Origin of the sequence: Pectobacterium sp. PL64 (assembly GCF_022477975.1) — a bacterium.
GTDB classification, from domain to species: domain Bacteria; phylum Pseudomonadota; class Gammaproteobacteria; order Enterobacterales; family Enterobacteriaceae; genus Pectobacterium; species Pectobacterium jejuense.
The window spans coordinates 2,076,173-2,133,843 of sequence record NZ_CP092070.1 but is presented as its reverse complement, the minus strand read 5'-3'; the positions used below and the strand labels follow the sequence as shown (position 1 = coordinate 2,133,843).

At 53.9% G+C, this 57,671-nt stretch carries 47 protein-coding genes and 4 pseudogenes (2 of these 51 running past the window's edge); 35 read left to right on the top strand and 16 right to left on the bottom strand.

Annotated features, from left to right (window positions below):
* Positions 1-1,070 carry the 3' portion of a sigma 54-interacting transcriptional regulator gene (locus HP572_RS09430; protein ID WP_240585446.1) on the top strand. The gene continues 16 nt to the left of window position 1, outside the view, so 1,070 of the gene's 1,086 nt are visible here — the last part of the coding sequence; the start codon falls outside the window, past its left edge; it ends in the stop codon at positions 1,068-1,070.
* Positions 1,071-1,183: 113 nt separating this feature from the next.
* Here HP572_RS09430 and HP572_RS09425 read toward each other — a convergent pair whose 3' ends face one another.
* A complete protein-coding gene (locus HP572_RS09425; RefSeq protein ID WP_205555016.1) occupies positions 1,184-2,779 on the bottom strand; it encodes an EAL domain-containing protein in 1,596 nt (531 codons plus the stop codon).
* 346 nt (positions 2,780-3,125) lie between these two features.
* On the opposite strand from HP572_RS09425, the gene HP572_RS09420 reads away from it, so the two are divergent.
* From HP572_RS09420 to HP572_RS09345, 16 genes and pseudogenes are all read left to right on the top strand, one after another.
* Positions 3,126-3,332: an Hrp pili protein HrpA gene (locus tag HP572_RS09420; protein WP_009112561.1), complete on the top strand. Its 207-nt coding sequence runs from the start codon at positions 3,126-3,128 to the stop codon at positions 3,330-3,332.
* Positions 3,333-3,400: 68 nt separating this feature from the next.
* Positions 3,401-3,772: an EscI/YscI/HrpB family type III secretion system inner rod protein gene (locus tag HP572_RS09415; RefSeq protein WP_240585445.1), complete on the top strand. Its 372-nt coding sequence runs from the start codon at positions 3,401-3,403 to the stop codon at positions 3,770-3,772.
* A gap of 6 nt (positions 3,773-3,778) precedes the next feature.
* Positions 3,779-4,546 (top strand): type III secretion system inner membrane ring lipoprotein SctJ, encoded by a 768-nt coding sequence (gene sctJ / locus HP572_RS09410; RefSeq protein ID WP_240585444.1) that lies wholly within the window; start codon positions 3,779-3,781, stop codon positions 4,544-4,546.
* On the top strand, positions 4,543-5,160 hold the full coding sequence (locus HP572_RS09405; protein ID WP_240585443.1) for a type III secretion protein: 618 nt from the start codon (positions 4,543-4,545) through the stop codon (positions 5,158-5,160). Before sctJ ends, HP572_RS09405 begins: the two co-directional genes overlap by 4 nt.
* A 37-nt stretch (positions 5,161-5,197) precedes the next feature.
* The gene (sctL, locus tag HP572_RS09400) at positions 5,198-5,797 is read left to right on the top strand and encodes a type III secretion system stator protein SctL (RefSeq protein WP_240585442.1); all 600 of its coding nucleotides are present in this window, start codon (positions 5,198-5,200) and stop codon (positions 5,795-5,797) included.
* A gap of 147 nt (positions 5,798-5,944) precedes the next feature.
* On the top strand, positions 5,945-6,169 hold the full coding sequence (locus tag HP572_RS09395; RefSeq protein WP_009112566.1) for a type III secretion protein HrpF: 225 nt from the start codon (positions 5,945-5,947) through the stop codon (positions 6,167-6,169).
* Entirely contained in the window at positions 6,156-6,590 is a 435-nt protein-coding gene (locus HP572_RS09390; RefSeq protein WP_240585441.1) for a type III secretion system chaperone, read from the top strand. The genes HP572_RS09395 and HP572_RS09390 overlap by 14 nt, the downstream gene beginning before the upstream one ends.
* Positions 6,583-8,652 (top strand): type III secretion system outer membrane ring subunit SctC, encoded by a 2,070-nt coding sequence (gene sctC / locus HP572_RS09385; protein WP_240585440.1) that lies wholly within the window; start codon positions 6,583-6,585, stop codon positions 8,650-8,652. Before HP572_RS09390 ends, sctC begins: the two co-directional genes overlap by 8 nt.
* A gap of 27 nt (positions 8,653-8,679) precedes the next feature.
* Positions 8,680-8,871 (top strand): HrpT family type III secretion system protein, encoded by a 192-nt coding sequence (hrpT, locus tag HP572_RS09380; protein WP_095994667.1) that lies wholly within the window; start codon positions 8,680-8,682, stop codon positions 8,869-8,871.
* Positions 8,864-9,211 carry a type III secretion protein gene (locus HP572_RS09375; protein WP_240585439.1) on the top strand — a complete coding sequence of 116 codons (348 nt, stop codon included), beginning with the start codon at positions 8,864-8,866 and terminating at the stop codon, positions 9,209-9,211. Before hrpT ends, HP572_RS09375 begins: the two co-directional genes overlap by 8 nt.
* 144 nt (positions 9,212-9,355) lie before the next feature.
* On the top strand, positions 9,356-10,426 hold the full coding sequence (locus HP572_RS09370) for a type III secretion protein HrpN (protein ID WP_305852624.1): 1,071 nt from the start codon (positions 9,356-9,358) through the stop codon (positions 10,424-10,426).
* 494 nt (positions 10,427-10,920) lie between these two features.
* Positions 10,921-12,835 (top strand): annotated as a pseudogene (gene tssI, locus HP572_RS09365) (type VI secretion system tip protein TssI/VgrG).
* Positions 12,828-13,724 (top strand): DUF4123 domain-containing protein, encoded by an 897-nt coding sequence (locus HP572_RS09360; protein ID WP_240585438.1) that lies wholly within the window; start codon positions 12,828-12,830, stop codon positions 13,722-13,724. The pseudogene tssI and the gene HP572_RS09360 overlap by 8 nt, the downstream one beginning before the upstream one ends.
* A gap of 11 nt (positions 13,725-13,735) precedes the next feature.
* On the top strand, positions 13,736-15,346 hold the full coding sequence (locus HP572_RS09355) for a hypothetical protein (RefSeq protein ID WP_240585437.1): 1,611 nt from the start codon (positions 13,736-13,738) through the stop codon (positions 15,344-15,346).
* Between the two features lie 17 nt (positions 15,347-15,363).
* Positions 15,364-16,389 carry a hypothetical protein gene (locus tag HP572_RS09350; RefSeq protein WP_240585436.1) on the top strand — a complete coding sequence of 342 codons (1,026 nt, stop codon included), beginning with the start codon at positions 15,364-15,366 and terminating at the stop codon, positions 16,387-16,389.
* A gap of 184 nt (positions 16,390-16,573) precedes the next feature.
* Positions 16,574-16,840, top strand: coding sequence for a type VI secretion system PAAR protein (locus HP572_RS09345; protein ID WP_240585435.1), 267 nt, complete (start codon positions 16,574-16,576; stop codon positions 16,838-16,840).
* A gap of 102 nt (positions 16,841-16,942) precedes the next feature.
* On the opposite strand, the gene HP572_RS09340 is transcribed toward HP572_RS09345, so the two are convergent.
* Together HP572_RS09340 and HP572_RS09335 are read right to left on the bottom strand one after the other, a co-directional pair.
* Positions 16,943-17,266, bottom strand: a complete 324-nt coding sequence (locus HP572_RS09340) for a DNA-binding protein (protein WP_095699577.1) — start codon at positions 17,264-17,266, stop codon at positions 16,943-16,945.
* A gap of 1 nt (position 17,267) precedes the next feature.
* On the bottom strand, positions 17,268-18,746 hold the full coding sequence (locus HP572_RS09335) for a pectate lyase (protein ID WP_240585434.1): 1,479 nt from the start codon (positions 18,744-18,746) through the stop codon (positions 17,268-17,270).
* Between the two features lie 174 nt (positions 18,747-18,920).
* Here HP572_RS09335 and HP572_RS09330 point away from each other — a divergent pair, with 174 nt between their 5' ends.
* The gene (locus tag HP572_RS09330) at positions 18,921-23,804 is read left to right on the top strand and encodes an AvrE-family type 3 secretion system effector (RefSeq protein WP_240585433.1); all 4,884 of its coding nucleotides are present in this window, start codon (positions 18,921-18,923) and stop codon (positions 23,802-23,804) included.
* 35 nt (positions 23,805-23,839) lie between these two features.
* A complete protein-coding gene (locus HP572_RS09325; RefSeq protein WP_226300765.1) occupies positions 23,840-24,262 on the top strand; it encodes a type III secretion system chaperone in 423 nt (140 codons plus the stop codon).
* 20 nt (positions 24,263-24,282) lie between these two features.
* On the opposite strand, the gene HP572_RS09320 is transcribed toward HP572_RS09325, so the two are convergent.
* Positions 24,283-24,948, bottom strand: coding sequence for a GntR family transcriptional regulator (locus HP572_RS09320; RefSeq protein WP_240585432.1), 666 nt, complete (start codon positions 24,946-24,948; stop codon positions 24,283-24,285).
* A gap of 330 nt (positions 24,949-25,278) precedes the next feature.
* Between HP572_RS09320 and HP572_RS09315 the strand changes: the two genes are divergently transcribed.
* On the top strand, positions 25,279-26,025 hold the full coding sequence (locus tag HP572_RS09315) for a carbon-nitrogen hydrolase family protein (RefSeq protein WP_240585431.1): 747 nt from the start codon (positions 25,279-25,281) through the stop codon (positions 26,023-26,025).
* Between the two features lie 518 nt (positions 26,026-26,543).
* Entirely contained in the window at positions 26,544-27,665 is a 1,122-nt protein-coding gene (locus HP572_RS09310) for an ABC transporter substrate-binding protein (RefSeq protein ID WP_014915523.1), read from the top strand.
* Between the two features lie 215 nt (positions 27,666-27,880).
* Here HP572_RS09310 and HP572_RS09305 read toward each other — a convergent pair.
* The 3 genes and pseudogenes from HP572_RS09305 to HP572_RS09295 form a co-directional block, all read right to left on the bottom strand.
* A pseudogene (locus tag HP572_RS09305) lies at positions 27,881-29,588 on the bottom strand (pectate lyase).
* Positions 29,589-29,706: 118 nt separating this feature from the next.
* Positions 29,707-30,459: an oligogalacturonate-specific porin KdgM family protein gene (locus HP572_RS09300; RefSeq protein ID WP_039286334.1), complete on the bottom strand. Its 753-nt coding sequence runs from the start codon at positions 30,457-30,459 to the stop codon at positions 29,707-29,709.
* Between the two features lie 132 nt (positions 30,460-30,591).
* On the bottom strand, positions 30,592-31,410 hold the full coding sequence (locus tag HP572_RS09295; RefSeq protein ID WP_039519702.1) for an oligogalacturonate-specific porin KdgM family protein: 819 nt from the start codon (positions 31,408-31,410) through the stop codon (positions 30,592-30,594).
* A 767-nt stretch (positions 31,411-32,177) separates the two neighbouring features.
* Here HP572_RS09295 and HP572_RS09290 point away from each other — a divergent pair.
* Positions 32,178-33,938 carry a type III effector HrpK domain-containing protein gene (locus HP572_RS09290; protein WP_240585430.1) on the top strand — a complete coding sequence of 587 codons (1,761 nt, stop codon included), beginning with the start codon at positions 32,178-32,180 and terminating at the stop codon, positions 33,936-33,938.
* Positions 33,939-33,947: 9 nt separating this feature from the next.
* On the opposite strand, the gene HP572_RS09285 is transcribed toward HP572_RS09290, so the two are convergent.
* Positions 33,948-34,124 carry a hypothetical protein gene (locus tag HP572_RS09285; RefSeq protein WP_010285665.1) on the bottom strand — a complete coding sequence of 59 codons (177 nt, stop codon included), beginning with the start codon at positions 34,122-34,124 and terminating at the stop codon, positions 33,948-33,950.
* Positions 34,125-34,269: 145 nt separating this feature from the next.
* Between HP572_RS09285 and HP572_RS09280 the strand changes: the two genes are divergently transcribed.
* The 9 genes and pseudogenes from HP572_RS09280 (at position 34,270) to urtE (ending at position 47,322) form a co-directional block, all read left to right on the top strand.
* Positions 34,270-35,277, top strand: coding sequence for a Gfo/Idh/MocA family protein (locus HP572_RS09280; protein WP_240585429.1), 1,008 nt, complete (start codon positions 34,270-34,272; stop codon positions 35,275-35,277).
* A gap of 192 nt (positions 35,278-35,469) precedes the next feature.
* Positions 35,470-37,272, top strand: coding sequence for an allophanate hydrolase (gene atzF / locus HP572_RS09275; RefSeq protein ID WP_240585428.1), 1,803 nt, complete (start codon positions 35,470-35,472; stop codon positions 37,270-37,272).
* On the top strand, positions 37,265-40,879 hold the full coding sequence (uca, locus tag HP572_RS09270; protein ID WP_240585427.1) for an urea carboxylase: 3,615 nt from the start codon (positions 37,265-37,267) through the stop codon (positions 40,877-40,879). Before atzF ends, uca begins: the two co-directional genes overlap by 8 nt.
* A gap of 71 nt (positions 40,880-40,950) precedes the next feature.
* Positions 40,951-41,739, top strand: coding sequence for a GntR family transcriptional regulator (locus tag HP572_RS09265; protein ID WP_240585426.1), 789 nt, complete (start codon positions 40,951-40,953; stop codon positions 41,737-41,739).
* Complete coding sequence (gene urtA / locus HP572_RS09260) at positions 41,736-43,004, top strand: urea ABC transporter substrate-binding protein (RefSeq protein ID WP_109411083.1); 1,269 nt, start codon at positions 41,736-41,738, stop codon at positions 43,002-43,004. Before HP572_RS09265 ends, urtA begins: the two co-directional genes overlap by 4 nt.
* A gap of 56 nt (positions 43,005-43,060) precedes the next feature.
* Complete coding sequence (gene urtB, locus HP572_RS09255; protein WP_240585425.1) at positions 43,061-44,659, top strand: urea ABC transporter permease subunit UrtB; 1,599 nt, start codon at positions 43,061-43,063, stop codon at positions 44,657-44,659.
* An 11-nt stretch (positions 44,660-44,670) separates the two neighbouring features.
* Entirely contained in the window at positions 44,671-45,747 is a 1,077-nt protein-coding gene (gene urtC / locus HP572_RS09250; RefSeq protein WP_240585730.1) for an urea ABC transporter permease subunit UrtC, read from the top strand.
* A gap of 85 nt (positions 45,748-45,832) precedes the next feature.
* Positions 45,833-46,622 (top strand): annotated as a pseudogene (gene urtD / locus HP572_RS09245) (urea ABC transporter ATP-binding protein UrtD).
* 1 nt (position 46,623) lies between these two features.
* The gene (urtE, locus tag HP572_RS09240) at positions 46,624-47,322 is read left to right on the top strand and encodes an urea ABC transporter ATP-binding subunit UrtE (protein WP_240585424.1); all 699 of its coding nucleotides are present in this window, start codon (positions 46,624-46,626) and stop codon (positions 47,320-47,322) included.
* A gap of 248 nt (positions 47,323-47,570) precedes the next feature.
* On the opposite strand, the gene HP572_RS09235 is transcribed toward urtE, so the two are convergent.
* Positions 47,571-47,966: a hypothetical protein gene (locus HP572_RS09235; protein ID WP_240585423.1), complete on the bottom strand. Its 396-nt coding sequence runs from the start codon at positions 47,964-47,966 to the stop codon at positions 47,571-47,573.
* Positions 47,967-48,232: 266 nt separating this feature from the next.
* Between HP572_RS09235 and HP572_RS09230 the strand changes: the two are divergent.
* Both HP572_RS09230 and HP572_RS09225 read left to right on the top strand, forming a co-directional pair.
* Positions 48,233-48,349, top strand: a pseudogene (locus HP572_RS09230) (ABC transporter ATP-binding protein); the annotation flags it as partial.
* A gap of 59 nt (positions 48,350-48,408) precedes the next feature.
* Complete coding sequence (locus HP572_RS09225) at positions 48,409-48,858, top strand: hypothetical protein (RefSeq protein ID WP_240585422.1); 450 nt, start codon at positions 48,409-48,411, stop codon at positions 48,856-48,858.
* A 79-nt stretch (positions 48,859-48,937) separates the two neighbouring features.
* Here the strand turns inward: HP572_RS09225 and HP572_RS09220 are convergent, their stop codons facing one another.
* The 6 genes from HP572_RS09220 to HP572_RS09195 all read right to left on the bottom strand — a co-directional run bounded on the left by HP572_RS09220 (position 48,938) and on the right by HP572_RS09195 (position 54,767).
* Positions 48,938-49,762 carry an amino acid ABC transporter ATP-binding protein gene (locus HP572_RS09220; RefSeq protein ID WP_010285684.1) on the bottom strand — a complete coding sequence of 275 codons (825 nt, stop codon included), beginning with the start codon at positions 49,760-49,762 and terminating at the stop codon, positions 48,938-48,940.
* Positions 49,763-49,786: 24 nt separating this feature from the next.
* The gene (locus HP572_RS09215) at positions 49,787-50,731 is read right to left on the bottom strand and encodes an amino acid ABC transporter permease (protein WP_240585421.1); all 945 of its coding nucleotides are present in this window, start codon (positions 50,729-50,731) and stop codon (positions 49,787-49,789) included.
* Positions 50,732-50,813: 82 nt separating this feature from the next.
* Entirely contained in the window at positions 50,814-51,368 is a 555-nt protein-coding gene (locus tag HP572_RS09210) for a GNAT family N-acetyltransferase (RefSeq protein ID WP_240585420.1), read from the bottom strand.
* A 76-nt stretch (positions 51,369-51,444) separates the two neighbouring features.
* Entirely contained in the window at positions 51,445-52,413 is a 969-nt protein-coding gene (locus tag HP572_RS09205; protein WP_240585419.1) for an ABC transporter substrate-binding protein, read from the bottom strand.
* A gap of 67 nt (positions 52,414-52,480) precedes the next feature.
* Entirely contained in the window at positions 52,481-53,416 is a 936-nt protein-coding gene (locus HP572_RS09200; protein WP_240585418.1) for an ABC transporter substrate-binding protein, read from the bottom strand.
* 22 nt (positions 53,417-53,438) lie between these two features.
* Positions 53,439-54,767 (bottom strand): LLM class flavin-dependent oxidoreductase, encoded by a 1,329-nt coding sequence (locus HP572_RS09195; protein ID WP_240585417.1) that lies wholly within the window; start codon positions 54,765-54,767, stop codon positions 53,439-53,441.
* A gap of 319 nt (positions 54,768-55,086) precedes the next feature.
* Between HP572_RS09195 and HP572_RS09190 the strand changes: the two genes are divergently transcribed.
* The gene (locus tag HP572_RS09190; protein WP_174871533.1) at positions 55,087-55,632 is read left to right on the top strand and encodes a flavin reductase; all 546 of its coding nucleotides are present in this window, start codon (positions 55,087-55,089) and stop codon (positions 55,630-55,632) included.
* A gap of 335 nt (positions 55,633-55,967) precedes the next feature.
* On the opposite strand, the gene HP572_RS09185 is transcribed toward HP572_RS09190, so the two are convergent.
* Positions 55,968-57,164: a M20 peptidase aminoacylase family protein gene (locus HP572_RS09185; RefSeq protein WP_240585416.1), complete on the bottom strand. Its 1,197-nt coding sequence runs from the start codon at positions 57,162-57,164 to the stop codon at positions 55,968-55,970.
* A gap of 332 nt (positions 57,165-57,496) precedes the next feature.
* On the opposite strand from HP572_RS09185, the gene HP572_RS09180 reads away from it, so the two are divergent.
* Positions 57,497-57,671 carry the 5' end (the start) of an LLM class flavin-dependent oxidoreductase gene (locus HP572_RS09180; RefSeq protein ID WP_240585415.1) on the top strand. Its footprint extends 806 nt past the window's final position, so 175 of the gene's 981 nt are visible here — the first part of the coding sequence; the start codon lies at positions 57,497-57,499; the stop codon falls past the right edge of the window.

Below are 57,671 nucleotides of genomic sequence, written 5' to 3'. Positions count from 1 at the left end.
ATCAGGACAGACAGCACGCTTCTTTGTTAGTGCATTCGTTATCAGAGCATTCACCATTAGCGCCTTCATCATTAGAAAAGCCCTCATTAGAAAACGTTCGGTCATCAGCAGACTATTTCCCGCCATCGTCGGGACATTCCACACACACAGCCGATGATATTCATTCATCGCTCTCACCCATCATTAATGTTATTGCGCCTCTCAATGTCGACATCGTGCTGGAAGGTGAAACCGGTACGGGCAAAGACACGTTGGCGAACCGCATTCATCAACTTTCTCGATGCAGCGGTCCGCTGGTGGCGGTGAACTGCGCCGCCGTGCCGGAAAATCTGGCCGAAAGTGAGCTGTTTGGCGTGGTCTCGGGCGCCTATACTGGCGCGAACCGCTCCCGCGCCGGGTATCTGGAAAGTGCAGATAAGGGAATACTGTTTCTGGATGAGATCGACAGTATGCCCATGACGCTGCAAGCCAAGATGCTGCGCGTGCTGGAAAGCCGTGGCGTAAAGCGGCTGGGAAGCACCCAGTTCACGCCCGTGGATATGCGCGTGATTGTGGCGACGCAAACGCCGCTGCTGCAACTGGTGGAAAAAGGGCTGTTTCGCCGCGATCTCTATTTCCGTCTGGATACCGTAAAGATTCAACTGCCAACACTGCGTTCCCGCAGCGATCTCATTCTGCCGCTGTTTCAGCGTTTTAGTCAGGAAGCTGCTGTGCGCCTGAAAATGACGCTGCCGCCGCTGACGGCAGACATTTACGAACAGCTGCTGACCCACAGCTGGCCAGGCAATATCCGCGAGCTGAAAGCGGCGGCGGATCGCTGGGCGCTGGGGTTGTCGCCCTTGGCGAAAATCCAGCCGCTGCTGCACCCGCGTCCTTTGCAGTTGAAAGATCGCTTAAAGCGGATTGAAAAATTTCTGATTCAGGATGCGCTGCGCCGCCACGACCACTGCATTGACGATGTGATTGTGGAGCTGGGGATCCCCAAGCGGACGCTTTATCACCGCCTGAAAGTGCTCAACGTGACGGCGCGAGAGATGTGCGCAGGGGGCGGGGAAGCCTGTCAGGCATGAGGGCTGACTATCCGCCGTTTACCGATCGGGATGCGGTAGCCAATGACGGCAGGCCGACTTTTGCCAGTCGGCCTGCTTTCAGGTTACACCGCCTCTATTTACCTCGTTTCTGTCTACACCGTTTCCGTCGGCATTTTTTCTATCGGCGGGCACGGATAGTGATGGATATCCGGTAGATCGTGTAATGCGACGGCCTTACTGAAATACCATCCTTGCATAATCGCCGACGGGCACTGTTGCAGGATGTAGGCGGCTTGCTCGCGCGTTTCCACTCCTTCGATGATCACCGGGACGTCGAGTTTTTTGATAAGAGTGAATAACAGATCGGCCATGGCGGCATTAACCGTGTCCGTGCCGATAGCGTCGACAAAAATCTTGTCGATCTTGATCATATCGAACGGTAAATGGCTCAGATAATCGAGGTTGGAATAGCCCGTGCCGAAATCATCAAGCGCGATCTTATAGCCCGAGCGCCGTAGCGCCTCAAGGCCATCAGCCAGCGTCTTGTGGGACGTGCTTGACCGCTCGGTGAGTTCCAGCATGACGCGGGTTTTATCGATCGCCAATTCATCACACATTTGCTGTAGGAAGCGATGATAATCCGGCGAAATGATGTCGGAGACGGACAGATTAATACTCAGGAGAAAGGGCGTGTCCTGCGTGAGGTACGGCTGCATGTCACGCAGCGCCTGACGCGTAATGATGCGGGTTAGCTCATCTGAGTAGCCCATTTTTTCAGCCGCGCTGATAAAAAACTCTGGCGAAACGTTGTCGCCACGCTCGTTTTTCCAACGCGCCAGCGCCTCTACGCCAATAATGGTGCGCTGTGGCAGGCTGATCAGCGGCTGATAATGTACCTGAAACCGCTGGTGTTTGATCGCGCGTTTTAGCTGTGAGGGTAAAGCATGGTGCCGATCGTAGTAGAGTTGGTAGGACAGGGAAAAACTGGTCCCGAGGATCGCCCCGACAAAAAACAGCGCAGCGATGATGTACCACGGGCGATACAGGATGCCGGCAGAATCCAACTGAGCCAACACGCAGACATTCAGCGTCGCCGCGCAGAAAAACGTCTGGCGTTTTCCCATGGTCAACCACCCGTTACTCTCATGCCGTTTCTCCTTGAACATCGGGAAGTCGATGTTGCCAAAGGTCTGATAGATATGCCCCAGATTACGCGTGAGCAGCATCGCGCTGTATTCGGCGGGTGGCTGAGTGAAATGACGAAATGCGGCGGCAGCGGTGACCGTGACGACATCGTTAAGGCTCGCCATATCTGCGGTAATACGCGGATCCACCACATCTTTCATCGCGGTCCACAGCTGTACACCTTCATCGGTCGTCAGGTTCGGCGGTAACAGATAAATGGGTGGGGTGAGGATGCCCCAGCCCGCGGAACAGATGAGATAGTTGTTCTTGATTCGCCCGATATCTCGTAGATAGACGGAGTAAAAGGAGAGCAGGCGTAATTCTTTCAGATCGGCGATGGAGCAAGGCGTGTTATTTAGCGTCAGCACGCGGTCAATGGTTTCCCGGCTTTCCCGGGCGACGGCGGTGCCTTGTTCGAGCACGTCCTGGCTATAGTGCTGCAGCTGCGTTTGTTCCAGCCTAGATAAAATTCCCTGACCAATAAACAGCGCCAGCAATGCGCTGGCAAACGAAATCAAAATAAGTCTGAACCACAATCCGGTGTTGGTAGTTAAGGTGAGCATAGCGACCATTTGGCAGCGTGACGGGAATAGTACGGCATGGGTTCAAATATCGCATCCTTGCCAGTTGCACAGCATAAAAACGTTCCTGAAAATCAGAAACAACGTACGGCCTTTCGGTCAGGTAACAACGCTTTCTATTATTCTAAAAGAAAATCCATAATGCCTAACGGCCGGAAACACAGAGAAAACTAGGCTAGTTCTTCCCCTCGCATCGTTATTGCCGAAAGAATTTCCTTTCCGTTGGAACTCACTGACCCGCACTCCCACTTAATGAATGAACAAGATGACTGTATGTACAGCATGACAGTTCACTACCGTAAACATTCATCATATTTGGAGATATATCATGGCTTTAGGACTTTCTCAGGTTGCATCTCAGGCGGCTTCTCAGACTCTGGATACCGCGATGGCCGGTTCTCTGACTCGTGCTGCGGGCGCTCAGGCACAGAAAATTGCGCTGGATACGGAAAACTCCATTCTGGATGGTCAGATGGATTCCGCGTCCAAATCACTGAACTCCGGGCAGAAAGCGGCGAAAGCCATCCAGTTCTGATCGTGATGCAACGAGCCGGAGCCTTGCTCCGGCTTTATTTTTATCCCGTCCGCGATGGAATCCACACCATGAAAATCAACCACGCTACTACGCTGCCCCAGCCGGGGGATGCACCGCTGGCGGACAACAGCACGTCTTTTTCCTCTTCTGCCACGAATCAGGATGTGTCCTGGTTTAGCGCAGCGCTGTCGTCGACACCGATGACGGCAGAAAGCGGCAACAGTCAGTGGCTGGGCGCGCTGGCGGAAAAATCTCAGGGATTGAACGGCGTTTTTAAATCCGCCGAACGCGATGTGAGCCAGTCGATGCGTTCCAATAATCCAAAGGATGTATTGGATGCGACCCGAACGCTGTCGTCGTTCTATCTGGAAAGTCTGCTGAGCGCCAAACTGGTGGCGAAAAGTGTGCAAAGTCTGGAAAAACTCACCAACTTACAGTAGCGGCCTATGAAAATCGATAAGCGAGTGTTTCTTCTGCTGATCGGGCTATTGGCTGGCTGTGGCGAGCCAATTGAGCTGAATCGCGGGCTGTCGGAGAACGATGCCAACGAAGCGATTTCGATGCTCGGCCGCTATCAGATCGGCGCGGAGAAACGGGTGGACAAAACCGGCGTCACGCTGGTGATCGATGCAAAAAACATGGAACGTGCCGTCAATATTCTGAATGCGGCGGGTTTACCGAAGCAATCGCGTACCAATCTGGGTGAGGTCTTTCAGAAAAGTGGCGTGATCTCGACGCCGCTGGAGGAGCGCGCCCGCTATATCTACGCCCTGTCGCAGGAAGTGGAGGCGACGCTGGCGCAGATCGACGGTGTGCTGGTGGCGCGGGTGCATGTGGTGCTGCCCGAGCGTATTGCCCCCGGCGAGCCGGTTCAGCCCGCCTCGGCGGCGGTGTTTATCAAATATCGTGCCGAGCTGGAGCCCGATGGGATGGAGCAGCGCATCCGCCGTATGGTCGCGAGCAGCATTCCCGGCCTGTCTGGCAAAGATGATAAAGAACTGGCAATTGTCTTTGTTCCGGCGGAACCGTATCAGGACACGATCCCCGTGGTCACGCTGGGGCCGTTTACGCTCACGCCGGATGAGATGCGACGCTGGCAGTGGAGCGCGGGGCTGTTCGGTCTGCTGCTGGCTGGGCTATTAGGCTGGCGCGTTGGCACGCCTTACCTGCGACAGTGGCAGCAGAAAAAAGCGGGGGCGTCGTCGTCACCATGACCACACAAGCGCAAAGCCAGCAGCATGAGTCGGGCGAACTCACACCGCTTGCCTGGCTGATCTGGTGGGCAGAGGACTGCCTGTTACAAGCCGATCCCAGTTGGTGGAACGGGAAGGTGACATTACCCGATGCGCCGCGGCGTCGCGATTGGCTGCATGTGAACGCTGTGCAGCTTCATCGCCATTTTTCTCTGCCGCTGGTGCTGCCGCCGGATCCGCTTGCCTCACTGATGCAAATGGGGGCGCTGGATACGGCGCAGCGGGAAACGGTATTGCGCCTGATGGCACGGGTGTGTCAGCCCGTGCGTAATCCGGATCGTTCGGACGCGGAGGGCATATGGTGCGAGCGGCTGGCAAAGGCGCTGCGGCCGGGCTTATGGCTACCGTCAGCGGTCACTTTTTCTGCTTTCTCGTCGACGTCACCCGACGCGAGACATCAGGATGCGCTGACGCTGCTGCGCATTCGCTATGGTGAAACGTGCTGGCCGCGTCTGCGGCTGCTTTTTCCTCACGATGGGGCCTGTGCTTGCCATGCCCCGACGATGTCATTGCCCGCCGCCCGGCTGAATGCGCTGTGCGATGCCCTGATTTGGAAGGCATCGACCCCCACATAACCCTCCTCATTTCTATTCATTTTGCTAAGGACGAAGCATGCTGACGACGAAGACGTTTGCGACATTACCCGGCGGCAGTCGGGATGAAACGGTGATTATTCCGGCGGAGCGCGTCGCGGCGCACCGTCGTAGCCGGACACTCTGGGAAGAAGCCAATGCGCAGGCCGATACGATTGTGGCACAGGCACACGAACGTGCCCGAACGCTCGGTGAGCAGGCGGTTGAACAGGCAGAAGCGGAATTCTGGCAGCAGGCAAGCGCGCTATTGCAGGGTGTTCAACAAGATCGAATGGATCTGGAAAAGATCATGATTACGCAAGCCGGACAGCTGCTGCGCGATGCGCTGGCGCATTTGCTGGATAAAACGCCCGCACCGTCGCGCCATCACGCTTTACTGCGGCAGTTGCTGAAGCAACAGCAGGGAGAAAGTCGGGGAACGCTGTATTGCCATCCCGCCCAGCTTGCTGATGTACAACACTGGCTGGATGAACATACACATCTTGAGTGGCGTCTCGCCAGCGATGACGCGCTTGATAACGATGCTATGAAGCTGATTACCGCACATGGCGTGATGTCGCTGAGCTGGCGGCAGGCGACGGCGCAACTGCTTCCTCCTGAGTATCCCGCCGCAATATAAAATCATCGCCTGCCATTGGGAACTGCATGCTGGGGTTAACCACTCACTATTGAGTCAATGACGAGAACGTTTAGGTTTACGACCAAAAGTTCTCGTCAACGACCCAAACCGTGTTGTGAGGAAAATACCCTATGAGGAGAGCGTGCTATGTCCCTTAACCCCATTCAGCGTCGCCTTGACGCGCATCTGGTCGATTCGCAGCAACAGCTGGATGATATTGCGCTGAACGTTGCAGAAGGTGGAGCCAGTCAGGCCGACAGTTATGCCTTTTTTGAAGCCAGCATGGACTATTCCAATGCCAGTTGGGCGGTCGGGCAGTTGCTGAGCGTGAAACACGGCTTGGCAAAGGCCATCATCAATGACTTCAACTGAGTTGGCCGTGATGCTGGAGCGTTGGCTAAACGGCGGAACGCCGGCGCTGAAGCTGGACATTGATGGCGGGGCGGTGGCGCTTGTGCGGCAGTCGTCGGGCGTGGCGTGCAGCGCGGCCATTCCCCTGCGTGCGTTGCCGGATGAGTCGATGCTGGCGCGCGCATTACAGCTGGCCGATGCCGCCCACGCCCAGTTTCAGGATGACACTGCCATCCTGTCGCTCTCACCGCAGGATGAACAGCTCTGGCTATGGATGCGGCCCGATGCCGATGACGTCATGCAGCTGTGTCGCAGCCTGGAAACCTTACTTAACCAACGGGACGTCTGGCTGAGTCTGCTCATGCCGCGGGCGAAAACGCCCATTTCCGCTCCACTGAATCTAAACACGCTGGCTTTTTTGCAAGGAGAACGACATGCGTAAGGGATTGATACGTCATCGCGCGTATAGCACGTTGCTGGCGATCTATCGCTGGTTTTGCTGGGCGGTGGTGCTGATGGGGATTATCCCAGTGAACGGGATGATTTCGCTGGCGCATGCCGCCACGCCAGCCGACTGGAATAAGGGCGCGTATGCCTATTCTGCCGAGCAAACGCCGCTGTCCGCGATTCTGACGGATTTTGCCAACAGCCACGGCGTGGATTTGGTGCTGGGCAATATTGCGGACAATGAGGTTACGGCAAAAATTCGTGCGGATAACCCCACGCTCTTCCTCGACAGGCTGGCGCTGGAGCACCGCTTTCAGTGGTTCGTGTATAACAATGCGCTCTATGTCAGCCCGCAGGACGAACAGGCGTCGGTGCGTCTGGAAATCTCCCCGGATGCCGCCCCCGATATCAAACAGGCGCTCAGCGGTATCGGGCTGCTCGATGCGCGCTTTGGCTGGGGTGAATTGCCGGAAGAGGGCGTGGTGCTGGTCACCGGTCCGCAGGCGTATATCGATCTGATTCGTAATTTCAGCCAGCAGCGGGAAAAGCAGGACGAACGGCGCAAGGTGATGATCTTTCCGTTGCGCTATGCCTCGGTATCTGACCGGACGCTGCAATATCGCGATCAAAAAGTCACGATTCCCGGCGTCGCGACCATTCTCAATGAGTTGATGGATGGTCAGCGTGCGGCACCGGCAGGCGCATCCGGCCCGATGCCCGTGCAGCCGGATAACGGCATGGAAGCGATGCGGGACAGTACGCGCTCGCTGATGACCCGGCTGGCAACCCGTAACAACCCAGGTCGCAACGGTGAGGGGGCAGGCCGCGTGACGCTAAGCGGCAAGATTTCCGCCGATGTGCGTAATAACGCGCTGCTGATTCGGGATGATGAAAAACGCCGCGCGGAGTATCAGCAGCTCGTCGACCATATCGACGTCCCGCAAAATCTGGTCAACATTGATGCCATTATTCTGGATGTGGACCGAACTGCCATGTCGCGACTGGAAGCAAACTGGCAGGCGCAGCTTGGCAATGTGAGTGCAGGCAGCACCATGATGATGGGGCGGAGCACCCTGTTTGTCAGCGATTTTAAGCGCTTCTTCGCCGATATTCAGGCTCTGGAGGGGGAAGGAACGGCCTCCATCGTTGCCAATCCTTCCGTGCTGACGTTGGAAAATCAGCCCGCGATTGTTGATTTCAGCCGGACGGCGTTCATCACGGCGACGGGCGAACGCGTCGCGGACATTCAGCCTGTAACGGCGGGTACCAGCCTGCAGGTGACGCCGCGTGTGATCGGCGAAGGGGCGCAGCGCAGCATCCAACTGGTTATCGATATCGAAGACGGTCAGGTAGAGACGGGGCGCGAAGGTGAGGCCTCCGGCGTGAAACGCGGCACCGTTAGCACGCAGGCGCTGATTGGTGAAAACCGCGCGCTGGTGCTGGGTGGTTTTCATGTTGAAGAGAGCGGTGACCGCGATCGTCGTATTCCGATCCTCGGGGATATCCCGCTTCTGGGGCAGCTGTTCACCTCGACGCGTCATGAAGTCTCGCGCCGTGAGCGCCTGTTTATCCTGACGCCGCATCTGGTCGGCGATCAAACCGATCCCACACGCTATGTTTCCTCCGCCAATCGTCAGCAGTTGAACGGTGCCATGAACCGCGTCGCGCAGCGCAACGGTAAAACGGATCTCTACAGCCTGATTGAAGGCGCATTTCGCGATCTCGCCAGCCGCCAGCTTCCCGCTGGGTTTCAGGCCGATAGCAAAGGTACGCGATTGGGAGAGGTATGCCGCTCGCAGTCGGGCCTGATCTACGACAGTTCGCGCTATCAATGGTACGGCAACGGTCAGGTGCGCCTGAGCGTCGGTGTCGTGCGTAACGGCGGCACACAGCCGCAGCGTTTTGATGAGGCCGCCTGTGCCAGTAGCCGCACGTTAGCGGTGGCGGTGTGGCCGAAAACAACTCTGGCACCGGGGGAGTCCAGCGAGGTGTTCCTTGCGTTGCAGCCCGCGCTAACGTCCCAGCCAGCCCGACGTAACCTGCTGACATCTCAGTAGCGATTTCAACTAAAACAGGAAAGGGTCATGAATCATAAAGCACTGTCCGTCGCGCTGATCGCACTCCTTCTGAGCGCCTGCACTTCCCCGCGACAGATCGCCAACTGCGCCTCGGTAACCTGTCGTCCGCAGCCGGAAACGCGGCAATTAATCATCTGGTGGCAGCCCGATCTGCGCAGTAGCCCAGCGGATTACAGCAGGGTCAGCGTGGATGAGTGAGCCAGCGCCAGTATTCGATAATCAGCATGACTTCCTCACGGCGCTGGAGACCGAGACGACGGCCTGTTGGCCGGTACAGTCGGGTGTCACGCTGTGGTTTACGGCGGTGTCGGCGGATAAGGCCATGCTCACTTTAACGCTGGCGCCTGCACGACATTACCCCGGTATGCTGCGGCAAATTTTACAACGCCGCTTTCTGGAGGCGGATGCGCTGTTTGCCTGCGGCCTGAGCCTGGATGAACAGCAACATCTGCGGTTACGTCGCACGTTATCCACATTGACTGACTCGGTTGCGGCAATCGACGAACTGTGGCGTTTGGCCGGTCTGCCGCCGCGCTGAACCGTGAAAAAGTCATGCGTTTTCGTGCATAAGACGGGAACTGAGTGAGCAAGGAAATCACTTAATGGGGGAGTGTCACAATCACGCGGGCTGACCGCACATCATTGGCGCTTTCATAACCCATTTACTCATTGAGGAAACATTATGCTTAATTCTCTTGGTGGCGGAACCTCTCTGCAAATCACGATCAAGGCGGGCGGTAACGGCGGTTTATTTCAATCTCAGTCTTCACAGAATGGTGGATCGCCATCGCAGTCAGCGTTTGGTGGCCAGCGTAGCAACATCGCAGAACAGCTGTCCGATATCATGACGACCATGATGTTCATGGGCAGCATGATGGGCGGCGGCATGAGCGGTGGTCTTGGTGGTTTAGGCAGCAGCCTGGGCGGACTCGGCGGCGGTTTGCTGGGTGGCGGTTTAGGTGGCGGTCTCGGCAGTAGTCTTGGCAGCGGGCTGGGTAGTGCGCTCGGCGGTGGATTAGGCGGAGCGCTGGGGGCCGGCATGAATGCCATGAATCCATCTGCCATGATGGGTAGTCTGCTGTTTAGCGCGCTGGAAGATCTGCTGGGCGGCGGCATGTCGCAGCAGCAGGGTGGGCTTTTCGGCAACAAACAGCCGTCGTCACCGGAAATTTCTGCCTATACCCAAGGCGTTAACGATGCGCTGTCCGCCATTCTGGGCAACGGCCTGAGCCAGACGAAAGGACAAACGTCACCGCTGCAGCTGGGCAATAACGGTCTGCAAGGCCTGAGCGGCGCGGGTGCGTTCAACCAACTGGGTAGCACGCTGGGGATGAGCGTTGGGCAAAAAGCCGGTTTGCAGGAACTGAACAACATCAGCACGCACAACGACAGCCCGACGCGTTACTTCGTCGATAAAGAAGACCGTAAGATGGCGAAAGAGATTGGTCAGTTTATGGATCAATACCCTGAAGTCTTCGGTAAACCGGAATACCAGAAAGACAACTGGCAGACGGCGAAGCAGGATGACAAATCCTGGGCGAAAGCGCTGAGCAAGCCGGATGATGACGGCATGACCAAAGACAGCATGGATAAATTCATGAAGGCGGTCGGCATGATCAAGAGCGCGGTGGCGGGCGATACCGGCAATACCAACCTGCACGCTCGCGGCAACGGCGGCGCGTCTCTGGGCATTGATGCAGCGATGATCGGCGACCGTATCGTCAATATGGGGCTGCAAAAGCTCTCCAGCTAAAGCGAAAAAACGACAGGGAGCAGGGCGGAAGCACTGCTCCTAGTTATTGGCTTCAATGTGATTATTTCAATTCAAATCAATCAGCTTGCTTCGTTTTAGTCCTTTCTTTGCGCGATTAGCGCTATGCACATCTTGTTATCCTTTATGCGTACTTTCTTAAAAGGAATAGCGTCAAGGATGTCACATGGAACGTTTTCATCGCTCTTCACACCGCTTCAGCCCCGCGACCTTCTTGTTTCCCACGACGTGAACATACCGAATCTCTGCTCGACTTAAATGTTTTGCACTTTTCACCCACTCAGCGTTTTTAGCCAATAGGGCGTCTTTATAACGTCTTGTTTTATCAATGTGATGCTCTATCAACATGAACTGTGGTGTGAGCAAACTCAGACCACAGTTTAAGCATTTTGCTTTTCATCAGGGGAGCGGCGGAACGCATCGGCGCATGCGGTAGCCGTGGCAGCAGAGCAAGAATAAAAATAAGGAGAAAGCAGGTGGCAAACAGTACAGGATTACAGTTCACCGTAAAGGTCGGTGCCCTGGAAGCAGGCACTTTCGCGGTGGTGGATTTCAGGCTGGATGAAGGGCTGAACCGGCCTTTTAGCCTGTCGCTGAGTCTGGCGAGCGCGTTGCCGGATGTTGACTTCGGCGCGGTGCTGGACCAGCCGTGCGAGCTGATGATTTGGTATGAAGGCGAACTGAAACGTCGCGTCAGCGGGATTGTCAGTGGCTTCACGCAGGGTGACACCGGATTCCGCCGCACGCGCTATCAGGTGGAAGTCCGTCCTGCCCTGTGGCGACTGGGATTACGCACCAACGCCCGCATCTTTCAGGCGCAAAAGCCGGAGGCGATTATCGGTGCACTGCTGGAAGAAGCGGGCATTACCGACTACGCCTTTGCGCTGCGTAACGAGCACGCGGTGCGCGAATATTGCGTGCAGTATCGGGAAAGCGATTTAGCCTTTATCACCCGTCTGGCTGCCGAGGAGGGAATGTATTTCTTCCACGAATACGAAGAGGGCAAACATCGAGTAGTGTTTGCCGACGATGCGGGTGCGCTGACCAAAGGCCCTGAGCTGTTCTTCAATCTGGCGACGCAGGGGCTGAGCGAGGGCGAATATGTCCGGCGCTTCCACTATGCGGAGCGGGTGAGTACGGCCGAAGTCGAGCTGAAAGACTACAGCTTCAAGACACCGGCTTACGGGCTATTGCACAAGAAAATGAGCGGTGAGCTGGAGCATCAGCGCGAAAGCTATCAGCATTACGACTATCCAGGTCGCTATAAGCAAGACCCGAGCGGCAAGGCGTTCAGTGGTTACCGGCTGGATGCACTACGTTCAGGGGCGGTGACGAGCGAAGGGGAATCCAACTGCGCGGGGCTGATGCCGGGCAATACCTTCACCCTGACGGAGCACCCGAATGCGGCGCTGAACGCGGTGTGGCAGACGGTGAGCGTGACGCACGTCGGGCAGCAGCCGCAGGCGCTGGAAGAGGAAAGCGGCGGCGAACCGACGACCATGAGCAACAGTTTTGCCGTGGTGAAAGGCACGACGACATGGCGTGCCGCGATGCCATACAAACCGATGGTGGACGGCCCGCAAATTGCTACCGTCGTCGGCCCGACGGGGGAAGAGATTTACTGCGACCAGTATGGTCGGGTAAAACTGCAATTCCCGTGGGATCGCTACGGTGCGAGCAATGACCAGAGTTCCTGTTGGGTGCGCGTCAGCCAGGGCTGGGCGGGCGGCCAGTACGGCATGATTGCTATCCCGCGTATCGGCCATGAAGTGATCGTGAGCTTCCTTGAAGGCGATCCGGACCAGCCGATTGTGACCGGGCGTACTTTCCATGCAACTAACCCATAAAGGCAAAGGATTTAACGAACTCAGCTTTGAGGATGCGACCGACAACGAAGAGATCTTCCTCCACGCCCAGAAAAATATGGCAGTGCGGGTCCTCAATTCCAAAGATGAGCGTGTGGACTATAACCGCACAACAAGCATCGGACATGATGAAGAACTGGTGGTCGCCAACGATCGTAAAGTCACGGTAGAAGGCAATCAGGATCACAAAACCACAGGCAACCATTTATCGCTGACCGAAGGCGATCGGGGCATACAGGTCAAGGGCGATCTGACGCAGAAAATCAGCGGCGTATTCAGCGTGGACAGCAACGGCGACCTGACGCTGCAAAGCGGCAGCAAATTAACGCTCAGGGTCGGAGGCAGCTTTGTGGTCATCCACGCTGGTGGGGTGGACATCAAAGGGCCAGCCATCAATCTGAATTCAGGCGGCAGCCCGGGCGATGTGGCACTTCCTGCAGATCCGGCGATATTGAAAGCGGCTGCGGCGGCAGGGACGATGTTTGTGGCGCACTGTCCGGCAAAGGAGAAAGAAAACAGTGAGTGAAATCGTACAATATGCCGTTATCGACGGTTCAATTGAAGAGGGACTGCTGGATTTTTTGGCTGAACACGATACGCCGCATTGTTGCTTATATGCGGAGCCCTTACAGAAAGAGTTAGTCCCGCTGGCTCCCTATTTAGTTGAAGTCACGCATGAGGTTTCATCCTGGTTGGTGAATAAAATTTCTCCGTGGGGAATATATTTATTTACGTCGGTGAGTATGAAGGATTTACGCCAACATTTGCGTAAATATTTACAGGTTCTTCTTCCCTCAGAAGATAAACCCGTGTTTTTCCGCTTTTATGATCCACGGAATATCTGGGATTTATGCCATGTTCTGAGTGAATGGGAATTGCATTGTTTTATGGGCCCGATTGAAAAAATGATGACTGTCCATAATGAAATAATCCGGGAAGAGCATTTTCAGCCCGCTCGTGCCCAGTTTCCGCCAACGGCTAAAAGCCGAATGAAGTTGCTCAGAATCAGCCAGCCACAACTTGATTTACTGAATCACTGTGCGGAAATGAAATACATCGGGGGGTTAACGACTAAAACGATTACTCAATACGCAGAAAAAATACAATATGTTGTACCGCATACTCCCGAATGGAAAATGAGCCAGACGGATGATAGCTATCATGACTCACGAGATGAGCGAGAGCGCTTCACAGTCAAAGAGGCTGTGAGCGAGTGTTATCATTTTTGTAAGGCAAAAGGCATTGAAGACGATCGCGCTATTCGCGGATTACTGCATTTGTTAATAGAAAAAGAGATGTATTCAATAAAAAAACTCCCTGCGGTATGGCAGAACTTATTAAGTAATGAAAGCTTTCCCGGCCATTACCGGGTTGAACGTTTGCTTAAAGATACATTGGGATATATTCCCCGCTAAAGGAAAAGCGTATGTCTGAAGGAAAAGTCTCACTTGCGGCGGGCAGTGCCTGCGCAAATTGCAATAATCCCGATCCCTGTACTTATGAGATAACGCTCGATGTATTCGATGAGAAAACGCATGCCTGGCCTGTTGAGCAGAACATTCATCTCAAAGTTCTGGATGATGGAACCGGCAGTCAGGGAACGATAAAAATAGAAGGGAAGTGCGAGAAGCCAACCTGTCCGCAGGCCACGTTGGAGAGTGGAAATGAGAAAATTGCGTTAAAGAACGGAACGCCAAACCCCATCACGCTCTATTACAAGAAACCTGCTGATAGTGAGCAGGATGATCCGCCCGTCGATCCGATATGGTCCTATTTCAATCGTATTCATTTGCCCTCTGATGCCATTGCCGCTCCCCATCGTTATCAGTTGATTACGCAGGGCTGTACGGGTAAAGCGAGTTATGCACAAATAGATGTTTATCCTGAAGTGGAGCTACGGGCTGTTATCGGTTTCAGCTACGAGCTGACAGGCAAAAAGCGCACCTGGAAGGAGCGACGGGATGAACAGATCGCTGCCAGAAAAAAGATGGAGAATACCCAGCCTAAAAACGGCAATAAACTGCGGAGTGGCTGGACATTGCAGACCGATCAGTTTCAAATCACGCAGGAGCAGAAGCTGAATATTGAGTACGGGCTGAAAATCGGTGGTACGGAATATTCGGCTAAGTTTGCGGAGACGACGCGTAATAAAGTCAAAACGGTCAAGACACTGGAACAGATTGGCAAAGTAGAGCGCTTTTTATCGAATATCAACAAATATCTCCTGCCTGAGCCCGACCCCGAAAAAAAGGGAACGCGCGAGTATCGCCTGTTTGATTTCTCCGTTGAGCCAATTAATCTGGGGGTATCCTACGCGTATCAGTGCAAAGACCGTGTTGATGATGCCACGCATTTTATGGGGCTTTACGCGGCACCCTTCCTTAGCATGAGTATGAAAATAGACCTGATACAGCTTCTGGCGGCCTACTGTAAAGTAGAACGTATTGCCGCAAAGTGCCGGGAATATATCGCGAAGGGCGGCAGTTCCCTCGAGTGTTATATAAAATTGACTGCAGAGCTGCATTTTTCTGTCGGCGCGGCCTATAAGCAAGCACAATGGACCTTCGCGCCAGAGGACGACAACAATAAGCTGGCTTTTGTTCTGGAAGGGGTTGTCAGCCAATCATTTGAAACAAAAGTGCTATTTTTAGAAATTGCGCTAAAGGCCCTAGGCGTACTCAAAACAGAAGCCGGAATGAAGCTTGATCCGCATGATGATGGTATCGATTTGGTGGGGTACCACGATGGTATTACGGCTGAAGTAGCATTAATGGCTGATTTTAAAGAAGGGGGTAAACGTAAAGGGAAAAACAGTTCAAATAAAAATTACTCATACAAATCAACAACTGAACTGGCTGGACCATTAGACGCGGATAAATCGGCAATGAGAGTGAATCTGTTTGGTAAAGAGCGAGTTATCGAAAAACCAAAAGTTATACCCGCCCAGCCGTGGGCAATGGGATCTAATCCCAAATATAATGCAGTGAAAAAAACGAGTCAGGAACCTTGGGCCATGGGATCCAATCCGAAACGTTAGAAAAACAAGGAAAGCGCATGATGGGGAAGTTTTTTCAATGGAATTGCCTAATACTGTCAGGAGTGATGATGATGTCTACTGCCAATGCCGCTAATGAACCATTAAGGATCCGCAGCGTATTCGATATTAACTCGGCGTTTTGCGCTATCAAGACTAATGGCGTGCTGGGGATGGATAACCGAGATTCAGCGGTTGCTGGGAGAGGGTTTGGTACATCCAGCACTAACGCATTGCTTGCGCTGGAAAATGGCGAAAATGATATTACGGTTGAAATAGGAGCGCTGGGCTGGTTCTCACAGGAAAATATTAGTGATGATAATGGACGCAAGGCATTTAAGTCGGATGCAGGGTGTAAAGTGGCTCTCACTGCGTTTAAAGGCGAGCAGTCGAAGGTATTAAGCCAGTTCACTATCGCTATCGGTAAAGACGGTATTCCTTATGCGCAATCAGGCGGGGAAGTGGACAGTGCTAAACCTGAAAAAGTGATGGTAAAGAAAATCACAGCACAGCAGGTTGAAATGGGACATCTCTCCTCGGATTATCTGATCGATAACTATTTCCCTGCTGGTATGGAACTCTATCAGTTTACTAAAAAAGTCCATCTTAAGAATATCCCTGAGTGGAAATGGACAAAAGCCACACCTTTTACCGGAAAAACTGAGCAGATTCAGGCGTTAAAAATTGCCTATCTCGATCTCTGGCATCTTTTTGCAGAAAAAAATAACGAAAAAATAAAAAAATACCTTAACGAATCATTACGATCATGGGCAATGACAACGGGCAGTTCGATTGATGAAATATATAATGACCGAAATTTCATAGATGATTTTAAAAGTAAATCATTTAAAATGATTCCCATAAACTGGAACGATTATGAAATTGAAGTTATAAATAAAAATAGAATGGTTCGTTTTATTAATAAATCAGATCACACTATATCCCCTCTTTCTTATTCAGTCAAAGATGAGGATGGGGATGATAGTTTGGGATACTACTCCCCAATATTTGCTTTTGTTGATGGAAAAGTAATTCCAGTCATATGAAATTAAATGCTGGAAAATGTTGAAGTAATAAATTGGTTTGCTCCAACATTTAAATTGACTGACTAAAAAGATCTTATTCGAGAACGATTCTCATACTCTATTAGAGATCGTTTGGGATAATGTTGCTGAAGCAAATAGCTTGCTGACGCCGATATTGTAACGGACGTATTAACAAGGGATAAAAATGGGTAACGCAGTTAAATTAGGCGATAGCGATACTGGGCACGGTAGCCATCCGCCGACGCCCGTCGCGGTGGGGTCATCGACGGTTAAGGTTGATGGCATGCCGTTGGCTCGACAAGGCGATCCGCTGGCTCCTCATGGTCATGCTCGGAGTATTAGCAGTGGTTCATCCAGTGTATTTATTGATGGTAAACCCGCGGCGAGAACGGGAGATGGTGTGAGTTGTGGTGGCGTGGTGATTGGTGGGGGAACGGTCACTATTGGGTGATGGCTTATTCACGTCCACGCCTGACGTCTATCGAACTGAGCTAATAAAGCCAGCACAGGCTTCCCTGGCTGGCTTTTCCCCGGTGCGGTAATGGCGCACGTATTACATTTGACGCACCGCAATAAAACGATCGGCGATCAGGCGGGCGATCCAGAACGAGGTCTGCGCCACGTCGCTATGTAGCCCGTTTTTCGTATGGATGTCGGCCTGATGCAGAAAATCCTGCTCCAGCGAGTCCACAAACGCATCGAACTCGAACTCACCCCGTCGCAGCGATCCTGACTGGCTGAGCACCGTGTTCAACTGTGTCCTCACCAGATGGATAGCCTGCGTGAACGATTCACGTTGCGCCGGCGTAATGTATCCGCCTTGTCTGGCGATATCCGCCCAGCGTGTCGGTGCGGGAGATGTCATTGTGTTTGGCATCTTACTTCACCTGTAAGTTGGCGGAATCCGGCACTTTGTAGTGATTATTGACGTTCGTCAGGTTGATGTTGCTGCCTTTGACGTTCAACCCTTCACTGTCGCTTTTCACGAACGAGAACTTGCCGTTTTCTGCGTCAATGTTGCTCAGGTTCAAGTTCCAGTTACCTTGTTGCCCACCGTTGGTGCGGACAAACGTACCGAAATCTTTCGCTTTGAAATTATCGATGGTCAGGTTGGCATCCGCGTTCAACTGGAAAATCTTATCGGAAGCGCCCTGAGCGCTACTGTTGGTGATTTCAACGTTGGCTGGCTTACCGTTATTTGATTTCACCGTCAGCGCATCTTCACCCACGTTGGTCCAGTGCACGTTATCAATTTTGGCATCGCCGCGAACGTGTACGCCATCCGCCGCATTATCACCAAACACCACGTTTTTCAGCGTTGCGCCTGGCGCCAGTTCAAAGACTGGCTTCTGGCCTTCAGCCTGACCACCATCGCCTAACTTGCTACCGGCAGTGAAGGTTTTTCCGCCGCCGTCAAAGACTTCGCCAGGGCCGACTTTGATGGTGTCATTTACCACGGTGGCATCACCGCTGGCCTTAGGGAATGCCACTGGGCCAGCACCGGCTGTTGATGTCGTCGGCGATGCCGCAGAACCACCACCAACGCCGGTTGGGGCGGCCGTTAGTGGGGCAGACGCACCGCCGCCGTTACCGCCAACGGGTGAAGACGGGGCTGATGCAGCAGCAGGGGATCCACCACCGCCAGCAGAGGGTGCAGACGGCGCGGCAGGCGATCCACCACCACCGGATGAGGCCTGCGGTGCGCCTACAGACGGCGAGCCGCCACCTTGTGGCTGTCCTTTTTCTTGCGGCTGACCGAATTCACCTTTCTGTGAATCCATCAGATTGCCGATCAGTTCCAGCAGCGCTTTTAACAGATCGTTGCCGCTCAGTTGACCACCGCCGTCTGCGGTTGGGCTGATGGCATTGTCTAATGCGCTGCCAGCCGAATCTTGCAGTAGAGAACGGCTCAGATCTTCTGGATTTTGCGCACCGCCTGCGCCGCCAGTGCCGGATGAACCTGCCAGCGGTGAGGCACCGCCGTTGCCGCCTGCCGCGCCCGACGAACCGGAAGAGAGTGGATTCCCCGCTTCCTGGCCATTTTTGCCCTGAATCAGCGTCTCCAGCAGTTTCATCAGCATATCGGCAGGGCTGCCGTTTTGCCCTAACGCCGAGCTGCCACCGTTGCCTGCACCGCCTTGGCCCAGCGGGCCGCCATCGGTTGATGACGGCGTATTGCCCTGCGTATTAGGCAAAAGCGCGCTAAGCAATGTGCCCAGCGCCTCCATGAGCTGGCTATCCTGCTGTGCAGAACGTGGCGAAGCCCCGCCGTTGCTGCCTGAAAGCGGGGAATTCAGACCTGTTGATGACAGGCCAGCACCGGGTTGTATGCTGAGCGTGATCGTCATATCAGCCATAACATCTCCTTGAAAGTGAATAATGTGGGTCATTAACAGGCTTACGTCTGTTGCGTATTAAGTGAGGGAAGGTGTGATGTGGTTCCCGTGCAGGAAAGAGAAAGATGTCGGGAACCAGAAGGAGAAACTGACCACTTAACCGACACGATCACTTCATCACCCTTGGAACCTGTTATGCAGAAAATTCAGCATGTTCAGCCCGGTCTATCCGCGTCGGAAATTGCACCCGCTACGCTCGCTAACACACCGCTATCGCAGGGCAGTAGCACCAGCGCGAGCCAAAAAGGTGCGCAGTCCCTGATCCAGCAAGGTTTGCATGATAAAAATAAACCGCCCGAGCTGGAGCAGGGAAACGGCAGTTCAGTGAAAAGCCAGGACTCGCGCTCGACTACCTTGCGTGAGCTATTCTCATCGGAAGGCGTGAGTCAGGGGCTACCGCGTGTGCCGCGCGATTCGCTGGCCTCGGGTGGGCCGATCCAGAGCCTGCCGCGTTTTGCTTCCACTGAAACTGCTGAGATCAAAATAAGCGGTAGCACGACCGCTACACCCGCCGCGAAATCCGATATCACGCTGGACAACCACGGTAAGCTTCAGTTCGGCAAAGGCATGCCGGAGGCACTGAGCACGCTGTTACAACAGACCATCGGTAAGAATAGCCAGCCGTTCGTGGCTCATCATGAAAATCAGGATACACAGCAGCACGCGCTAGCCGACAAGTCAGGGCGGCTGTTCGTGATTCAAAGCGATGACAATCAGCATATTGCGCTTCACAGCAGCGGCCGCAGCGCGATGCCAGCGGGCAAGCTGAGCGCGAGTAACGTACAGCTGGACTCCACGCCGGAACATATTTCTCTGAAAACAACCTCGGGCGAATCTACGAGCGTGCCGCTATCTGGACGCATGAACCACGAGTTGCTGACGGGTGTCCACCGACAGCCCGATTCAGCTTCTGGCGCGGGTGAGCAACTGCGTCTGCATGACGGCAAGATCTTTGCGCTGAATACCGAGTTCGGTGTCTGGCAGCAAAGCAGCGATGTCGCCCACAGCCAGTTATCCCGGCAGGGAGATGGTCAACTGTATGCCGTCAAAGACGACCACACGCTGAGCAATTTGTCGTCGGGCATGGAGTCATCCACCTTCAGCGATAAGATTACGGCGTTCTCTGCCAACCAGAACGGGCAATCTGCCGTGCTGACCGAACAGGATCACCTCGCGCAGCTGCACCTGATGAGCACGTTGGATGCCACGCCGCAGCCGGTGGATCTCAAGCTGGAAAATGGTGATCCCGTGTTTGCGAAAGCGGTGGGGTTAACCGCAGAACACCTGCTGATTGCCGACAATGACGGCAAACTTTACCACGCACCGCTGCCCGAGGCGGGTGCGTCGCACGCCACATTAACCCCTGCCAGCACGCCGGAACTGAATGCGGTGCTGGGCGACGACCATCGTATTACCGGATTTGCACACGATGAACACGGCCAGACGCAGGCGCTCGCCACCGATCGCCAGGGACAAAAGCACGTCGCTCCTCTGGGGCAGAATGGGCTGTCCCCCACGCCGGGGTGGAACCTGAGCGACAGTCTGGTGGTGGATAATAAGCTGGGGCTGACCACGGCAGCGCCCGAGGCGAAAGACACCTTAGATCTGGGACGGCTGGGGCAGATCGGTTTACAGGAAGGCAAAGTTCATTTTTACAACGGCAATACCAAAAGCTGGGAGGCATCCAGCGTTGAAGCTAGCCAGCTCAAGCGCGGGCTGGACAATCAGGCTTACACGCTAAAAGACGGTGAAATCAAGCCGCTGTCCATTAACCAGAAGTCAGACACGTTTACGCACGGCGATAATACCGTGTTTGTGCTGCCGCAGGTGCGTATGACGCCGTCTGCGGGCACTGCACTCCCGGGGATTGCCAAGGACGATGATGTCTCGGCGATGGCGCTGATCAACCGTAATAAATTTATTGCCGTTGATAAGCAGGGCGATCTGCATTTCCACCAGGTCAAACCGGGAACGGACAAGCTCGCCGCGCCACCGCTGGCGCTGCCTAAAAATGGTTTGGCCGGTGAGATACAGGACATCGCGCTGGATCACCAGCAGACGCTCTTTGCCCTGAATAAAGACGGGCAGCTTTTCCAACTACCGAAAACCGACTGGCAAAATGCGGCGAATCACGACAGTGCACAGTGGCAGCCGGTGAAAACGCCAGTAGAGGGCAAAGTGAATTCACTGGGCACGAATGCGCAGCATCATTTGCAGGTGGCGCATGACGAGCATGAACTCCATACCCTGCAAGGGAGCGCGTGGAAAACAACGGTGCCAAAAGGGGAAGCGCCGTTAACCGCGGAGCCACGTGCCGCAGAAACGGTGTTTGGTCGGCTGGATGTGGCGACCAAAGGGGGAAAAATACCGTTAACCGGGCTCACGTTTAAAGCCGATGTTCAGGTTCTCGGTAAAACGGGTGAAGAGTCGCAGCAGGTGAAAAGCAAACTGTCAGATCTGCTGCGAGCCCATCTGGTTTCATTCACTCTGGACGTGCCGCGGCCGTTAAAAACCTTTGCCGACCATGTTCAGCATCAGGTCAGCGGGCGTGAAGGTCTGAAACCTGTTTATGACATGCAAACCGAATTGCTGAAAAAGCTGGATGCGACGACGAGCCAGCCGCAGGGCGCGGCGATGGATCTGGCGAGTAAGCTAGACAAGCTGGATCTGGGGGAAAAAGGGAAACCGCTGGTGAACCTGCTAAAACAGTTCCATACCGAACTGGAAAGTAGCTCGGCCAAAGCAGCGCTGCTGATTGGCAGGCAGCAGGGAGTGGTGAACGATAACGGTGTCATGAACACGGAAGGCAAACCCACCAGCCTGCATGGCAGAGAAAAAGATCTGGCCCCGGTGCTGCTGGCGGCGATGGAAAGTCATCCGTCATCGAAAACGAGTACGGCCAGTACGCTGATCAAAGCCTTTGTCGACAGCAAAACGCCGATAGCCCAAAAGCCGAATAGCGAATCATTTGGGCAGCAGCGGGATACCAGCGATGCCCTGTCGCTAGCGAAAACGCGACTGGTGCTGGATACCCTGGTGCTGGGAGACTTGCATAAGTTGACCGATCGCATCGATACGCTATCCGGCACGTCGCCGGGTGAGGCGGAACTGGCATCGATGATGAAAGAACTTAACGCGCTGCGGCAGGGAGATTACGGCGAAAACCCGGTGAAGAAGATGACCGACATGGGGTTCACCAATCATAAGTCGCTGGAGGCGGATTACGATTCGGTTAAAACCTTTATGAAGGCGTTCCGGAAAGAGGACAACGCCATCAGCGTCACCTCGAAAACCGTGATGCAGGCGGCCAGCCAGACGGACATGATCGATAAGATGAAGGCGACCGTCCTGTCGTTGGACAGCAACGAAAGCATCGCGTTTAACCGGACCTATGGCGGTGGGGCATCCATGTCGTTTGTGGTCAGCGGCACGTCATTACCTTTCCCTCCGGTGCCGGGTGGCGGCGTCAGTGGCGAGCGAAATTACAATATGAGCTTTTCTCGCGGTGAAAATGGCATCAACGTTGCCTTCGAGCGTTCAGGCGGGATTACCGGGAAAGCGAGTTACTCCGGTGGGTATGACGTCAGCCAGTATCTTACAGGAAAAACCTCGGCGCAGATGACGCAAAGCATCAACAGCAAACACAGCTTCACACCGGACGTTCGCGCCTCTTTCGGCGTATCCGCCAGCCTGCAAATGGCGCAGCAAAACGCCTTGAACTTTACCCTCAGCGAAGAAGAACTACCGGGGTTTATTGACGGCCTGTCGAGCGGCACGATCAACCCGCTTGCCCTGCTGGATAAAGGGGAACAGCACAGCGTGAAGGCCGGGAAAACGGTCAGCTTCAATCTGGATAGCAATGCCGCGTTGGAGCTGCGTGGCGGGATCAACCTGACGGAAAAAGGCGTGGCACCCACCAGTGCGACGCTACGCGGATCGGTTGGCGTGACGGCGAGCGCTAACGTGCTGTCTGCCACGAGTTCGTCCAGCGTTTCACAAGGGGAGAAATCCACAACCTATGCGGAATCTGACAATCGTCTGCGCTTCATGAATCAGGCCAGTGCAGGGCTCAATGCAACTATCAGTGCCGGGGCGGCCAGAACGACACCGGATGGTACTGTCCCGTTCTTCACTGCGGCCAGCGTTGGGGTGAATGTGGCGACCGATTCGCGTACCAACCAGTCAATTAGTTTGGGAATGAAAAAGGCTGAACCGCTAGAGAAAAAAGACATTGACGCGTTGACCAAGACACTGGCTTCCGCCTTTAGCGATCCAGCCAGTCAGTTGTTGATCGACAGCGTGAAAGGAATGGCGGAACCGGGCGATCAACTGGCCATCCTGAATGCGCATTTTGCGGATAAACCGGCAAACACCGACGATCAGCATAAGGGATTAATGAGTCTGCAAAAGCTGAACGTGCAGCAGGATGTTGCACAGCGTGACGGGGCAACGCTGGATAGCGTCAAGCACACGACGTCCTACACCAATCTCAGCAAACTGACGGAAAACGGGCTGTTCCAGGTGATCGGCAACCATTTGTTTTCTTCGCTGCCGCCGAGCAATGCCGATCGCATCAATCAACTGATCGCGGACAATCCGGCGCTGAAGGATATCGTGAGCCGCTTGCAGGATAACGACCGAGCGTCGGTGACGGTCACGCTGGAGCTGAAAGACGATGTGCGGGAAAAGATCGAGAAGGGCATTCAGAACAAAACGCACGGCAAGGATGACGTCATCGCGCTGTTTAAAGACGGCAATAATTTGCGTCTCGCCAGCATTGAAGTCTCGAAGGCGGTGAAGAAGAGCGAAGGGTTCAATACCCCGGCGGTCATCATCAACGCATCAAGCAGCGCGGGCGTCAGCATGAATAAACTGCTCGGCAACGTCAGCTTTAGCTACGGGCAGGATCAAACCGTACCGCAAAGTTACAAACTGAGCGGCGAGATTGCAAAAGCCAATCCGGCGACCGCCAACGCGTTGCAGCAGCTCCAGCAGGAAGGCTTGCAGCTAAACAGCTAATCGTAAATATCATGCGGTGATTACAGGAGAACAGGATGACACCCACACAACAGCATATTACTCGGCTATTACGCCATTACGGCGCGCTTAGCCGTACCCAACTGGGCTTGCAGGACGGCATCTGTGCACTACGCGAACCTGACGGTCAGGAGGCAGTAGTGTTGGAAGTCCCCGCCAGCAGCGGCGTGCTGCTATTGCACAGCGATGTGATGCGATTTCAGGGGGAAATTAGCACGGCGGTGTATCAGTTCATGCTGATGCTTAACTTTGAAATGGCGGCGATGAAAGGCTGCTGGCTGGCGCTGGATGAGAACTCGACGCTGCGGCTGTGCACTCAGCACACCGCAGAATCGTTGGATGAACCGAGCTTTACCGCGCTGCTGCCTGCCTTTATCAGTCAGGCCAAAGAGACCCGACTGCTGATTCGCGGCTTATTGCCACGATTTATGGCGGCGTAGCGCGGTTGAGCCACGTCATGCTATTGATCGATGGCAATAAAGGCCAGCATCGTTTCGCTGCCGTCCAGAATATCGGATTGGATGGCCTGTCGAGCGGCGCTGGCATTACGCTGCTGTAGCGCTGCGAAGACCTCTTCGTGATGTTCAATCGCCATCTGCACGGAAAAATGCGCATAGGCCTGCGCAATCAGCGGGCCGGTGCGCATCCACAGGCTACCGATAAACTGCGTCAACAGCGGCATACGCGCCGCCTGCGCCAGAAACAGGTGAAATTCGCTATTTAACCGCAGCGCTTCGCGTAGATTTTTCTCGTCAATCGCCAGACGATTCTGGCGAATATTCTCTTCAATCTGCTCCAGCATTTTCGGCGTAATGTGCGCAGCAGCCTGCTCGGCTCCCGTGCCTTCCAGCGCCAGTCGCAGCGTACGGATCTCTATAAATTGGGCTTCGGTCAATTGAGGGACGCGGATATCGCGTGGCGTCCTGAGCACCAGTGCTTGTTCTTTCGCCAGTTGCAGGATCGCATCTCGCACTGGCGTGACGCTGGTACCAACCTGTGCGGCGAGTTCCCGTATTCTCAGGCGATCGTCCGGCTTGAGTTGGCCGGTAATTAACGCCTCACGCAGCATGGTATAAACGCTGGAACCCAGATAGCTGTGATTGATCTGCCCAATTGGATAATTCACTGTTCCCCCAGAGAGAAGCGCTGCGCAACGTGATGAGATAAACATGAGTTAGCGCCGCAACGACCCGCGACGATGAGGCGCTAATATACAATATGATGCATCAACGAGGCTATGGTTAGGTCAGTTGAGACTTAGAATCTATATTCTACGACACCTATGATGGTGTCGACCCAATGGACGGTGGCTGGCACGTTGAGGTGGCAACGATTCTACGGTTGCTATTTATTTAAATCGGCTGCTATGTAAATAATTATTTCCTATTTTCAATTATTTATGTTTACTGATACAACGTGTCAACGATGTTATTTAGATAAACTCAAGGTGTTTACAATGAAAATTTGTATCGCGCAAATAGCATCCGTGGCTGGTCATGTCGATGAGAATGTGAAAAAGCATCAAGATATGGTAATTACCGCAGCACAGAATGCTGTCGATATTATTGTATTTCCTGAGCTATCATTAAGTGGCTATGAACCTTCATTAGCTGAAGTATTAGCGTTGCCATCTGAAGAAACTAAATTTGATGCCTTTCAGTCAATGAGTGATGAATATCATATTTCTATTGCGGTGGGTTATCCTGTCAAATTCAACGACGGGATAAAAATAACCATGATTATCTTTCAGCCTGAAAAAGAGATGTTATTTTATTCAAAGCAGTTACTTCACCCTGATGAAGTGCCTTTTTTTAAACAGGGAAAGCAACAGGTTACGGTTAGCATTGAAGGAAAAGTCGTTGTGCCAGCAATATGCTATGAGTCTTTGCAGCCGGTTCATGCACTTGGTGCCGCGAAATTGGGGGCCGATCTTTATGTGGCGAGCGTGGCAAAGTCCGCTAATGGCGTGATGCAAGCTTATGATCATTATCCTGCCATTGCCAGGAAGCACGGGATGTTTGTCCTCATGGCGAACGCGGTTGGCAAAGCCGATAACTTTGTCTGTGCAGGACAGTCGGCGATTTGGGAGCGCGGGGGAAAACTACTCATACAGGCTAATGCGACACAAGAAGCCTTGCTTATTCTGGATACCGAGACAGGCAAGGTAATGATGATTGAAAAGGATCATTGTTCCCACTCTTAATAGTGATTATGTGAATATTAACACTTATGTATTATTGCATTCGGTGGGCGTATCAGCGTTCACCTTTAATTTTCTGGAAGGGGGACAGTAACGCGAATTTTATTAGCTGGTATGATTGTTAATAATATTATTTAACTTTGAATCATTGTGGTTGGTAAGTAATCTCATCCTATCTTTTTCTGATATTGCATCTATCCCGCATGAAAGCGTAATCTCATTTTAGCTATTCAATATTTTTAACTATATTGTTCGCTTTTTCTTCGTATGTGTTTTTATTTAATGCTGTAAACTCAAGGCTAAATGTCCTAATGGAATCGGGAAGATTATCCTCGGACAGGAGATATATTAATGAAGGACTATTCGCTTTCTATTCTGATTTATTTTTGACGATTCCACCTCGTCGATCCGATCCTGCGTGTCGCTGTCTTGCGATCCGCTGGTTAGACCGTTGCCGTTTTAACGGCTGCTATCTGTCGTTTGTCGGTACGGGTTTTATTCATTAAGTGAAGGAAATCACAATGCAATACACTGGGAAGTACCTGAAGAAAACAGTGCTGATGCTGGCCATGATGGCCGGTCTCAGCGTCGGGCAAAGTCAGGCGGGCGTCGAAATTGAGACGCGTTCGCTGGATCAGATCTATCAGAGTGCGTTGAGAGAAGGCGGTACGGTCACCGTTTATGCCGGTGGCGATGTGCAGTCACAGCAGGCTGGTTTCAAGCGGGCATTTGAGACACGTTTTCCTGGCATGAAACTGAATGTGATTGTCGATTACAGCAAATACCATGATGCTCGTATCGATAACCAATTGGCGACCGGCACCCTGATTCCTGATGTGGTGCAACTGCAAACGGTGCAGAATTTCCCGCGCTGGAAAAAAGAAGGCGTGCTGCTGAATTACAAAGCGCGTGGTTGGGACAAAATATACCCGGAATTTCGAGATGCAGATGGTGCCTGGACCGGTGCCTATGTCATCGCATTCAGCAATTTGGTCAACACCCAGCTTCTGGATGAAAAATCCTGGCCGCGTGAGGTTAATGATTACCTTCGTCCCAATCTAAGAGGTAATTTGATTCTGGCTTATCCGAACGACGACGATGCAGTACTGTTCTGGTACAAGCTGGCCGTGGATAAATACGGCTGGGATTTTGTTAAAAAATTGCAGGAGCAGGATCCCGTCTATGTGCGCGGCACCAACGTACCCGGTGCTGAGATCGCGACGGGAAAATATAGCGCGACATTTACCAGCTCCGGTGCGCTCGTTCCGGCAGCCGATGCTGTGACCCGCTTTGTCCTGCCGAAGTCCGATCCTTTTGTCTCCTGGGCGCAACGTGCCGCTATCTTCAAACAGGCTAAACACCCGGAAAGCGCCAAGCTCTACCTGAGCTGGGTGCTGGATCCGCAAACGCAAACTCAGGTTTCACGCATGTGGTCGGTGCGTACCGATGTTGAGCCGCCAGTAGGTTACAAACATATCTGGGAATACCGTAACACTCGCCCGCAGGCATTTGCTGACTTTATGTACGATCGCGGTGCGGTCGAACGTTTTCGCTCACAGCTGAGTTTGTATGTGGGGGAAGCGAAAGGCGAACCGACTCCGGGATGGCTCGGCGTGCACCCAGAGGTGCCTCTGGTTAACTAACGCTTAAAATTATTGTGTTACTTCATGCTGGTCACGTTCATCGTGGCCGGCATTACGTTCTGTCAATTCCACGTGCTAAGTCCCCCTGATTAAGCACCATACGATTAAGAGTCACACCCGAGAATGGCGGCCTTGTTCGGTGAATAACTGAGCAGGATCACAAGAGGGGATTGCCAATGGCAGCGAGCCACCATTGGCATGTTGAGGGTTAACGCTTACTTCTTGTTGTTGGGTTTCAAGGTTTCGCCAACGTTCAACAGGAAGATCTCGTTATCGCGAGTGGACACGCGGGTTGAGCCATCTTCCATACGGTAGCCGCCTTCGGTGAAGCCCGCACCATTCAGGAACGGTGCAACGGATTGTGGTTTGTTGCGTACCGCCGCTTCCAGCGCTAACAAAGCGTAAGGCTCGATGGTATCGACATCGGCATATTGTCGGTTGGGATCGGCCATGAAGAAACCGTTTTGATAACGCGTACTGATAATGTTATCGCCCACTTTTTCCGCCAGCGACAAATAGTCTTTCACTTTACTCGCCTGATACAGATCCAGCAGCGCGAATAGGGCGTAAGGATCGTTGTTCTTGGTAGCGAGATCCACTTTGACATCTTTACCCGGCGCTGAACCTAACTCACCCAGCCCCTGTGCGCGAGCGATGCCGCGTGCGACACGCCACAGCTCGGCGTCCGGTAAAACGGTATAGGCACGAGAATACGACAGCAGGAATGAATTATCCGCAGGATAAGGCTTGATCACGGTGCCTTTTTTGCCGTAGTAGCCATCACGCGGCAGAACGTAATTGGAGAGATCTTTGCCGTTAGCGAGCATCGGGCGGAACGTATTATCGGACTCGTTGTAGGCATACTTGGCAAAGGCTTTCAGGCCATCGGTTGTCCACGTCAGAAGTTCCTTGCCTTCCGCCCCTAAATCTTTACCCAACTGGAGCTGCATGAGCGCATTTTCGGAATAGATCGTGCTGGTGCGTCCTTTCAGCATCATATTGCCTTCCAGCGCGGTAGGGCCGAACTCTGGGCCGAACTGACGCTGGGCGCGATCGCCATATTTGGAATGCGTATCGGCATCGTCAGTCGTTTCATCGCGCTTCAGCGCCTGCGTAAACTGATACACGCCGAGTCCGGTCGCTTTATCCCGCGGCAGCACATACTGCTGTGCCAGCCGTTTTGCCCAGACCAGCGCGCCGTCTTCTTTATTGTATTTGTACAGCAGCGAGGCGGAATAGATCAGATCGTTACCCGCATTCAGGAAGCTGAGGCCTTTGGTGGCGAAGAAGGGCGGTTGTTGCTCAAACGGGCTTTGCCAGAGCGCACCCATTTTTTGTCCGTATTTACCGTGGCGACTGGTTTCCATGATCTTCCAGTCATAAACGTGCGCATTCCAGAAACCGCGAATAAAGCGTGCGGTTGCGTCTTTATCGACGCTGAACATCAAATCGTAGTAGGGATAGGCATTTTTCAGCTCATGCACCATCTCTTTTTCGCTCGGGCCTTCCGGTTGCAGCGTTTTTAGATCCACAAAACGGTGGCCGCCCCAAATCAGCAGGCCGCTCTCATCCTGATAGTGTTGGAAATGATACTTCACGATAGCTTCGGCACGTTGCTTATAGCTAGGGTTGCCGCTCAGGTTACTTAACCCAACCAGTACGCGCATCAGGTTCTGCTGAGCGGAAAAATTGGAGAGCACGGCCTGACGGCCATCAGGGAAAATCCACTCCATCTGTTTGCCCGTACGCGGATCGACACCATCAGCAAGTAATGGCGTAGGCGACTGACCGGTGATAGTGGTCGCCAGCTTTGGTCAGCACGTTATCAACATACTGATTGACGATGGTGAGACGGTCAGGCGTAGCGGCGCTGGCCTGTAAAGCGACCAGACCCGCAAGGAGCGACAGCGCAAATCTTTTCATGTTATCTACCTGTAACGATGATTCATCCAGAGCTGTAATAAAGGGATCCCGCTTGATGAACAGGATCCCCGAGAAAGATGGCATAGCAGTAAGCTGTTGTTAGAAAGGTAAGCCGTGGTTAGAACGTATAGGTGAAACCGACTTTTCCTTTCCCTTCACGCGATTTCACATCGCGTCCGCTGGCGACATCTTCAACGCCAACGTGTGCGGTCCAGTTGTCGTTGATGGTGTAAGACACGTCGAAATCCTGTTGATAGTCATGCTTTTTGTTGTTTTGCAGCACATAATCCGCGTGATAGTAATAAGCGGTGTACGCCAGCGTGAAATTGTCGAAACCTTTGTAGGCCACGCCCGCTTCATAGCGGTGACGGTGAGTGTCATCATCCGTGCTGGTACGTTTGCTGCGGGTGATTTTTCTGAGGTCATAGCGATATTGCGCATGAAGATCCGTCTTATCAGTCACAGCCCAGGTCAGTTTCAAACCTGGCGTATAGCGTGCGCCGGAACTCTGGCTAGCGCCGATATCACCCACGGTACCTTCGCCGCTGGTGCCGCCGGAATAGAAGCGCGCTTCCAGATTCGGCGTCAGGGTTAACTCAGGCGTTAAGTTGTAGGCATAGCCGGTATAAAAAGCATAAGAATTCGAGACGACATCATCGATGGTCAGATCTTTATTCTTATTATAAAAATTCAGCTCAACGCCAACGTACAGGCCATTATCCATAAAATGCCGCATACCAATTTCATCACCGTGATAGCGATTCATTGTTCCCCAGCTATGTTCATAGCTGAGTTTGGTATCAGAGGCAGACGCGGAAATAGCATAAATTTGGGCAAAGAGAATACCGGCCACAAGGTAGCGTTTTTTCATTATGGGCACCATTAATATTGTTCGTTAATTATGAAAATTGTGCGCTGATAGACAAAATTCATTCATGAATTCATTTTCTTCATCAACACGGCACGAAATACGGCGTATTTCCTTTATAAAATTCTGCATTTCTTAGAAAACGTAGTTGAAACCAACTTTGATTTTCCCCTGACGGCTTGATGATGTGCTGGATTGGCTAATATCATCATACTCAATGTAAGGAGTTAGCTGTTTGTTTAACTTATATTGAACTTTGAACTGATGTTCATAATCCGTTTTCCCATTATCGTAAACCGCGTATTCTCTTTCCGTGAATTCACCCTTGCTATATTTATACGATTTTGTGGTGTTATCACCGATGTAGTAGTTAAAGACGTAAGTCAGATTAATATTATCCAAACCAGAATACGTTACCCCTGCATCCAGGCGATGACGTCCGGTGTCCGATTTTGACAAATAAGATTCCCCTGCGTAACCATATTTGTCAGATGCGGAAATGGTCGAATAACGCGAACTGCGAGAGGGCTTTTTATATTCATAGCGGTAGCGGCCATAAGTGGACCAGTCGCTGTTAATTCGGTAGTTATATTTCAGCCCCGGCTGATACATCATGGTTGAATTGCCGATGGAGAATTCAAAGGTAGGCGTTAAGGTGGCGGCCTTGCTTAACTTGAAGTCTTTGCCGATCACCATGCCGCCAGAGCCGCCCTGCATGTCATCATAGGCAACGTCGTAGTTGCTGTTCCCGCCCGCTGACGTACTGAATTTGACTTCGTACGACCAGCCGTTAGTTTTCTTATGAATCAGCTTGATAGAGTCTGAGTGGCGGCGGTCTTCCGTCTTCCAGTTGTGTTCATACTGGAAGGTGGTTTTGCCGTCGGTTTCTGCCTGGACGAGGAACGGCGTGAATCCGGCACAAACGATGAGTAGGTTACGTGTGTATATTTTCATTCTGTCTTTCTCTTTTTTGATGAATAAATAATATTATTGGCGAGCGCAGTCTCTATCTTTAAAACCAGACAGTTGATGTCATTTTTTGGGCGTAAAAATAGAATCACCAGGAATGATGATGACGCCATTTATAATGTCAGACAGGGCTTTCTCCCTGGTAAATCAGGTTGCTATCAATGCATTGATGACTCCTTATATACGACGTAGCTTATGCGTATTTCAATCAGCGAAATGGCTTATGCTGATGAGTGAATGTTGATAATTCCCACCGTTTACCGGTTAGTCTAATTATCAGCAGACTTGATAATTAGGGTGAGTGGCATTATGGTGAAAAGGAAACGTTGTTTCATTTATGTGTATCACACATTTGGTTACTCTTTGAAATTTTTTGTAATCATTTAGTCTGGTTATTGTAAGCGTCAGGAATAGACGTAACGGAGAAAATGGTTGTCAGAGAAGAGGAGGTGTCTCTTGAATGTTAATGATGATAGTGATATGTAATTGAACAACACTTAACCTGTGATCTGCCTTATTTTCCCGCCATCATTCCGAGAATATTCTGTGGAAAGCGATTTCCATAAAATGAATAAGCGGTCAATAGCCATCAAATGCCCCTAAATATCGTCAGGAACTTATCGTAGTTTTACGCCACTCAACGCTTAGTTATCTCCGTCATGCTGTGATCGGCACGTTTGCCGGCCTTTCTGTGTTTGCATGATGCGGGAGATCCGTTTGTTAATCCTGACGACAGCAGAATGGGGACGTGAATGATCAATCGTATTGAGGGCGGAAGCCGTTGGGGAAGTGCCGCGCCTTTGCCTGCGCAACATAATACAGAGGCTAGCAGTCTGGGTGGACAGCAGGCAGCATCGCCAGCTATGCGGTCGGGTTCACGTTCAATCGATTTTGGCGACGCGTCGCCGAACATACCGCGGGTTCCCTCTGATTTGAGAACGATGGCACCCACGCGCGCGCTGCCAACCATGCAGATTGCAGACAGCTCGCTGATTGCGGAGCCGAAACCGATCGTCGATCTTCAGGTGATAGATAGCTCGGAGTACAGTAACGCGAAGGCATTGGAAATGTGGTCGCCGCTTCTGAGCGATCTGCCAGAAAATGAACGCGAGAAGGCGGCAAAGGCGCTGAATCGCCCACTGGCGGCGGCGAAAATGCTACAGGATGGCGGGACGAACGCGGAAAAAGCGCTTGTCTATCTGCGCGAAAATCCTGCGATCTATACGGCGATGGATACGGCAAAAGATGGCGGCAGAGCCGACGGACATATCTCGAATCGCGATACTAAATCCTTTATTAAAAACATGGAGCGGCGCGCCAGCGATGCCAGCCACGCCGTGAAGGACTATAGGGAGAAAAATCCGGCAGCCGATGCACAGTCGCTGCGGTTAGTGCAATCATCCGCGCTGTTGCTGGCTAACGAGCCGCTGCTGAATGCCGCCGATGCCAAAAAATCCTATACGCATTCTCCACCGCAAAAGAACGATCGCACCAGCACCCTGGCCGATCTAAACGCGATCGTCACCGATAACCCGACTCTAGCGCCCCAGCTAAAAGCGGCTGCGAGGATCTGGTCGCACCCTGGATTATTTGGGATTCTGGAACATGCGGATGTCAAAGGGGAGAAGCTGGCACGAGTCCCACATGATGGCAAAATGATGATGAAAGATATGAAAAGTTGGATTCGCGAGCAGGCACCGGCGAACAGCCAGGACGCGGCGGATACGCTACATAACGCGGCGTCATTGGGGCTGGCGGCAAAAACCGATATCAGCAAGCTGAATGACGCGGTTTTTACTCAACCGCAGCAGTACAGCGGGGCGCAAAAGTCGGCAACGCTGGTCAAACTGCAACAGACGTTGGAACAGGTGATAGCGGGGCGCGAATACCGGAATACTGAAGAAACGGAAAAGGTGCTGAATCAACGGATTGAAGCGTTGCAGAAAGACGGGGATGTGATTCAGCATTTTGAGCAGGCGGTACCGCGTGAGATGAACACCATTTTACGATCCGATCCACTGCTGGCGCAGGCGGCGATGCGCCAACCTTTCTCTACGGCGTCACCGACTGCCCCACGAGCCGTTGGGCTGGATGCCTCGCTTTCGGCTGAGTCACACGCGGGGGCTGGAGCAAAAAGCGATGCGCAGGCGGTGAAAGAGGCCGGTCGCAGCGTAATGAGTTTTGCCAAGTCGTCGCTGCACGCAGAGGATTTAACCAAGGCGGCGGGGAGCAAAACGGCCATTGGGCTGGCTGGCAAAGCTGGCGCAGCGATTGCCGGAAAGGTGGTAGGTGCCATTGCGGGTGAGGCCGCCGGTGCGGCAGCCGCTTCTGCCGTTGGCGCGGCCGCAGGGCCAGTGGGTTGGGCGGTAAGCGGGGCGCTCAGCATCGGTATGGGGATTGCGGAGTTGGTGAATTTCTTCAATGCCAAAAGCAAGCTCAAGAACCGGCGGGAAGATTTTGCCAAAACAGTTAATCCCGCGCTGGAGCAGTTCAATATTCCCAAGCCGCGCTAATACGCCAGCTTAAATCTCAAAACCGGGGGCGACTTCTTTCACTGGCTTTTTACACTCTTCGGGCTTTGGTTGATTCGCCGGGAGGTTTTTACAGTCCGGCGCAAAAGGATTCAGCGCATCGCGGTTCAGATAGAGTACAAACAGGATCAGAATGATGAGAGGGATCAGAATACGTTTTCTTTTCATGGTTATCTTTAGTTGCGTTGCGGAAAATGTGGATATGTTAAAAAAACAGGAAAAATTCTAACGCGTTACGCGGCTTTTGTCTTTAGCCCGCTCGGTTTCCGCCTTATTGTAGTGGCTCGGCATGACGATATCGGCAGAGGTGAAGATGAAAAAGATTCGATTTGCGGCGATTGGGTTAGCGCACAACCACATTTATGACATGTGTCGGCAACTGGTTGATGCGGGCGCGGAACTGGTCGGCGTGTTCGAGTCCGATCCGCATAATCGAGAAAAATTTATCTCACTGTTCCCCTCCGTTCCTTTTGCCGATTCTGCGGAACAGCTGATTGCCGACGCGTCTATCGATCTTATTGCCTGTGCGGTTATTCCCTGTGACCGAGCCGAACTGGCGCTGCGTACGCTGGATGCCGGTAAAGATTTCTTCACCGCTAAACCGCCGCTGACCACGCTGGAGCAGTTGGATGCCGTCCAGCGTCGGGTTGCCGAAACCGGCCGCAAATTTGCCGTGTACTTTAATGAGCGTATCAATGTGGATAGCGCGCTGTTTGCCGGTGAACTGGTGCAACGGGGTGAGATCGGTCGAGTGATTCAGACCATTGGCGTTGGCCCACATCGTGAACGCGGCGCGCGGCCTGACTGGTTTTATCAAAAGCGTCAGTACGGCGGGATCCTCTGCGATATCGGTATCCACCAGATCGAACAGTTTCTCTATTTTACCGGCAATACCGACGCACGAGTGGTGACCAGCCAGACGGCGAATTATCACCATCCGCACCAGCCAGAATTTGAGGATTTTGGCGATGCCATGCTGCTGGGTGACAATGGGGCAACGGGCTATTTCCGCTGTGACTGGTTTACGCCGGATGGGCTGAGCGTCTGGGGCGACGGCCGCCTGACGATACTGGGGACGGAAGGCTATATCGAAATCAGGAAATATGTCGATTTGACGCGTGGTGAAAGCAACGTCGTTTATCTGGTGAATGGCAAGGGCGAACAGCGCTTTACCCCCGCAGGCAGCGTCGAACGCACTTTTTTCCCCAATTTTCTTCGTGACTGCCGTGAGCGCACCGAACTGGCGATGTCGCAAGCGCATATCTTCAAGGCGACAGCGCTGTCAATTCTGGCGCAGCAGGCCGCTAAGAGGATCGCCTGAGAGAAGGCGTTACCTGTGTATCAATGACCAACCCTTTTTTATAACCGTGCTCCGCGATGGCGCACGGTTGTTCCTTTTTTGTGCATGAAAATTGAGCGTATCAATCTAATTTCATAAAAATCAACAGAGTAAAAGCTGGCATGGTTTTCGCTTTAGTGAATTCAATCTTGTATACCAGATGGGATTCACATCATGCCAAGAATGACAGGGCTCACGCTTCAGGAATGGAAACAGCATTATCAACAGCAGGCCGAACGCGTTGGTGAAACGCTAGGCGCGCTGCTCGCCAGTTTGTCGCCGGACGATCCTGCGTGGATCGCGCTTGCGACACCTGAATTGCTTCAGGCACAGATTGCGGCGCTATTGCCTCGGTATCGTGAAAATCCAGACGCGCTGCCGCTGTTCGGCGTTCCTTTTGCCGTCAAAGACAATATTGATGTTGCGGGCTGGCCGACGAGCGCGGCGTGTCCGGCATTTACCTATCTGGCTGATAAGGACGCGACGGCCGTTGCCAAACTGAAAGCGGCGGGGGCGATTGTGATTGGCAAAACCAACCTCGATCAGTTTGCGACCGGTCTGGTCGGCACGCGCTCACCGTTCGGTGCGGTGCCAAACACCTTTAATGCGGAATACATCAGCGGCGGCTCCAGTTCCGGCTCGGCGTCGGTGCTGGCGCGCGGGCTGGTTGCGTTTTCATTAGGCACCGATACCGCTGGATCGGGGCGCGTTCCCGCTGGATTTAACAATATTGTCGGCCTGAAGCCGACGAAAGGGTGGCTATCGGCAAGCGGTGTCGTACCGGCCTGTCGCCTGAATGACACCATCTCCGTGTTTGCGCTGACCGTCGACGATGCATTTACCGTCGCCGAACTGGCTGGCGGGTATGATGCGGCGGATGCCTACTCGCGCCGCCATCCCGCCAGTACGCCTGCGGCGCTGCCAGCAAAGCCGCGCTTTGCGATTCCCAGCGATCCCACTTTCTTTGCTGATGCTGTTGCACAGGCGGCATGGCAGCACGCGCTGGTTGAATTGGAAGCGGCGGGCGCGACGCTGCATCCGATAGATTTCAGTATTTTCACGCAGCTAGCGGATCAGCTTTATCAAGGCCCTTGGGTGGCGGAACGCACCGTCGCGGTGGGTGACATGCTGCAACAGCCAGAAAACATGGATTCGGTGGTTCACGGTATTGTGGCGAGCGGTGAGCGTTTCAGCGCGGTAGAGGCCTTTAAAGCAGAGTACCTGCGTGCCGAACTGGCGCGTCAGATTCAGCAGACGCTGGCGTCGTTCGATGCGCTAGTCGTGCCGACCTCACCGACGATCCACACGCTCGAGGCGATGAAGCAGGAGCCGGTGCGTTACAACTCCCAGTTGGGCACTTACACCAACTTTACCAATCTGGCCGATCTCTCGGCGCTGGCGCTGCCCGCACCTTTCCGTACCGATGGTTTACCTGCGGGTGTCACGCTGATTGCGCCTGCCTGGCACGACCGTGCATTGGCGAGCTTCGGTGTGCGCTGGCAGGCACAGCTGGCGCTCACGCTAGGGGTAACAGGAAACGCGCTGCCTGCGGAACCCGTTGCCTTGCCGCCTTCGGCATTGCACGTTCGCCTCGCCGTTGTTGGCGCGCACCTGACGGGCATGCCGCTAAATCACCAACTCACCAGCCGCGATGCCGTGCGGGTAGAAGAGACGCGCACGGCGGAAAACTATCGCCTTTATGCACTGGCGAATACGCAGCCGGCCAAGCCCGGTTTAGCGAAAAGCACCGACGGCGCGGCGATTATCGTCGAGCTGTGGGACATCCCGCTGGCGCGCTTTGGTGAGTTTGTTGCAGAAATTCCTGCGCCGCTGGGCATTGGCACGCTGATGTTAATCGACGGGCGACAGGTTAAAGGCTTTATCTGCGAACCGGCTGCGCTGAGCGATGCCGTGGATATCACCGAATTCGGCGGCTGGCGTCACTGGCTTGCCCGTCAGGAGGCGTCCCATGTTTAAGACGGTATTGATCGCTAACCGGGGCGAAATTGCCTGTCGCGCCATACGCACGCTGAAACGCCTGGGGATAACCAGCGTGGCGATATATTCCGATGCGGATAAAAACGCGCAGCATGTGAAAGACGCAGACATCGCCGTACCGATTGGTGGCGAGAAGGCCAGCGACAGCTATCTGTGTATCGATAAGGTACTGGCTGCCGCACAGCAGACGGGGGCAGAGGCGGTCTGGCCGGGTTACGGTTTTCTGTCAGAAAGCCTGCCGTTTGCCGCCGCGTGTGAAAACGCCGGCATTGCGTTTGTCGGGCCAACCGCGCAGCAAATTGGCGAGTTTGGCCTGAAACACCGCGCCCGTGAATTGGCCGCTGCCGCTGGTGTGCCGATGACGCCAGGAACGCCGCTGCTGGCCTCGCTGGAGGACGCGCTGGTTGCCGCCGAAGACATCGGCTATCCGATAATGCTGAAAAGTACCGCGGGGGGCGGCGGCATTGGCCTGACGCGCTGTGCGGATGCCGTGGCGCTACAGGCTGCGTGGGAAAGCGTGCGCCGTTTGGGCGAACAGTTCTTTAGCGATGCCGGCGTTTTTCTTGAGCGCTGCATTGATCGGGCGCGTCACGTCGAAGTACAGATTTTTGGCGATGGCAAAGGCCAGGTGGTCGCGTTGGGTGAACGCGACTGTTCACTGCAACGCCGTAACCAGAAAGTCGTGGAAGAAACCCCCGCACCGCATTTGCCGGACGCCACGCGAGCCGCGCTGCTGGCCTCGGCGGTGAAACTGGGCGAGTTGGTTAACTATCGCAGCGCGGGAACGGTGGAATATATCTACGACGCCGAGCGTGATGCGTTCTTTTTCCTCGAAGTGAATACCCGTTTGCAGGTGGAACACCCGGTGACGGAGTGCGTCACCGGGCTGGATTTGGTCGAATGTATGCTGCGTGTCGCGGCGGATGAACCATTGGATTGGGCGCAGTTGACGCAGACACCGCGTGGAGCCGCGATTGAGGTGCGCATTTATGCGGAAGATCCGCTGAAAAACTTCCAGCCCAGCCCCGGCGTGCTGACCGAAGTGGCGTTTCCTGATGACGTGCGGGTTGACGGCTGGGTGAGTACCGGCACCGAGGTGTCGGCGTATTACGATCCGATGATCGCCAAACTGATCGTTCACGCGGAAACCCGTGAACTGGCATTGGAGAAGATGCAGCAGGCGCTGAATGCCACGCGTTTGCACGGTATTGCTACCAATCTGGATTACCTGCGACAAATTATCGCTACCGAGGCGTTCTGCAATGGAACGGTGTGGACGCGGATGCTCGACAGCTTTACGCCGTCCGCGTCGGTGATTGAAGTGATTCAACCAGGCACCTGGAGCAGCGTGCAGGACTACCCCGGACGCCTTGGCTATTGGGATATCGGCGTACCGCCGTCCGGCCCGATGGACGATTTCGCGTTCCGTCTGGCTAATCGTATTGTCGGCAACGATGAAGCAGCGGCAGGGCTGGAATTTACGCTGCAAGGCCCGACGCTGCGCTTCCACCGTGAGGCGGTAATTGCACTGACGGGAGCCGACTGTCCGGCGACGCTGGATGGGGAAGCGGTGCCGTACTGGCAACCCGTGACGGTAACGGCGGGGCAAACGCTGATGCTGGGGCGTGCGCAGTCCGGCTGTCGCACCTATCTGGCGGTACGCAACGGCATTGATGTGCCGCAGTATCTCGGCAGCCGCTCGACTTTCGCGCTGGGGGAATTTGGCGGTCATGCCGGACGAACGCTGCGCGTGGCAGATATGCTGGCGATTTCTCAACCTGATTTGCCCGCTTGCACCACGCCCGCGCCGGTGAGCACACCGCAGGCCGTGGACGCCGCACTGATTCCGCAGTACGGCGATGAGTGGCGTATTGGCGTGCTCTATGGCCCGCATGGCGCGCCGGACTTCTTTACCCACGCGGCGATTGATGAATTCTTCGCAGCAGAATGGCAGGTGCACTACAACTCGAACCGGCTGGGTGTGCGTCTGGTTGGGCCAAAACCCACCTGGACGCGGGCGAACGGCGGCGAGGCTGGCCTGCATCCTTCCAACGTTCACGACTGTGAATACGCGATTGGCGCCGTGAATTTTACCGGTGATTTCCCGGTGATCCTTACGCGGGATGGGCCGAGTCTGGGCGGATTTGTCTGTCCGGTCACCATCGCCAAAGCGGAACTGTGGAAAGTTGGTCAGGTTAAGCCGGGCGATCGTATCCGTTTCCATCCCATTAGCGCGGACGAAGCGCTGGCGCTGGAACAGGCGCAGTCTACCTGCGTGTCCACGCTGGGTACGGCGCATTCACCCGCGTTTGACGTGCCGTCGTTGGCGACAACGGAATACGGTTCCGCCACGGTGCTGGCTGCGGTACCCGCCACCGCAACGACACCCACTGCCGTGTATCGTCAGGCGGGAGATAATTACGTTCTGATTGAATACGGCGACAACGTGCTGGATCTGGCGTTGCGCCTACGCGTTCATCTGTTAATGGGAGCGATCCGCGCATCGGAAACGGTGGGAATAGAAGAACTGTCGCCCGGCGTGCGTTCGCTACAGGTGCGCTATGACAGTCGGGTTATCCGCCAGCGTGTGCTGCTGGACGTGTTGCTGCATCTGGAACGTCAACTGGGCGACGTGAGCCAGATGAAAGTGCCGTCGCGCATCGTCTATTTGCCGATGGCGTTTGAAGACAGCGCCACGCTCGGCGCGGTGGAACGTTACCGTGAAACCGTACGCGCCAGCGCGCCCTGGCTGCCAAATAACGTCGATTTCATTCAGCGCATTAACGGCTTGCCGAGCCGTGATGATGTGCGCGACATCATTTTCGATGCCAGCTACCTGATTCTGGGATTAGGTGACGTTTATCTCGGCGCACCCTGTGCGGTGCCGGTCGATCCGCGCCATCGTCTGCTGAGTTCCAAATACAATCCGGCGCGCACCTTCACCGCCGAAGGCACCGTCGGTATCGGCGGGATGTACATGTGCATCTATGGCATGGACTCGCCGGGCGGCTATCAGTTGGTGGGGCGCACGCTGCCTATCTGGAACAAATTTCTCAAAAACGATCAGTTCATTGCGGGTGAACCGTGGCTGCTGCGCTTCTTCGATCAGGTGCGATTTTACCCGGTCAGCGAAGCCGAACTCACGGCGCTGCGCGATGACTTCCGCGAAGGACGCGCGGCGATCCGCATCGAAGAAACCGAATTTGATTTTGCCGAGCACTCGCGCTTCCTGACGACGCAGGCCGACGATATTGCCGCGTTCCGCCAGCGTCAGGCCATGGCGTTTGAAACAGAAGTGGCGTTGTGGCAGCAGGAAGATGACAGCACGCCGCAGGACGTGGTTTCGGCCGCCCCCGTGGAGAACGACGAGAGCGCGTTTCAGGTCAGCGCAGATATGAACGGCAACATCTGGAAAGTGCTGGTGAACGTGGGGGATGTCATCGAAACCGGACAGCCGCTGATTATCGTCGAAGCGATGAAGATGGAGCTGACGATTAGCGCGCCGCAGTCTGGTCGGGTGAAACGCATCGGCTGCCAGCCGGGACGGCCGGTCAGCCCCGGCGATGCCTTGCTGTGGTTGGACTAAGAACCGGTTAGAAAAAAAGGACAGGCTGAAATAAGGCACGAACCTGAATAAACGGCGAGGCGGAGAACACGATGCGAACAGGCACACAAAAGAGCAGTAAAGATCGCCCGGAAGCGCTGGCAGAGCGGGTGTATCAAACGCTGAAAAACGACATTTTCGACTTTCGCCTGATGCCGGGTGACCGCTTTAGTGAAAATGAGATTGCCGAACGGATGTCTGTCAGCCGCACGCCGGTGCGTCAGGCGTTGTTCTGGCTGGAGCGGGAAGGCTATGTCGAAGTCTATTTTCGCAGCGGCTGGCAGGTTCGCCCGTTCGATTTCGAATATTTCGAGGAACTGTATGATTTCCGCATCGTGCTGGAGCGCGAAGCCATTCGGCGGCTATGCGGAATGCCGCCAGGGCGCTGCGCCGAGCTATTGGCGGACCTGAAACGCTTCTGGATCGAGGATCCGCGACTGGGCGACGGCAAGATCGTCTCCCGCTACGACGAAGGGTTTCACCGTGGGCTGGTGACGGCGGCGGGCAACAGCGAAATGGCGCGGGTTCACGGCGAACTGACGGAGAAAATACGCATTATTCGCCGTCTCGATTTCACCCGTGAAGATCGTATCGACGCGACTTATAAAGAACATGCCCGCATTCTGCTGGCGATATTGCAACAGCACACCGAGGAGGCGCAGCGCATTCTGACCGACCACATTGCCGTCAGTAAGGCCGAAGTCAGGAAGATCACCTTACACATGCTACAGCAGGCGCGGCCTCAATCTGTTTCAACTGAATCCGTTTCAACGGCATCTGTTTCACCTGACGCCTCACACGATTCCATTCTCACTCAACACGACTTAAGGGCTAATAAATGAAAAGACGTTCATTGCTAAAAGTTTTTGCGCTTTCTGCGACAGTGGTTGGTATGGGGTTGACTTGGAGCGTGCAGGCGGCGGAAACCATCAAGGTCGGCATTATGCATTCGCTGTCCGGCACGATGGCGATTTCGGAAACGCCGCTGAAGGATGTGGCGCTGATGGCTATTGATGAAATCAACGCCAAAGGCGGCGTGTTGGGTAAAAAACTGGAGCCGGTGGTGGTCGATCCAGCGTCAAACTGGCCGCTGTTTGCTGAAAAGGCGCGTCAACTGCTGACGCAGGACAAAGCGGCGGTGGTGTTCGGCTGCTGGACATCGGTGTCGCGCAAGTCGGTCCTGCCAGTGTTTGAGGAACTGAACGGGCTGCTGTTCTACCCGGTGCAGTATGAAGGCGAAGAGATGTCGCCGAACGTGTTCTACACCGGCGCGGCCCCGAATCAGCAGGCGATCCCTGCGGTGGAATATCTGATGAGCGAAGACGGCGGGGCAGCGAAGCGTTTCTTCCTGCTGGGTACGGACTATGTGTATCCGCGCACCACCAACAAGATCCTGCGCGCGTTCCTGCATTCCAAAGGCGTGCAGGACAAGGATATTGAAGAAGTCTATACGCCGTTTGGCCACAGCGATTATCAGACCATCGTTTCCAATATCAAGAAGTTCTCGACGGGCGGTAAAACTGCAGTGGTTTCCACCATCAACGGTGATTCTAACGTGCCGTTCTATAAAGAGCTGGCGAATCAGGGAATCAAAGCGACCGATGTGCCGGTTATCGCGTTCTCGGTCGGTGAAGAGGAACTGCGCGGCATCGATACCAAACCGCTGGTCGGCCATTTAGCCGCGTGGAACTACTTTGAGTCGGTCGATAACCCAACCAATGCTGACTTCGTGGAAGCCTACAAAGCCTATGCCAAAGCGAAAAACTTGCCGAACGCGGGCACGGTGGTGACGAACGATCCGATGGAAGCCACGTATGTCGGCATTCATATGTGGGCGCAGGCGGTAGAGAAAGCGGGCACCACGGACGTGGATAAAGTCCGTGTCGCGATGGCCGGCCAGACCTTTGCCGCACCGGATGGCTTTACGTTGACGATGGACAAGACCAACCACCACCTGCACAAGCCGGTGATGATTGGTGAGATTGAGGAAAACGGTCAGTTCAACGTGGTCTGGCAAACCGAACAGCCAGTTCGCGCCCAGCCGTGGAGCCCGTACATCGCCGGCAATGATAAGAAGCCCGATCATCCAATCAAAGCCGCGCAGTAAGCATCGTTCCTACACGCCCCGTCCAGCATGTCGGACGGGGATATTTCCTCTCTTATATGGCGGACATTGCGATGATGAGTCATCGATTATCTACGTTTGTGCTGTCGCTGTGTCTGATGTTTCCCGTGCTGGCACTGGCCGGGCCGGCGGCCGATTTCGCTGCGGCTAATCGCACGCAGCAGGCCGAACTGCTGCAACAATGGGCCGCCACGCCGGAACCCGCACGCTTGCCGTTGTTACAGGCGTTGCGCGACGAGTCGGTTGTGCTCGATCGGAACCAGCAGCCGTTTATGGACGTGCAGGGCACGTTAATGCCGCTGGAAGGGAACGCGGAACCGGTTGGCGCGACCAAAAAACTGTTTATGAATAACCGTCTGCGCGGGCTGATTGCTACCGCGCTGGCTTCGCATCAGCTCGTCAGCGATGACGCTGCAACGCGCCTGAAGGCCGTACGACAGCTACAGAGCGACAGCAGTACGGAACAGTTACCGCTGTTGGTGCAGCGTCTTGGGGTAGAAAAAGATGCGCAGGTACACGATGCACTGAATACCGCTATTGCAACCCGGCAGCTAAGCGATCCCAATCCAATGGTGCGTCTTGAGGCGGTCAAACGCTTAGGACAGACCGGCGACCCGCAGATGCAGGCGCGCTTACAGCCGTTGACGCAGGTGCAGAACGAGCAAGATACCGGCGTGCGGGCGGCGGCGCAGGAGAGTCTGGATCAGATTAAGCAAAGCTTGATCGTCGGCGATCTGCTGGGGCAGGCGTTTACCGGGCTGTCGCTCGGCTCTATCCTGCTGCTGGCGGCGCTGGGACTGGCGATCACATACGGGCTGCTGGGCGTCATCAACATGGCGCACGGCGAAATGCTGATGCTGGGTGCGTATGCGACCTGGCTGGTGCAGTCGCTGTGCCAGCAGTTTGCGCCGAGCTGGCTGGCGTATTATCCGCTGCTGGCGCTGCTGGCGCTGCCTGTTGCCTTCTTTATCACCGCTGGCGTCGGTATGGTACTGGAGCGTACGGTGATTCGTCATTTGTACGGTCGACCGCTGGAAACGCTGCTGGCGACCTGGGGGATCAGCCTGATGCTGATCCAACTGGTGCGGATGCTGTTCGGCACGCAAAATCTGGAAGTCGCAAACCCCGCGTGGCTGTCTGGCGGGCTGCGCCTGTTGCCGAATTTGGTACTGCCGTATAACCGCATCGCGGTGATTGTGTTCGTCCTCGGCGTGCTGCTGCTCACCTGGCTACTCCTCAATAAAACCCGTCTTGGCATGAATGTACGTGCGGTGACACAAAACCGCGCGATGGCGGACTGCTGCGGCGTGCCGACCGGACGTGTCGATATGCTGGCCTTTGGGCTGGGCTCCGGCATCGCCGGGCTGGGCGGTGTAGCGCTGTCACAACTGGGCAATGTTGGCCCGGAGCTGGGACAGGGCTACATCATCGATTCATTCCTCGTCGTCGTGCTGGGCGGCGTCGGGCAACTGGCGGGGACGGTGGTCGCCGCCTTCAGCCTCGGCATTCTCAACAAAGTGCTCGAACCGCAGATTGGTGCCGTGCTGGGAAAAATCGTCATTCTGATATTGATCGTACTGTTTATTCAGAAACGGCCACAGGGGCTGTTTGCATTCAAAGGACGGGTGATTGACTGATGACGCAACCTATTACGCAACCCATGACGATAACCCTGACGCAGCGCGCGCCGCGGCTCATGCTTGGCCTTGGCTCGATCGTTTTTCTGGCTTTGCTGATCCTGCCGTTTCTCGCATTATTGCCCGCAGAGAATCCGCTATCGATCTCGACCTATACGCTGACGCTGATTGGCAAAATCCTATGCTATGCGATTGTCGCTGTCGCGCTGGATCTGGTGTGGGGCTACGCCGGGCTGCTGTCGCTCGGTCACGGCCTGTTTTTCGCGCTGGGCGGCTACGCGATGGGTATGTACCTGATGCGGCAGGCCGCTGGTGAAGGAATGCCTGCGTTTATGTCATTTCTGTCGTGGACGGAACTGCCGTGGTTCTGGGCGGGCACTCAGTATTTTGCCTGGGCACTGTGCCTGATCGTGCTGGTGCCGGGCGTGCTGGCGTTTGTGTTCGGCTGGTTCGCGTTCCGCTCCAAAATCAAAGGCGTGTATTTCTCAATCATGACGCAGGCGCTGACCTACGCGGGCATGCTGCTGTTTTTCCGTAACGAAACCGGCTTTGGTGGCAATAACGGGTTTACCGGCTTTACAACGCTGCTCGGTTTCCCTATTACGGCCACCGGTACGCGTATTGGGCTATTTGTTGCTACCGTGCTGCTGTTGATTGCCAGCCTGCTGGTGGGATTTGCGCTGGCGCGCAGTAAATTTGGCCGCGTACTCACAGCGGTGCGTGATGCGGAAAATCGTCTGATGTTCTGCGGCTACGATCCGAAAGGCTTCAAGCTGTTTGTCTGGACACTTTCCGCCGTGCTGTGCGGGTTGGCGGGCGCGCTGTATGTGCCGCAGGTCGGCATTATCAATCCAGGCGAAATGTCGCCGACCAACTCCATCGAAGCCGCTATTTGGGTGGCGCTGGGTGGGCGTGGAACGCTGATTGGGCCGCTGCTCGGTGCGGGTATCGTCAACGGGGCAAAAAGCTGGTTTACCGTCGCCTTTCCCGAATACTGGCTGTTCTTTTTGGGGCTGATGTTTATTCTCGTCACGCTGTTTCTGCCGCGTGGCGTGATTGGATTACTGACGAGGAAGAAACATGACTGAGTCTTTATCTGTGCCATCGGTTCCAGTACAAGCTGCGTTTTCACAAACCGCGCCTTCACAAACTGTTGCGGCTAAGCCCGCATTGATGGAGCCAAAGTTCGCACAACCGCACCCGTCGGATCGCCATCGGCATCAGACCGATCCGGTGCTGCAACTCGACAAGATTAACGTGGGTTTTGACGGCTTCCGTGCGCTCACCAATCTGTCGTTGCAGATTGGCGTGGGGGAACTGCGCTGCATCATTGGTCCAAACGGCGCGGGGAAAACGACGTTGATGGATGTCATCACCGGTAAAACGCGACCGGATAACGGCAAAGCATTTTACGATCAATACACCGACCTGACGACGCTGTCGCCGGTAGACATCGCCCGAGCAGGAATTGGGCGGAAATTCCAAAAGCCGACCGTGTTTGAAGCGCTGACGGTGTTTGAAAATCTCGACATCGCGCTGAAAACCGACAAATCGGTGTGGGCGAGCCTGCGTGCCAGACTGAACAGCGAGCAGCGTGACCGGATTGACGAAACACTGACGCTGTTGCGGCTCGGTCATGAACGGCAGCGGCCTGCTGGTCTGCTGTCGCATGGCCAAAAGCAGTTTCTGGAGATTGGCATGCTGTTGGTACAGGAGCCGCATTTACTGCTGCTCGATGAACCTGCCGCGGGGATGACGGACGCCGAAACGGCCTATACCGCTGAGCTGTTCCGTAGGCCTGGCGGGCAAGCACTCGCTGATGGTGGTGGAACACGATATGGGCTTTGTCGAGAGCATCGCTGACCGCGTGACCGTGCTGCATCAGGGGCAGGTACTGGCGGAGGGATCGCTGCGCGAGGTGCAGGCGAATGAACAGGTGATTGACGTTTATCTGGGGCGCTAACATGTTAGAGATTGCTGAACTGAATCAATATTACGGCGGCAGCCACATTCTGCGCGGCCTGTCGTTTGAGGTAAAACCCGGCGAAATTACCTGCTTGTTAGGGCGCAACGGCGTGGGAAAAACCACGCTGCTGAAATGCTTGATGGGGCTGATTCCCGCGAAGTCCGGCACGATTCGCTGGCAGGGGGAAGCGATCAATACGCGTAAACCCTATCAGCGCGTACAGTCTGGCATTGCCTACGTTCCGCAAGGGCGGGAGATTTTCCCTCGTCTGACGGTGGAAGAGAATCTGCTGATGGGGCTATCGCGCTTTCCGGGTAAACAGGCACGGCAGGTGCCGGATGAGATCTACCAGCTTTTCCCGGTACTGGATGAAATGAAACAGCGGCGCGGCGGCGATTTGTCCGGTGGGCAACAGCAACAGCTGGCGATTGGACGTGCGCTGGCCTGCAAACCGCAGTTGCTGATTCTGGATGAACCGACAGAAGGCATACAGCCGTCGGTAATCAAAGAGATCGGCGCAGTCATCCGCCAACTGGCACAGCGTGGCGACATGGCGATTCTGCTGGTCGAGCAGTTTTACGACTTCGCCGCCGAACTGGCCGACAGCTATCTGGTGATGTCTCGTGGGGAAATCATACAGCGCGGACGAGGTGAAACGATGGAACAGGACGGCGTGCGAGGGCTGGTCGCGATTTAATACGCGTTACTTATTATTTCATTCTGGAGTTGGAGATAGGCTGCATCCACATATTTTCAATATTACATAATGAGGATCGGCAGCCTAATTTTATATGGCAGACATATTACTAGCACGATAACTATTTCGTTATCCGTAACGTTAACGTGCTGTCCAGATTTTCGAATCACTTAGGATGTAAAGTGAAAATTGAGTCTTGATGTTTAAAATTAAATCCAAATTCGAAAATTAAGTTGACTGAAAGTTCGTTATTCTGCTTTTTGGATTAACAATGTTGCCTTGCCGGCATTGTCATTACAATTATCGTCAACGATATAGGCTACAAACGGCGATGTTGTTGTATCGACAACCGTCGGACTACTGGTCACAGAAACTCCCCAGCGTGCATTTTTAAACCCACCTTGCAACATAACACTATCGATAATGCAACTATTAGAGGCTCCCATGCAATTCATAGTATTAGAAACGAGAGAAACAACATATCTCCCTTGATCTAAATTAAACTTCACGGGGGTACCTGTTAGCGTGTCAGTAAACGGAGCGCTCAAACAATTTCTTTGAGAATCAATCGTTATATCTGTTGCGGCTTCCGCAGCGAAAGAAAAAAAGGCCAGCATGAACATGCTGATGGATGTCTTGCGCATGAGTAAATCTCCTGAAAAAGTAATTTATTGGTAAATTAATACAGCCTTATAATGCATGTAATAATCAATAAATCGGTCCATTAAAAACCGCCATTATCTTAAACCATAAAACTTAGAAAATCGTCAATGTTTTAACCTATCAATCAATTTATTTTTCCAAATATAATTTTATGCCTATTGGTTGTTTGTAATTTCCTAAAGTTTGTTTTTTGGAGATTATTATTCTAATAAATTTATACTGTATTAAGCGTAATGCCGCGTTCAAAAAATTGTTGTTTCTGGATGAACCAACAGAAGGAATATAGTCATCAGTCATTAAAGAGATCGGTTCGGCGGTTCGCCAACAGGCGCAGGGTAGTGATATGGCGATTCTACTGCTTGAATAAACTGTGTAAAATACCGCCTTAAGAAGATAATGCGCTGTTTATCTCCGGTTAAAAAGATGAGTAAACTGCCGAAGATTTTTGCGGCGATCGGCGTCATCATTATTGCTGTTGTGGTTGGTTCTCTATGGCCGTATATCAAAATGGATTTTGCCAGTAGCGCGCATTATACCGAACAGGATGAAAGGGAATATGCGTTTTACACCCCCGATATTCTGAAAAACATGCCGCGCATTACCGATCGCTATGACTTCAATTTTTCGAACGTAACGGGGCCGGAAGCTAAAATCTGGACGGTGAACTTCTATGGCACCGGCGATACCAGCAAGGTTCATACGTATCTGACGTCGATAGGTTATGAGAAACAGGACCGTTGCGATGTTGAGGCTGAATGTTGGCGAGCCGCGGGTACACATGACGTTGTGACGGTGGCGACGTTTGATACAGATAAGAGCGTGATGGTTCAGGTTTACAGCAGTCCGTATGCTGAGCCATTGCCAGCAAAGTAATCATTTACGCGCGATCTCATTAGGCTCACTCGTAGCGAGCCTAATGCGTATGTCATCGATGAATAGCCTTCTCTTTTCCTCACAGCACCTTATTCAAAAAATTGATCGTTCTCGGGTGACGGGGATGGTTCAGCACCTGCCAGGAATCGCCGCTTTCAACGATTTTCCCGTCCACCATGAACACCACGCGATCTGCGACTTCACGCGCAAAGCCGATTTCATGTGTGACGACGACCAGCGTTACGCCGGAGCGGGCGAGTGATTTGATCACGTCCAGCACTTCCCCAACCAGTTCGGGATCGAGCGCAGACGTCGGTTCATCAAATAGCATCACTTTCGGCTTAAGCGCCAGCGCGCGGGCGATGGCGACTCGCTGCTGCTGGCCGCCAGACAGGTGACGGGGATAAGACTGCGCTTTATGACGCAGGCCGACGCTTTCCAGCAGGGTAAAGGCGATGTCTTCGGCTTCCTGACGTGAATAAAGCTTATGCGCCAACGGGGCTTCAATGATGTTTTCCAACACGGAAAGGTGCGGGAACAGGTTGAAATTCTGGAACACATACCCGACGTTGATGCGCTGGCGTAGTACTTCCTTTTCTTTCAATTCATAGAGCGTATTCCCTTTGCGCCGATAGCCGATGTAGTCGCCGTCGATGCGGATAAAACCTTCATCCACGCGCTCAAGGTGATTAATGGTACGCAGCAGCGTGGATTTTCCCGAACCGGACGGGCCTAGGATCACCGTGACGGAACCGGGTGCCAGCGTCAGATTGATATCCTCCAGCGCTTTGTGCTGACCAAAATGTTTCGCCACGTTGCGGATCTCAATCAGCCCACGAGCGCTTTCTACCTGTGGCTGTGCGGTGGTGCGCGCGTGAGCAAAGTAGTCGATAGCTTCAGACATAGTGACTCTCCAGAATTGGGTAGATTAACGTGCGCGCTTGCGCGTGAGGAAACGGACGAGTCTCTGGCGCGGTGTGGGCGGCATTTCACGCACGGCACCGCGGGACACATAGCGTTCCACGTAGTATTGGACGACGGATAGCACCGTGGTGATCAGCAGATACCAGATGGTGGCGACCATCAGCAGCGGAATAACCTGCTGCGTACGGTTGTAGATGACCTGAACGGTGTAAAACAGCTCTGGCAGCGCCAGCACGTAAACGATTGATGTGCCTTTTGCCAGACTGATGATCTCGTTGAAACCGGTCGGCAGAATCGAACGCAGCGCCTGCGGCAGAATGATGCGCACCGTACGGCGACCGCCGGGCAGACCGAGTGCGGCGGAGGCTTCAAACTGCCCAGCATCCACACCAAGAATACCGCCGCGAATGATCTCTGCCGTATAGGCGGACTGCACCAGCGTCAGGCCAAGCACCGCGACGGAAAACTGATCCAGTAAATCGATGGTCGGATAGCGCAGGAAGACAACGGAGGTAAACGGAATTCCCAGCGCCAGCTCGTCATAGAGATACGAGAAATTGTAGAGAATGATTAGCACCAGAATCAGCGGCAGCGATCGGAATAGCCAGATATACAGCCACGACAAGGTGGACAACAGATAAGAGGGCGAAAGCCGAGCCAGCGCCAATGCGGTGCCGAAAATAATGCTGAATAATGTGCCCAGCGCGGTCAACAGCAGCGTTTGCCCCAGACCAGCGAGAATGACCGGATTGAAAAACCACTCGGCAAAGACCGCCCATTCCCAGCGCGGATTCAGTGCGATTGACTGAATAACCCCGGCAAAAATAAACAGGGCAAATAGTGCCCCGGCAATACGAAAGGGATAACGCGCGGGCACAACGTGCAACGGCGGTTCCTGCGTCTGGCCCAGCGGTGCTTGCTGAGAAGACGTGTGTAGAGATTGCGTCATAATCGATACCCTTTGAAGGTGATTCTGAAAAACGTCCTTTTGCTTTTAATCACCGCACAGGGTGAGTCTCGGTGTGCGTGGGTCAACACACTTTCAAATGGCGAGCGATAAGATCGACTTCCGTTTGGCGGGCAGCCTGAGGCGCTGCGACGTCAAACAGCGCTTTCTTAAACGGCAGCCGTCCATCGTAAGGCGGAATACTGTAGGTCACGGGATCGACGCTGATATCGAACTGAGGCGTATAGCCGTGGCTCAGATAGAGGTTCACCGCTTCGGGCTGGCGGAAACCCGTGGTCAGGAAAAAGTGCTGATAGCCTAACCGACGGGCGTGCTGCTCCAGCTCCTGCATCACTTTTCCTGCCAGCCCCTGACGGCGCAGCGAATGATCCGTCCATACCCGCTTAATTTCGGCAGTGGTGCTGTCGTAGCGTTTAAACGCGCCGGTGGCAATCGGTACGCCCTGACGCAGCAGCGCAATAAAAATGCCGTGCGGCTGCTGGTAGATTCCCGGTGGATCGCTTTCCCGCTCACCAAAAAAGTCGCCATAGCGCTGTGCATATTCCGCAAACAGGCCGTCGATAATTGGGGCCACGATAGGATCCTCGGGCTGAGTCACAATGAAGATGTCGTCGGACATGGGATGCTCCTGATTCGTTAGCGTATTCGAGCTATCGGTAACCATTGCATGGCGTCCCGATAGCCATCGGGCGGTATTAGTCGCCCAGTCCCGGCGGATTGATTTCTGAGCGGTCAATACGTTCGATGCTTTCTCCCCAGCGGTTCAGCACCTTGTCGTATTCACCGCTTTTAATTACGCCGTTCAGCGCGGTATTAATCGGCTGCACCAGCCCGCTGCCTTTGCGCGTGGTGACCGCGATATGTGCGACGTTGGGGTAGCCGCCGTTGACCGTACCGACATGCTTAACCTTGCCAGTCAGCTCCGCTTTGTAGGCACCGATGACGTTGGGGCCGAAATAGGCATCGGAACGACCGGATTGCAGACTCAGGTTGGCGGCCGCATCGTCCGTGACATAAATCGGCTGAAAGGCGGGTAGGCCGTTGGCGCGATTCTGCTTATCCCATGCCAGCAGTACCGCTTCCTGATTGGTGCCGGAGCCGACAATAATCTTCAGTCCAGCGATGTCCTTCGCTTCCTTGATGGACTGAATCTTACTGGTGGATTTCACATAGAAGCCGAGCGAGTCGATGCGGTAGGTGGCGAAATCGAACTTTTCCTTGCGCGCTTTGGTGACGGTAATATTGATGATGGCGGCGTCATACTTGCCGGAAGCGACGCCGAGCGGCCAATCTTCCCACGAGGTTGGAACGATGTTTAGTTCCAGTCCGAGGCTGTCTGCCACCAGCCGGGCGATATCCGGCTCGCTGCCCACCACGGTTTTGTTGTCATCAGCCAGAAACGCCAGCGGCGGTGACGACCCCAGCGCGGCAATGGCGACAGTGAATTTACCCGGCGTGACGAAGGTAAAGTCAGCCGGAATCTGTGCGATAGCCTCCGCATTCTTCGGCGCATGAATCGGCTGCTGGTTGGCTTTCAGGTCGATGGCAGCCTGTGCTGTCGTGACGGAAAATGTGCCGAGCAGCAGCGATCCCGTCAGTAGCCTTGTCAGCAGTGATGGGCGTAAACGGTGTGTCTTGGATGAATAGGCGATATCTTTTTGCATTTGTCTTTCCCTTGCAGGTGAGTTGTTATAATTGTGACGCTGTCACTTAATGGTGTGCCATTTTTACTTAATCGCCGATACCCGGCGGATTTACGACGGACTGTGTGATTTTTTCATCGTCTTCACCCCAGCGATCCAGCACCTGCGCATAGCTACCGTTGTGGATCGCGCCATTGATGGCGGTGCTGATGGGCTGGGCCAGACCGTTACCTTTCTGCGTGGTGACCGCGACGTAAGCGACCGTCGGGCCTTTGCCCACCATGCGCGTTTTCCCCGTCAGCGCCGCTTTATAAGCCCCGATGGAGTGTGGACCGAAAAACGCATCGACGCGCCCGGACTGAATGCTCAGGTTGGCGGCGGCATCATCGGTAACGTAAACAGGCTGTACGGGAGGAAGGCCGTTGGCGCGGTTTTGCCGATCCCAGCCCAGCAGAATGTTTTCCTGATTGGTGCCGGAGCCGACAATCACTTTCAGACCGGCCACATCCTCCGGTTTGTTAATCGACGTAATCTTGCTGGTCGATTTCACGTAGAAACCGAGCGTATCAATGCGATACGTGGCGAAGTCGAATTTCTCTTTGCGGAGTTTTGTCACCGCGATATTAAAAATGGCGGCGTCATATTTCCCCGCGGTGATGCCCAGCGGCCAATCTTCCCAGGAGGCGGGAACCAGCTTCAGCTCTAGTCCGAGACCGTCGGCGACCAGTCGCGCGATATCGGCATCGCTGCCGATAAGCGTTTTGTTATCGTCAGCTAATAGCGACAGCGGCGGTGAACTGAGCGCCGAGACGGCAATCGTCAGCTTTCCCGGCGTCACGAATTTGAAATTAGCCGGGATCTGCGAAATGGCCTCCGCGTTCTTCTCGGTACGAATGGGAGTTTGGTTGGCTTTCAAGTCGATACGGCTAACGAATCCCGCATCTTGTGCCTGCGCATGGGTTACCAGCGTGGCGCTCAATAATGTCGCCAGACCGGTCACAGTGATAAAAGGGGAACGCTTCACGGTGAATCTCCTGTTGCGCGGGTTAGCGCGTGAATTGATTCACCGGATAATCCAGCGCCAGATTTTCCCGCAGCGTGTAGCCGGGATACTCCTGACGGAACAGGCCGCGCTGTTGCAGTAGGGGAACAACGCGATCGACAAAGTGGTTGAGCGTATCCGGCGTGCCGCCCTGAATGATGAAGCCGTCGGCGGCACCGTTTTCAAACCAACGCTGCAAGCCATCCGCCACCTGTTCGGGCGTGCCGCTGAAGACGGGGCGCGGCGATGCTGCTTCCAGCGCGACCTGCCGCAGCGTTAAGCCTTTTTCCTGCGCGTTGCGCTTGATTTCATCGGTGGTGCTGCGGAAGCTGTTTTTCCCCAGATCGCCGATATCAGGGAAGGGTTCATCCAGCGGATGCTGTGAGAAGTCATAGTGTTCAAAGTAGCGTCCCAGATAATTGAGAGCATCTTCAATCGTGACCAGCTGTGCGGTTTCCTGATACTGGCGCTCCACGTCTTCCGCGTCGTTGCCGACAATCACGCTGACGCCCTGAAAGACATGCAGCTGATCGGCCCGACGACCGTTTTCTTCCAGCTTCTGTTTTACCTCGCGGTAATAACGCTGCGATTCTTCCAGCGTGTGTTGATGGGTAAAGATGGCATCGGCGTGTTTGGCGGCCAGCTTTTGGCCGTCTTCAGACGCACCAGCCTGAAACACAATAGGGCGACCCTGCGCGGATCGGCCAATATTCAGCGGACCCTGTACCGAGAAGAATTCCCCTTTATGGTTCAGCGTGTGCAGCTTTTCGGGATCGAAGAACTGTCCGCTGGTTTTGTCACGAATAAAGGCATCGTCTTCCCAGGAATCCCACAGGCCTTTCGCCACCTGAAGGAATTCATCGGCAATGCGGTAGCGCAGCGCATGTTCCGGGTGCTGCGCGCGGGAAAAGTTTTTCGCCGATCCTTCCAGCGGCGATGTCACCACGTTCCAGCCTGCGCGACCGTTGCTCAGGTGGTCAAGGCTGGCGAACTGCCGGGCGGTGGTGAAGGGCTCGGAATACGACGTCGAGAGCGTACCGACCAGACCAATATGGGTGGTGACAGTAGCCAGCGCGGACAGTAGCGTCAGGGGTTCAAAGCGATTGAGAAAGTGGGGGATCGATTTTTCATTGATATACAGGCCGTCGGCCACGAAGACAAAATCAAATTTCCCTTGTTCGGCTTTTTTTACCGCATCCAGAACAAAACCAAAATTAATGCTGGCGTCGGGTACGACGTTTTTATGCCGCCACGCGGACATATTTCCTGCTGCGCCTTGTAATATTAAACCCAGTCTTAATTGTCGGTTTGAAGATGTTTGTTGTTTACTCATTATCAAGAACCTTTTATTAATTGAATGTGCTTGTTATTCGTTGAATATGTTTATTCTTAATTGGTCGTACTTCCATGAAAGTGAAAACAGTCCATCAATAAACCGGTTATCAATTAACAAGCCATCAATAGGCATTCACGTATTCAATGAAAGGTTAATAGGGCGTTAACGGCGTGTTTTCACTATTGATGAGGCGAGGCATGATGTAAAACAACAAAAATGGATAATGAAATTTGAAAATTTCAGATGATGATGCGGCTTATTTTGTTAGTATCATGTTAATGATTGTGTCTCTCGCCGTATTTAAAGGAAGCATGTAATGTCTGATCTTGTTGCTGAACGACTCGTTACCGCGAATGACGCGGCTCTCTCTGCGGCGGTTGCCAGCGTTGACCAGCAGGCGTTTCGCGATGCGATGGCAAAGCTGAGCGCGGCGGTCAATGTCGTTACGACGGATGGCCCGGCAGGTAAGGCCGGATTTACGGCATCCGCCGTGTCCAGCGTCAGCGATACGCCCGGTACGCTGCTGGTGTGTCTGAATCGCGGTTCGTCGGTGTATCCCACGTTTCAGGCGAATCCGTATTTGTGCATCAATACGCTGGCCGCCCATCATGAAGCGCTGTCGACGCTGTTTGGCAGCCGCTCGTCTACCGAAGAACGGTTTGCGGCGGCGGAGTGGGACGTGTTGCACACGGGCTCACCGGTGCTGCGGGATGCGCTGGTGGCGTTTGACTGCCTGGTTGAAGAGGTGGTGAGCGCGGCGACGCACGATATCTTTATTTGCCGGGTGTTAGCGATTAAGCAGGGCGAAAGCACTGATGGTCTGGTGTATTTTTCCCGCCGCTATCATGCGGTTCGTGGTTAATGGAATACACTAACTATACGTTAGTCCATATATGCGCGTTGAGCGGTGGTAATGGATAGATCGTAAAGACGCTGCAAGTACCTCCCTGTAAGCTCGAGCCGCGCGGATATGAATCTCATCCCTGAGATTCACCCTTTCAGGGCCGTCGCAAGCGACGTTCAAAGGCGTTCCTAACGCCTTTGTCCCTGGCGCGGACGCTTTACTCCTCTATTCCATTACCCCCGTTCTCGTTCTGAAAATAGGTTTTTCACCAGTTTGCCAGCACAAATGATTTAGGGAATATCCCCCTCCGCCGGATTGAGCGGGCTGAGGAGGGATATGGGTAGATCAACGCATTACGATGGAGACAGTACCGCTTGTGGTGGGGTGACTTTCGTGGTGTGCAAGCGATGCAGTGCGGCCTCCGCCAATTGAGCGAAATAGCGTGAGGCTGGCGCAATCGCGCTTTCATCTGGGTTGAACTGAGGATGATGCAAGCCAAATTCGCTGTTTGATCCAATGCTGACGAACGTGCCCGGCACGTCCTGAAGATAAAGGGCAAAGTCCTCGCCGCTCATTTGCAGTTCGGCGTTTTCTACCTGGTAGCCCGCGTCTCGGGCAATTTGCTTGCTGAAATCGGCCCATTCGCTGGTGTTCACGACCGCTGGTGGGCCGGGATACCATTTCAGCTCCGCTTTTGCGCCCAGTGCAAGGGCAATACCACCAATCAACTGTTCAATGCGTTCCGGTATTTCCGCGCGAATCGCGGCATTGTAGGTGCGTACCGTGCCTTCCAATTCTACCGTTTGCGGCAGGACGTTCCAGGTGTTGCCGCCCTGAATACGCGTAACGCTGATGACCAGCGATTCCAACGAACTGAAGCTGCGGCTCGGTAGTGTTTGCAGCGCATTGACGATATTGCAGGCGGTGACGATGCTGTCGATGCCCTGTTCAGGTTTGGCCGCGTGCGCGCCTTTGCCGGTAATGTGAATAGCGAAGCGATCCACGTTGGCATAAAACGGACCGCTGCGTGTCGCGAAGGTGCCAGCGGGAAGCTCAGGCGCATTGTGCAGGCCGAAAACGGCGGTGACATCGGCGAGTGCACCGGCGCGGATGAGCTGTTTAGCACCGGTAGAAACTTCTTCTGCGGGTTGGAAGAACAGCCTGATTTTACCCGGTAAGACAGATTCGCGTTTTTTCAGCAAACAGGCGGCACCGAGCATCACAGCGGTGTGGAAATCGTGTCCGCAGGCATGCATGACGCCCGAGTGCTGAGAGCGAAACGGCACATCGACCAGCTCTTCAATCGGCAGCGCATCAATATCGGCCCGCAACGCAATCGTCGGGCCGCTGCCGTGACCGATCTCGGCAACGACGCCGGTGGTTAAGGCAAGGGGCAACAGGCGGATGTCTTTCTCTTGTAGCCAGCGGGTAATGTGCGCGGTGGTTTGGTGTTCCTGATTGGACAGTTCTGGGTACTGATGCAAGTGCCGTCGCCAGTTAATTAACTGCTGCTCGAATGACGTATCACAACAGGGGATAGAGTCAGCCATATCAATACACCTCCTTAACAAAACGTAAACACGATAAAGGTAGCTGATAGCCACTCAATGGATAAATACCGTCTGGTTATATTTCATATCTTTTTATCCCGGCGTATTTCAGACTTCCCGCATGTCGCCGTTATTAAAATATCTGCTAACAAAACCCATTATTGATATTTATGTTTCACACTATTATGCAACATTCTTCTTATTCTGCTTTTGCACTGGCTGGTTTTATTGCCCTGTTTATTTAAATGGCTTTTTTGGAATGACGGTTTTTTTAATACATAGCCTTGCAATAAATAGCGCTAACGGATAGTTGCTGAAAATAAGGAAACATCGTGGGATATAAGCTCAGTTTATTAGATCAAAGTCCGATCGCCGAAGGAATGAGTGCGGCGCAGGCGTTGGCGCAAACCGTGTCGCTGGCGAAGGTGGCAGAAGCGCTCGGCTATTACCGTTTTTGGGTTTCCGAGCATCATAATTCCGATGAGTTGGCGGGATCGTCTCCCGAGG

What these genes read in the sequence shown, in the direction of transcription:
- HP572_RS09315 (WP_240585431.1), top strand. Translation starts at nt 25,279, where the DNA reads ATGAAAATTTGTATCGCGCAAATAGCATCCGTGGCTGGTCATGTCGAT.
- HP572_RS09205 (WP_240585419.1), bottom strand. Translation starts at nt 52,413, where the DNA reads ATGCAAAAAGATATCGCCTATTCATCCAAGACACACCGTTTACGCCCA.
- HP572_RS09280 (WP_240585429.1), top strand. Translation starts at nt 34,270, where the DNA reads ATGAAAAAGATTCGATTTGCGGCGATTGGGTTAGCGCACAACCACATT.
- urtB (WP_240585425.1), top strand. Translation starts at nt 43,061, where the DNA reads ATGGCGGACATTGCGATGATGAGTCATCGATTATCTACGTTTGTGCTG.
- atzF (WP_240585428.1), top strand. Translation starts at nt 35,470, where the DNA reads ATGCCAAGAATGACAGGGCTCACGCTTCAGGAATGGAAACAGCATTAT.
- HP572_RS09210 (WP_240585420.1), bottom strand. Translation starts at nt 51,368, where the DNA reads ATGTCCGACGACATCTTCATTGTGACTCAGCCCGAGGATCCTATCGTG.
- HP572_RS09375 (WP_240585439.1), top strand. Translation starts at nt 8,864, where the DNA reads ATGAGTGAGCCAGCGCCAGTATTCGATAATCAGCATGACTTCCTCACG.
- HP572_RS09220 (WP_010285684.1), bottom strand. Translation starts at nt 49,762, where the DNA reads ATGTCTGAAGCTATCGACTACTTTGCTCACGCGCGCACCACCGCACAG.
- HP572_RS09370 (WP_305852624.1), top strand. Translation starts at nt 9,356, where the DNA reads ATGCTTAATTCTCTTGGTGGCGGAACCTCTCTGCAAATCACGATCAAG.
- HP572_RS09295 (WP_039519702.1), bottom strand. Translation starts at nt 31,410, where the DNA reads ATGAAAATATACACACGTAACCTACTCATCGTTTGTGCCGGATTCACG.
- HP572_RS09420 (WP_009112561.1), top strand. Translation starts at nt 3,126, where the DNA reads ATGGCTTTAGGACTTTCTCAGGTTGCATCTCAGGCGGCTTCTCAGACT.
- HP572_RS09330 (WP_240585433.1), top strand. Translation starts at nt 18,921, where the DNA reads ATGCAGAAAATTCAGCATGTTCAGCCCGGTCTATCCGCGTCGGAAATT.
- HP572_RS09325 (WP_226300765.1), top strand. Translation starts at nt 23,840, where the DNA reads ATGACACCCACACAACAGCATATTACTCGGCTATTACGCCATTACGGC.
- HP572_RS09285 (WP_010285665.1), bottom strand. Translation starts at nt 34,124, where the DNA reads ATGAAAAGAAAACGTATTCTGATCCCTCTCATCATTCTGATCCTGTTT.
- HP572_RS09215 (WP_240585421.1), bottom strand. Translation starts at nt 50,731, where the DNA reads ATGACGCAATCTCTACACACGTCTTCTCAGCAAGCACCGCTGGGCCAG.
- HP572_RS09390 (WP_240585441.1), top strand. Translation starts at nt 6,156, where the DNA reads ATGACTTCAACTGAGTTGGCCGTGATGCTGGAGCGTTGGCTAAACGGC.
- HP572_RS09235 (WP_240585423.1), bottom strand. Translation starts at nt 47,966, where the DNA reads ATGCGCAAGACATCCATCAGCATGTTCATGCTGGCCTTTTTTTCTTTC.
- urtE (WP_240585424.1), top strand. Translation starts at nt 46,624, where the DNA reads ATGTTAGAGATTGCTGAACTGAATCAATATTACGGCGGCAGCCACATT.
- HP572_RS09395 (WP_009112566.1), top strand. Translation starts at nt 5,945, where the DNA reads ATGTCCCTTAACCCCATTCAGCGTCGCCTTGACGCGCATCTGGTCGAT.
- HP572_RS09190 (WP_174871533.1), top strand. Translation starts at nt 55,087, where the DNA reads ATGTCTGATCTTGTTGCTGAACGACTCGTTACCGCGAATGACGCGGCT.
- urtA (WP_109411083.1), top strand. Translation starts at nt 41,736, where the DNA reads ATGAAAAGACGTTCATTGCTAAAAGTTTTTGCGCTTTCTGCGACAGTG.
- HP572_RS09225 (WP_240585422.1), top strand. Translation starts at nt 48,409, where the DNA reads ATGAGTAAACTGCCGAAGATTTTTGCGGCGATCGGCGTCATCATTATT.
- HP572_RS09265 (WP_240585426.1), top strand. Translation starts at nt 40,951, where the DNA reads ATGCGAACAGGCACACAAAAGAGCAGTAAAGATCGCCCGGAAGCGCTG.
- HP572_RS09335 (WP_240585434.1), bottom strand. Translation starts at nt 18,746, where the DNA reads ATGGCTGATATGACGATCACGCTCAGCATACAACCCGGTGCTGGCCTG.
- HP572_RS09310 (WP_014915523.1), top strand. Translation starts at nt 26,544, where the DNA reads ATGCAATACACTGGGAAGTACCTGAAGAAAACAGTGCTGATGCTGGCC.
- HP572_RS09340 (WP_095699577.1), bottom strand. Translation starts at nt 17,266, where the DNA reads ATGCCAAACACAATGACATCTCCCGCACCGACACGCTGGGCGGATATC.
- sctL (WP_240585442.1), top strand. Translation starts at nt 5,198, where the DNA reads ATGCTGACGACGAAGACGTTTGCGACATTACCCGGCGGCAGTCGGGAT.
- uca (WP_240585427.1), top strand. Translation starts at nt 37,265, where the DNA reads ATGTTTAAGACGGTATTGATCGCTAACCGGGGCGAAATTGCCTGTCGC.
- HP572_RS09290 (WP_240585430.1), top strand. Translation starts at nt 32,178, where the DNA reads ATGATCAATCGTATTGAGGGCGGAAGCCGTTGGGGAAGTGCCGCGCCT.
- hrpT (WP_095994667.1), top strand. Translation starts at nt 8,680, where the DNA reads ATGAATCATAAAGCACTGTCCGTCGCGCTGATCGCACTCCTTCTGAGC.
- HP572_RS09415 (WP_240585445.1), top strand. Translation starts at nt 3,401, where the DNA reads ATGAAAATCAACCACGCTACTACGCTGCCCCAGCCGGGGGATGCACCG.
- HP572_RS09350 (WP_240585436.1), top strand. Translation starts at nt 15,364, where the DNA reads ATGATGGGGAAGTTTTTTCAATGGAATTGCCTAATACTGTCAGGAGTG.
- sctJ (WP_240585444.1), top strand. Translation starts at nt 3,779, where the DNA reads ATGAAAATCGATAAGCGAGTGTTTCTTCTGCTGATCGGGCTATTGGCT.
- HP572_RS09425 (WP_205555016.1), bottom strand. Translation starts at nt 2,779, where the DNA reads ATGCTCACCTTAACTACCAACACCGGATTGTGGTTCAGACTTATTTTG.
- HP572_RS09355 (WP_240585437.1), top strand. Translation starts at nt 13,736, where the DNA reads ATGTCTGAAGGAAAAGTCTCACTTGCGGCGGGCAGTGCCTGCGCAAAT.
- HP572_RS09300 (WP_039286334.1), bottom strand. Translation starts at nt 30,459, where the DNA reads ATGAAAAAACGCTACCTTGTGGCCGGTATTCTCTTTGCCCAAATTTAT.
- HP572_RS09185 (WP_240585416.1), bottom strand. Translation starts at nt 57,164, where the DNA reads ATGGCTGACTCTATCCCCTGTTGTGATACGTCATTCGAGCAGCAGTTA.
- HP572_RS09405 (WP_240585443.1), top strand. Translation starts at nt 4,543, where the DNA reads ATGACCACACAAGCGCAAAGCCAGCAGCATGAGTCGGGCGAACTCACA.
- HP572_RS09195 (WP_240585417.1), bottom strand. Translation starts at nt 54,767, where the DNA reads ATGAGTAAACAACAAACATCTTCAAACCGACAATTAAGACTGGGTTTA.
- HP572_RS09345 (WP_240585435.1), top strand. Translation starts at nt 16,574, where the DNA reads ATGGGTAACGCAGTTAAATTAGGCGATAGCGATACTGGGCACGGTAGC.
- sctC (WP_240585440.1), top strand. Translation starts at nt 6,583, where the DNA reads ATGCGTAAGGGATTGATACGTCATCGCGCGTATAGCACGTTGCTGGCG.